The 57,098-nt window shown below is 62.3% G+C and carries 40 protein-coding genes, 1 tRNA gene, 1 other RNA gene, 2 pseudogenes and 1 riboswitch; of the genes and pseudogenes, 20 read left to right on the top strand and 24 right to left on the bottom strand.

All coding sequences use genetic code 11. From position 1 onward, the window contains the following. Window positions 1–357: 357 nt before the first annotated feature. Complete coding sequence (locus Q0K23_RS01770) at window positions 358–1,875, bottom strand: hypothetical protein (RefSeq protein ID WP_294517124.1); 1,518 nt, start codon at window positions 1,873–1,875, stop codon at window positions 358–360. A 13-nt stretch (window positions 1,876–1,888) separates the two neighbouring features. Beyond that, entirely contained in the window at window positions 1,889–2,128 is a 240-nt protein-coding gene (locus Q0K23_RS01765) for a hypothetical protein (protein WP_294517122.1), read from the bottom strand. A 439-nt stretch (window positions 2,129–2,567) separates the two neighbouring features. Between Q0K23_RS01765 and Q0K23_RS01760 the strand changes: the two genes are divergently transcribed. Beyond that, entirely contained in the window at window positions 2,568–3,017 is a 450-nt protein-coding gene (locus Q0K23_RS01760; RefSeq protein WP_294517120.1) for a pyridoxamine 5'-phosphate oxidase family protein, read from the top strand. 106 nt (window positions 3,018–3,123) lie between these two features. On the opposite strand, the gene Q0K23_RS01755 is transcribed toward Q0K23_RS01760, so the two are convergent. From Q0K23_RS01755 to Q0K23_RS01725, 7 genes are all read right to left on the bottom strand, one after another. After that, window positions 3,124–3,519: an arsenate reductase ArsC gene (locus Q0K23_RS01755; protein ID WP_294517117.1), complete on the bottom strand. Its 396-nt coding sequence runs from the start codon at window positions 3,517–3,519 to the stop codon at window positions 3,124–3,126. Between the two features lies 1 nt (window position 3,520). Beyond that, the gene (locus Q0K23_RS01750; RefSeq protein ID WP_294517115.1) at window positions 3,521–3,874 is read right to left on the bottom strand and encodes a thioredoxin family protein; all 354 of its coding nucleotides are present in this window, start codon (window positions 3,872–3,874) and stop codon (window positions 3,521–3,523) included. A 66-nt stretch (window positions 3,875–3,940) separates the two neighbouring features. Continuing rightward, complete coding sequence (locus tag Q0K23_RS01745; RefSeq protein ID WP_294517113.1) at window positions 3,941–4,954, bottom strand: permease; 1,014 nt, start codon at window positions 4,952–4,954, stop codon at window positions 3,941–3,943. Between the two features lie 86 nt (window positions 4,955–5,040). Next, entirely contained in the window at window positions 5,041–5,352 is a 312-nt protein-coding gene (locus Q0K23_RS01740; RefSeq protein ID WP_294517111.1) for a helix-turn-helix transcriptional regulator, read from the bottom strand. A gap of 124 nt (window positions 5,353–5,476) precedes the next feature. Continuing rightward, a complete protein-coding gene (locus Q0K23_RS01735) occupies window positions 5,477–7,363 on the bottom strand; it encodes an ABC transporter ATP-binding protein (protein ID WP_294517108.1) in 1,887 nt (628 codons plus the stop codon). Between the two features lie 17 nt (window positions 7,364–7,380). Beyond that, window positions 7,381–9,120 (bottom strand): ABC transporter ATP-binding protein, encoded by a 1,740-nt coding sequence (locus Q0K23_RS01730; RefSeq protein WP_294517105.1) that lies wholly within the window; start codon window positions 9,118–9,120, stop codon window positions 7,381–7,383. Further along, complete coding sequence (locus tag Q0K23_RS01725) at window positions 9,117–9,587, bottom strand: MarR family winged helix-turn-helix transcriptional regulator (RefSeq protein WP_294517103.1); 471 nt, start codon at window positions 9,585–9,587, stop codon at window positions 9,117–9,119. The genes Q0K23_RS01730 and Q0K23_RS01725 overlap by 4 nt, the downstream gene beginning before the upstream one ends. A 201-nt stretch (window positions 9,588–9,788) precedes the next feature. On the opposite strand from Q0K23_RS01725, the gene Q0K23_RS01720 reads away from it, so the two are divergent. The 6 genes from Q0K23_RS01720 to Q0K23_RS01695 all read left to right on the top strand — a co-directional run bounded on the left by Q0K23_RS01720 (window position 9,789) and on the right by Q0K23_RS01695 (window position 31,714). Next, window positions 9,789–10,730: a LysR family transcriptional regulator gene (locus Q0K23_RS01720; protein WP_294517101.1), complete on the top strand. Its 942-nt coding sequence runs from the start codon at window positions 9,789–9,791 to the stop codon at window positions 10,728–10,730. Window positions 10,731–10,882: 152 nt separating this feature from the next. Continuing rightward, on the top strand, window positions 10,883–13,267 hold the full coding sequence (locus Q0K23_RS01715; protein WP_294517097.1) for a LuxR C-terminal-related transcriptional regulator: 2,385 nt from the start codon (window positions 10,883–10,885) through the stop codon (window positions 13,265–13,267). 106 nt (window positions 13,268–13,373) lie between these two features. Further along, on the top strand, window positions 13,374–13,619 hold the full coding sequence (locus Q0K23_RS01710) for a DUF2442 domain-containing protein (RefSeq protein ID WP_294517095.1): 246 nt from the start codon (window positions 13,374–13,376) through the stop codon (window positions 13,617–13,619). Between the two features lie 49 nt (window positions 13,620–13,668). Further along, window positions 13,669–25,986, top strand: a complete 12,318-nt coding sequence (locus tag Q0K23_RS01705) for an S-layer homology domain-containing protein (RefSeq protein ID WP_294517092.1) — start codon at window positions 13,669–13,671, stop codon at window positions 25,984–25,986. A 75-nt stretch (window positions 25,987–26,061) separates the two neighbouring features. Then, window positions 26,062–29,352, top strand: coding sequence for a S8 family serine peptidase (locus Q0K23_RS01700; protein ID WP_294517090.1), 3,291 nt, complete (start codon window positions 26,062–26,064; stop codon window positions 29,350–29,352). An 886-nt stretch (window positions 29,353–30,238) separates the two neighbouring features. Then, complete coding sequence (locus Q0K23_RS01695) at window positions 30,239–31,714, top strand: glycogen synthase (RefSeq protein ID WP_367179028.1); 1,476 nt, start codon at window positions 30,239–30,241, stop codon at window positions 31,712–31,714. A gap of 89 nt (window positions 31,715–31,803) precedes the next feature. Here Q0K23_RS01695 and Q0K23_RS01690 read toward each other — a convergent pair whose 3' ends face one another. The 5 genes from Q0K23_RS01690 to Q0K23_RS01670 form a co-directional block, all read right to left on the bottom strand. Next, the gene (locus Q0K23_RS01690; protein ID WP_294517089.1) at window positions 31,804–32,526 is read right to left on the bottom strand and encodes an alpha/beta fold hydrolase; all 723 of its coding nucleotides are present in this window, start codon (window positions 32,524–32,526) and stop codon (window positions 31,804–31,806) included. A 32-nt stretch (window positions 32,527–32,558) separates the two neighbouring features. Next, window positions 32,559–33,062: an HD domain-containing protein gene (locus Q0K23_RS01685; RefSeq protein WP_294517086.1), complete on the bottom strand. Its 504-nt coding sequence runs from the start codon at window positions 33,060–33,062 to the stop codon at window positions 32,559–32,561. 30 nt (window positions 33,063–33,092) lie between these two features. Continuing rightward, window positions 33,093–34,442, bottom strand: a complete 1,350-nt coding sequence (locus tag Q0K23_RS01680) for an NAD(P)H-dependent oxidoreductase (RefSeq protein ID WP_294517084.1) — start codon at window positions 34,440–34,442, stop codon at window positions 33,093–33,095. Beyond that, entirely contained in the window at window positions 34,439–34,990 is a 552-nt protein-coding gene (locus tag Q0K23_RS01675; RefSeq protein ID WP_294517082.1) for a PadR family transcriptional regulator, read from the bottom strand. The genes Q0K23_RS01680 and Q0K23_RS01675 overlap by 4 nt, the downstream gene beginning before the upstream one ends. 120 nt (window positions 34,991–35,110) lie before the next feature. Further along, entirely contained in the window at window positions 35,111–35,674 is a 564-nt protein-coding gene (locus Q0K23_RS01670; RefSeq protein WP_294517078.1) for a TetR/AcrR family transcriptional regulator, read from the bottom strand. Between the two features lie 171 nt (window positions 35,675–35,845). Here Q0K23_RS01670 and Q0K23_RS01665 point away from each other — a divergent pair, with 171 nt between their 5' ends. Continuing rightward, window positions 35,846–37,732: a cation-translocating P-type ATPase gene (locus Q0K23_RS01665; RefSeq protein WP_294517076.1), complete on the top strand. Its 1,887-nt coding sequence runs from the start codon at window positions 35,846–35,848 to the stop codon at window positions 37,730–37,732. Window positions 37,733–37,874: 142 nt separating this feature from the next. Here the strand turns inward: Q0K23_RS01665 and Q0K23_RS01660 are convergent, their stop codons facing one another. After that, entirely contained in the window at window positions 37,875–38,420 is a 546-nt protein-coding gene (locus Q0K23_RS01660; protein WP_294517074.1) for a flavodoxin family protein, read from the bottom strand. Window positions 38,421–38,563: 143 nt separating this feature from the next. Between Q0K23_RS01660 and Q0K23_RS01655 the strand changes: the two genes are divergently transcribed. Both Q0K23_RS01655 and Q0K23_RS01650 read left to right on the top strand, forming a co-directional pair. Further along, the gene (locus Q0K23_RS01655) at window positions 38,564–38,911 is read left to right on the top strand and encodes a helix-turn-helix domain-containing protein (protein WP_294517072.1); all 348 of its coding nucleotides are present in this window, start codon (window positions 38,564–38,566) and stop codon (window positions 38,909–38,911) included. Window positions 38,912–38,930: 19 nt separating this feature from the next. After that, on the top strand, window positions 38,931–39,194 hold the full coding sequence (locus tag Q0K23_RS01650) for a TIGR04076 family protein (protein ID WP_294517057.1): 264 nt from the start codon (window positions 38,931–38,933) through the stop codon (window positions 39,192–39,194). Between the two features lie 72 nt (window positions 39,195–39,266). Here the strand turns inward: Q0K23_RS01650 and Q0K23_RS01645 are convergent, their stop codons facing one another. Continuing rightward, window positions 39,267–40,085 (bottom strand): MBL fold metallo-hydrolase, encoded by an 819-nt coding sequence (locus Q0K23_RS01645; protein WP_294517055.1) that lies wholly within the window; start codon window positions 40,083–40,085, stop codon window positions 39,267–39,269. 68 nt (window positions 40,086–40,153) lie between these two features. After that, the gene (locus Q0K23_RS01640; RefSeq protein WP_294517053.1) at window positions 40,154–43,030 is read right to left on the bottom strand and encodes a glycoside hydrolase family 3 N-terminal domain-containing protein; all 2,877 of its coding nucleotides are present in this window, start codon (window positions 43,028–43,030) and stop codon (window positions 40,154–40,156) included. A 230-nt stretch (window positions 43,031–43,260) separates the two neighbouring features. Here Q0K23_RS01640 and Q0K23_RS01635 point away from each other — a divergent pair, with 230 nt between their 5' ends. Beyond that, window positions 43,261–43,893 (top strand): TetR/AcrR family transcriptional regulator, encoded by a 633-nt coding sequence (locus Q0K23_RS01635; protein ID WP_294517050.1) that lies wholly within the window; start codon window positions 43,261–43,263, stop codon window positions 43,891–43,893. A gap of 185 nt (window positions 43,894–44,078) precedes the next feature. On the opposite strand, the gene Q0K23_RS01630 is transcribed toward Q0K23_RS01635, so the two are convergent. Beyond that, window positions 44,079–45,674, bottom strand: a complete 1,596-nt coding sequence (locus Q0K23_RS01630) for an ABC transporter ATP-binding protein (protein WP_294517048.1) — start codon at window positions 45,672–45,674, stop codon at window positions 44,079–44,081. A gap of 276 nt (window positions 45,675–45,950) precedes the next feature. Between Q0K23_RS01630 and Q0K23_RS01625 the strand changes: the two genes are divergently transcribed. Then, entirely contained in the window at window positions 45,951–46,910 is a 960-nt protein-coding gene (locus Q0K23_RS01625; protein WP_294517046.1) for a radical SAM mobile pair protein B, read from the top strand. A 27-nt stretch (window positions 46,911–46,937) separates the two neighbouring features. Here Q0K23_RS01625 and Q0K23_RS01620 read toward each other — a convergent pair. After that, a pseudogene (locus Q0K23_RS01620) lies at window positions 46,938–47,081 on the bottom strand (IS3 family transposase); the annotation flags it as partial. Window positions 47,082–47,085: 4 nt separating this feature from the next. Between Q0K23_RS01620 and Q0K23_RS01615 the strand changes: the two are divergent. Then, window positions 47,086–47,411, top strand: a pseudogene (locus Q0K23_RS01615) (radical SAM protein); the annotation flags it as partial. 5 nt (window positions 47,412–47,416) lie between these two features. Continuing rightward, window positions 47,417–47,722: a hypothetical protein gene (locus Q0K23_RS01610; protein WP_294517044.1), complete on the top strand. Its 306-nt coding sequence runs from the start codon at window positions 47,417–47,419 to the stop codon at window positions 47,720–47,722. Between the two features lie 134 nt (window positions 47,723–47,856). Here Q0K23_RS01610 and Q0K23_RS01605 read toward each other — a convergent pair whose 3' ends face one another. Next, a complete protein-coding gene (locus Q0K23_RS01605; protein WP_294517042.1) occupies window positions 47,857–48,159 on the bottom strand; it encodes a transposase in 303 nt (100 codons plus the stop codon). Between the two features lie 432 nt (window positions 48,160–48,591). After that, window positions 48,592–49,089 carry a DUF6329 domain-containing protein gene (locus tag Q0K23_RS01600; protein WP_294517040.1) on the bottom strand — a complete coding sequence of 166 codons (498 nt, stop codon included), beginning with the start codon at window positions 49,087–49,089 and terminating at the stop codon, window positions 48,592–48,594. A 133-nt stretch (window positions 49,090–49,222) separates the two neighbouring features. Between Q0K23_RS01600 and Q0K23_RS01595 the strand changes: the two genes are divergently transcribed. Continuing rightward, window positions 49,223–49,666, top strand: coding sequence for a hypothetical protein (locus tag Q0K23_RS01595; RefSeq protein WP_294517038.1), 444 nt, complete (start codon window positions 49,223–49,225; stop codon window positions 49,664–49,666). A 297-nt stretch (window positions 49,667–49,963) separates the two neighbouring features. Here Q0K23_RS01595 and Q0K23_RS01590 read toward each other — a convergent pair. Further along, window positions 49,964–50,039: transfer RNA gene (locus Q0K23_RS01590), tRNA-Ala, on the bottom strand. A 200-nt stretch (window positions 50,040–50,239) separates the two neighbouring features. Here Q0K23_RS01590 and ffs point away from each other — a divergent pair. From ffs to Q0K23_RS01565, 5 genes are all read left to right on the top strand, one after another. Further along, an RNA gene (ffs, locus tag Q0K23_RS01585) (signal recognition particle sRNA large type) lies at window positions 50,240–50,504 on the top strand. 101 nt (window positions 50,505–50,605) lie between these two features. Beyond that, window positions 50,606–52,411: a DNA polymerase III subunit gamma/tau gene (gene dnaX / locus Q0K23_RS01580; protein ID WP_294517036.1), complete on the top strand. Its 1,806-nt coding sequence runs from the start codon at window positions 50,606–50,608 to the stop codon at window positions 52,409–52,411. Between the two features lie 40 nt (window positions 52,412–52,451). Further along, complete coding sequence (locus Q0K23_RS01575; protein WP_294517034.1) at window positions 52,452–52,799, top strand: YbaB/EbfC family nucleoid-associated protein; 348 nt, start codon at window positions 52,452–52,454, stop codon at window positions 52,797–52,799. Between the two features lie 64 nt (window positions 52,800–52,863). Continuing rightward, entirely contained in the window at window positions 52,864–53,400 is a 537-nt protein-coding gene (locus Q0K23_RS01570; RefSeq protein WP_294517032.1) for an aromatic acid exporter family protein, read from the top strand. A 76-nt stretch (window positions 53,401–53,476) separates the two neighbouring features. Further along, window positions 53,477–54,607 carry a DUF362 domain-containing protein gene (locus tag Q0K23_RS01565; RefSeq protein WP_294517030.1) on the top strand — a complete coding sequence of 377 codons (1,131 nt, stop codon included), beginning with the start codon at window positions 53,477–53,479 and terminating at the stop codon, window positions 54,605–54,607. A 58-nt stretch (window positions 54,608–54,665) separates the two neighbouring features. Here the strand turns inward: Q0K23_RS01565 and dinB are convergent, their stop codons facing one another. Both dinB and Q0K23_RS01555 read right to left on the bottom strand, forming a co-directional pair. Further along, window positions 54,666–55,910: a DNA polymerase IV gene (gene dinB, locus Q0K23_RS01560; protein WP_294517028.1), complete on the bottom strand. Its 1,245-nt coding sequence runs from the start codon at window positions 55,908–55,910 to the stop codon at window positions 54,666–54,668. Between the two features lie 139 nt (window positions 55,911–56,049). After that, entirely contained in the window at window positions 56,050–56,760 is a 711-nt protein-coding gene (locus tag Q0K23_RS01555; RefSeq protein WP_294517025.1) for an ECF transporter S component, read from the bottom strand. Between the two features lie 95 nt (window positions 56,761–56,855). Beyond that, window positions 56,856–56,999, bottom strand: a riboswitch (FMN riboswitch). Window positions 57,000–57,098 lie beyond the last annotated feature (99 nt).

Genomic DNA, 57,098 nt, shown 5'->3' with positions numbered 1-57,098 from the left:
CGAGGGCCTGCTGAAGCGTTACTTCGGCTAATCTGAGCGAGTAAAAATCCCCGGACCGGAAGGTCCGGGGATTTTTTTGCTGTGGCGGGCCTCGTCACCGAGCGTTTTGCCGGAGGCAAAACCTCGATGCCGGGCGGATTCACTCCGCCCGAGCAGATGAAATCAGCGGGGCCCCCATGGGACGGGTCCCAAGGGGAGCGGCCCGCCACGGCAAGGCTTTCGAGGGCCTGCTGAAGCGTTACTTCGGCTAATCTGAGCGAGTAAAAATCCCCGGACCGGAAGGTCCGGGGATTTTTTGCAGTCAGCTGCGGTGGGGTGCATAAGGAAAAGGCGGAAGTGTCTGTGCCTCCTCCGGCCTCAGTCCGGATAGGTGAAAACCGGCTCCTCGCTGTCCCAGTTGAGATAATAGCATACCTGACAGGGAATCCCCAGGCAGTCCACAAAGATGCCATCAAAGACATGCCAGGTATCTTCAATGGAACCCTCGATCGCAGAACGGGTGCCTTCATCAATTGAAGACAGGAATGCTTCCGGCGTCATGCCTCCCTCTGAGCCAAGGCTATAGGAGACGGTTATCAGGCATTCGTCTGCGTCATAGGAGGCCTTCCAGTGGTCATCATCACTGATGCCGAAATCTTCTTTGATTCCGTCGAATATCTTGGAAAGGGCCAGATTGGTCCTTTCCCGGCTGTCTTCGTAATCGCCCAGCTCATCAAATTCGAGAAATGCGGACATATAATCGCCGCTGTCCATCAGCGCGAGGGCGTTGTTGTAGTCTCCGGCCTTTATGCTCTGTTCCAAATAAAATTCCGTACTGTCGGCCATTTTCCGGCTGTCCTTGTAAGTACCCAGCGCCTCAAAGATCTCGATTGCTTCCTCATAGTACATCTTGGAGAGATTGGCGTCAGAAGAGATAGCCTCGCCCTCGGACAGGATGAGGGACAGACCCTCGTCGCTGCCGGTCTCACCGTAGGATACAAGGGCCATGGCCTTGTCGTACTGGGCCTGCTGGGCCTGATCGGCGCTGTCCTTGTAATCGCCCAGGGCCTCAAATGCGGCGGTCGCGCCGTCGTAGTCCCCGGACTCCAGAAGGGATGCCGCATGGTTATATGCGATGCTGTTTTTCATGCTTCCGTAGATCAGTGCTCCCGCCACGATCACCACAACAGCGATGGGAACAAGGATCATGGCCAGCCTGCGGGATTTCTTCGCCTTTTCTTCCGCCGCCGCCTTTTCTTCCGCCTCCTGCTTGAGACGCGCATCCCGGTCGGCCTTCAGTTGCTCCAGATCCAGCGCTGACAGGTAAGCGGCCGTTCTGCGGCAGTGGTGGCAGGACGGTTCACTCTGGCGGTTGAGCGCGCCGCACGCGCACTGCCACAGGTCTTTTTCTGTTTTGTACATGAACGTGCAATCCGAACCGTATTTGATCTGATACTGCTTTGTAAGCTCCCTGTCCTTCAATGCGGACTCGGCCGTAACGGGGGCGGGAAGAGGCTCCCAGGGCGCCCCGGAACTTGTCCAGATGGTATTGTCCGAAAAGATAACCTGCGCCACAGAGATGGAAAAGGCCCGTGTGGCTTGGTCCGGAAGAAAGACAGGGACCTTCTGCCCGAAATCTGTGTCCCGCGCCGCGCTCAGGTCCAGATACTGATGATCAACCGTACCGCCCAGCGGCTGATTCACTGTGTCCAGCGGTGTGAGCGTGACGGTGGCCGCCTTGATTGCCTTATCCTGAATATTGCGGATTTTCAGCTGGGCCAGCACCTTGCCTGTCTGGTTGTCCTTGAGCAGAGCTCCGGCGGCGATGATCACGGGAGCGCCGGTGGAGTACAGATTTTCAGGCAGGGCGGACAGCTTGGAATATCGCTCGCTCATTGCCCCATCCCCTTTACAGCTCAGGGAGCTGGTCGGCTTCGGCGGCCTTCTGCACCCCGCCGCAGCCCGCCATCTGGTGTACGTCATCGACCAGCTGGCCAAAGGCGTACAGCGGCCAGGAGGACAGCAGGACGACCAGGCCGCTGCCGCCGCAGGACACCAGAAGCACACCGTTGAACGTGTCGAAGAAGGTCAGCAGCTCCACGATGATGCCGACCGCCATGCATACGATGCCGATGCCTCCGCATACCATTGCCAGGGTCCTCAGTTTTTTGCCGATGTTGTCGTGTTCCTTCCTTTCCGCACGGCCTCCGAAAGGACGTGCTCTCTTGTTTTGGGGCTTTGCTGGTCTTGATGTGCCCTGCGGCTGGGAAAACGGGTCGTGTCTGCGCAGGATGACTTCACGGATTGGTACAGGGCGCGCCGCAATTGATATGGATTAACCTGATTTAATTTTATGTGGATGGGAAGAAAAAACAATATTCCGGCTGCATAGTGTTTTCTATATTCCAGCCCGATCAGTCCAATTTTGGAATTGTGATGGAGGAAGGATGTGGTATACTGTAACTGGTACGGCGGCAGTGAAGCGTTTGGATCGCCATGACGAAAAACGCGAGGTGAAGGAAATGACGCATGAAGAATTCCAAGCGGCCATAGACTACTGGAAGGAAAAAGATGCCGGAAGTGTCAAGATGGAGCGTGCAAAGCTGGTGGAGGCGGTGGATGCATATATCCGGTCCAAGAACACCGGTGCGCTGGCCACCGGCGCCGGGGACTTTGTCCGCTGCACACCCCTCGAGTACAGCTACCATGACGGAGCCTTCTGGATTTTCTCTGAGGGCGGGGAGAAGTTCATCGCTCTGGAGAAGAACGACAATGTGTGCCTGGCCATCTTTGACGGATACGGCTCCCCCGGAGGTCTGCACGGAATGCAGGTCATGGGGAAGGCGGAGATGGTGGAGCCCTTCTCTGAGGCGTATATGGCCCATGCCGCCTACCGGAAGGTGCCCGCTGAGCTTCTGAAGAAGCAGTCGCCTCCCATGAACCTGATCCGCATCAGGCCCACCAGGATCGACTACCTGTGTTCTGAGTTCAAGAAAGCCGGCTGCTCCAGCCGGCAGTCCCTGGTGCTGGAGGAGTAGCAGCTGCCGGGACTTATAAGTGAAGATACAAAACAGACTGGGCAGAGCGTCAGATCGCTCTGCCCAGTCTGTTTTTTGCGCCATATAACCCGAGATGGGGGAGACATTATGACAGCGTCTTTACAAGGTCCTCCACCCGGTTGTGGATCTGCCGTATCACATCCAGAAAGACCTGGTCGCTCTGGCCGGTGGGGTCGGGCAGCTGCCAGTTGTAGTCAAAGGCCCGGCCGATGTAGGGACACCCCACGTCGCAGCCCATGGAGATGACCAGGTCGGGGGTGGGGATCTGGTCGATGGTCTTGCTGTACTGGGTTTTCTCCATGTCGATGCCGTAGACCTGCTTCATCAGCCGCACCGCGTCCTGGTTGATCTGGGGCTTGGTCTCGGTGCCTGCGGAGTAAAAGTCGAACCGGTCCCCGGCCAGATGGCGGCCCAGAGCCTCGGCGATCTGACTGCGGCAGGAGTTGTGGACGCACAGAAAGGCGATCCGCTTTCTTGCCATCTTACTTCCCCCAATCTGTCAGCAGCTTGGCCACCTGATCGGCCTTGAGCACCCGGCCGCCCGAGGCGATTCTGCCGTTAATCTCCAGGGCGGGCATCATCATGGCGCCGCTGGCCATGATCTCCCTCATGTCGGTCACATACTCCACCTGGACGGGCAGACCCAGAGTGCGCACCGCCTCCTGGGTGCTCTCCAGCAGGGCGTGGCAGTTCTTGCAGCCCGAGCCCAGCACCCGGATACTGGTGATGGGACCGGAGGCGGCGGGGGAGGGGGAGGCCTCACAGCCGCAGCTGCACCCGCAGGTGCAGGCGGAAGTATTTTCTTCATTTTTCTTTCCAAATCCAAACAGTGCCATAGCGATTCTCTCCTTTTGAATAAACATGATGATCTGATTGAAAACTGATTGAAAAGGGTATCTGCTTTACACCAGCAGGGGCTGGAGGGCGTTGAAGAAGTATCCCACCAGAATGATGCCCACCGTACAGATGGCGATGAAAATACCCAGCAGCTTGGGCTTGACGGCCTTGCGCAGCAGGATGAGGGAGGGGAGGGACAGGGTGGTCACGGCCATCATGAAGGAGAGCACCACGCCCAGCAGGGCCCCCTTGGCCAGCAGAGCCTCGGCGATGGGGATGGTGCCGAAGATGTCGGCGTACATGGGCACGCCCACCACGGTGGCCAGGATCACGCCGAAGGGGTTGCGGCTGCCCAGCAGGGCCACCACATAGTCGGCGGGAATCCAGTTGTGGATGACGGCGCCGATGCCCACCCCCACCAGCACATAGGGGAACACCTTTTTGGCGGTGGAGACCACCTGTTCCCAGGCGTAGGACAGCCGGTCCGAGATTTTCAGAGTCTCCTGGGGCTGGTCCAGGACCTTACCGCCCCGGATGTACGGCTCCACCTGATCGTCCAGCCGGAGGGCCTCGATCAGCGTCCCGCCGGCAACCGCCACGATCAGGCCAAAGACCACATAGACCACCGCCACCTTCCAGCCGAATACCCCCATCAGCAGCACCAGGCTGCCCAGGTCCACCATGGGGGAGGAGATGAGAAAGGAGAAGGTGACCCCCAGGGGCAGCCCGGCGGCGGTGAAGCCCATGAACAGGGGGATGGAGGAGCAGGAGCAGAAGGGGGTCACGGTCCCCAGCAGGGCGGCCAGGCAGTTGGCCCCCAGGCCGTGGAACCGGCCCAGAATGCGCCTGGTCCGCTCGGGCGGGAAAAAGCTCTGAATGTAGGAGATGAGGAAGATCAGGCAGCCCAGCAGCACCATGATCTTGACGGTGTCGTAGAGGAAGAACTGCACGCTTCCGCCCACCCGGCTCCCCGGGTCCAGACCCAGCTTCTCCACCAGGCCGGTCATCAGACGGCTGAGCCAGGCCATGCCCAGAATCTCATTCTGGAAAAAGTACCATACCGATTGCAACGTTTCCATAGCGCCTCCTAAACCAATAAATCAAAAATTTTCGATTTGAAATCCCGGAAAAAACGCCACCGTTCCGGGTGGCGTGGGATATTCCGTCACTTGCAGCAGCAGCAGGGGTTCTGCCCCTCCGCTGCGCCGGTGATCTCCTGCAGCAGCTCCACGGCGTTGGCGCTGCCCTGGGGACTGATGCGGTAGTGGGTCCACTTGCCCTCCTCGCGGCCCACCACAATGCCTGATTCACAGAGAATTTTCATGTGGTAGGACAGGGAGGACTGGGGCATGCCCAGGGCCTCAGTCAGCTTGCAGGCGCAGATTTCACCGCCCCGCAGCAGCTCCAGAATCTGCTGCCGCCGGGGGTCGCACAGGGCCTTGAACACCGCGGCCCGCTCCTCGTATACTGTGGCCATGTGCACACCTCAAATCCAAAAATCTTGATTTATTATAGCGCCGGGAAAGCGCGCTGTCAAGAGAGAATAAAGCCGGCTTCGGAATTGATTCCGAAGCCGGCAGTCAGATGGGCAAAAGCGCAGGTCAGGCGGTCTCCTCGGCGAAGTTGCCGGTGTAGAGCTGGTAGTACTTGCCCTTCTTTTCCATCAGCTCGTCGTGGGTGCCCCGCTCGATGATGCGGCCCTGCTCCATGACCATGATGCAGTCGGCGTTGCGGACGGTGGAGAGCCGGTGGGCGATGACAAAGGTGGTGCGGCCGGTCATCAGGGCGTCCATGCCGTCCTGGACCAGCTTCTCGGTGCGGGTGTCGATGGAGGAGGTGGCCTCGTCCAGGATCAGCACCGGGGGATCGGCCACGGCGGCCCGGGCGATGGCCAGCAGCTGCCGCTGGCCCTGGGACAGGTTGGCGCCGTCGCCGGTGAGCATGGTGTCGTAGCCGTCGGGCAGGCGGCGGATGAAGCCGTCCGCGTTGGCCAGCTGGGCGGCGGCCATGCACTCCTCGTCGCTGGCGTCCAGGTTGCCGTACCGGATGTTCTCCATCACGGTGCCGGTAAACAGGTGGGTGTCCTGGAGCACGATGCCCAGGGACCGGCGCAGGTCGGGCTTCTTGATCTTGTTGATGTTGATGCCGTCGTAGCGGATCTTGCCGTCGGCAATGTCGTAGAACCGGTTGATCAGGTTGGTGATGGTGGTCTTGCCCGCGCCGGTGGCGCCCACGAAGGCGATCTTCTGGCCGGGCTTGGCCCACAGGGTGATGTCGTGGAGCACCAGCTTGTTCTCGTCGTAGCCGAAGTCCACGTCAAAGAACCGCACGCCGCCGGCCAGGCGGGTGTAGGTCACGGTGCCGTCGGCCTTGTGGGGGTGCTTCCAGGCCCAGACGTTGGTGCGCTGCTCCGCCTCGCTGAGCTGGCCCTGGGCGTCCTCCTTGGCGTTGACCAGCTCCACATAGCCCTCGTCGGTCTCGGGCGTCTGGTCCATCAGGTCAAAGACACGCTGGGCGCCAGCGGCTGCGGTGACCACAAAGTTCACCTGCTGGCTCACCTGGGTGATGGGCTGGGTAAAGCTCTTGTTCAGGCCCACAAAGGTGATGACCGTGCCCAGAGTGACCCCGGCCAGGCCGTTGATGCCCAGGACGGCGCCCACCACGGCCACCACGGCGTAGCTGAGCCAGCCGATGTTGGCGTTGATGGGCATGAGCAGGTTGGCGTAGCGGTTGGCCTTGTCGGCGCTCTGGCGCAGGGCCTCGTTGACCCGGCGGAAGTCGGCCTTGGCGGCCTCCTCGTGGCAGAATACCTTGACTACCTTCTGGCCGTCCAGCATCTCCTCGATGAAGCCGTCCACAATGCCCAGGTTCTTCTGCTGCTGGACATAGTAGGCGCCCGACAGGCTGGAGAACTTGGCGGTGACCAGCAGCATAATCACGGCCGTGACCAGGGAGATGACGGTGAGGGCGGGGTTGAGCAGCAGCATGGTGATCAGGGTGGCCACCATGGTGATGGAGGAGTTGATGATCTGGGGGATGCTCTGGCTCAGAAGCTGCCGCAGGGTGTCCACATCGTTGGTGTACACGGACATGATGTCGCCGTGGGCGTGGGTGTCGAAGTACTTGATGGGCAGGGACTCCATCCGGCGGAACAGGTCGTTGCGCAGGTGGAGCATGGTGCCCTGGCTGACCGAGACCATGATGCGGTTGTAGCCGAAGGCGGCCGCAATGCCCACAATCAGCAGCACGATCAGCTGGAGAATGGCGGAGGCCAGGCCGCTGAAGTCGGTGGAGCCGCTGGCGAGCATGGGGGCGATGTAGTCGTCCACCAGGGTCTGGGGGAAGGTGGCGGCCACCACGGTGGCCACGGCGGAGATCAGGATGCACAGGAGCACCAGTGCAAAGGGCAGCTTATACAGGCGCAGCATGTAGCGCACCACCCGGCGGAGCACCGGGATGGAGCTGGCCCGGGATTTTGTTTCACTCATACAGGGGATTCCTCCTTTCAGGCGGGCTGGTCGAAGTCGCCGCCGCCCTTGACCTGGGACTCATAGATCTCCTGGTAGATGGCGTTGGTCTTCAGGAGATTTTCGTGGGTGTCAAAGCCGTCGATGCGGCCGTTGTCCAGCACCAGGATGCGGTCGGCGTCCTGGACGCTGGAGACCCGCTGGGCGATGATGATCTTGGTGGTGCCGGGGATGCGCTGGGCAAAGGCCCGGCGGATCTTGGCGTCGGTGGCGGTGTCCACAGCGGAGGTGGAGTCGTCCAGGATCAGCACCTTGGGGCGCTTCAGCAGGGCCCGGGCGATGCACAGCCGCTGCTTCTGGCCGCCGGACACGTTGGCGCCGCCCCGCTCAATGCGGGTGTTGTAGCCGTCGGGGAAGCGGTCGATGAACTCGTCGGCGCAGGCCGCCCGGCAGGCCTCCACGCACTCGGCCTCTGTGGCGTCCGGGTTGCCCCAGCGGAGGTTTTCCAGAATGGTGCCGGAGAACAGGGTGTTCTTCTGCAGCACCACGGACACCTGGTTGCGCAGGGACTCCATGTCGTACTGCCGCACGTCCAGGCCGCCCACCCGGACCTGGCCCTGGTCCACGTCGTAGAGCCGGCAGATCAGGTTCACCAGGCTGCTCTTGCCCGCGCCGGTGCCGCCGATGACGCCGATGGTCTCGCCGGACTTGATGTGCAGGTCGATGTCGGTCAGGGCGTTCTTGCCGCTGCCGTGCTTGTAGGAGAAGCTGACGTGGTCGAAGTCGATGCTGCCGTCGGCCACCTGGAAGACGGGCTGCTCCGGCTCCTTCAGGTCGGGGGTCTCCCGGAGCACCTCGCTGATCCGGTTGATGCTGGCCAGGGACATGCTGATCATGACCACCACCATGGACAGCATCATCAGGCTCATGAGCAGGGACATGACGTAGCTGAACAGGCTGGTGAGGTCGCCGGTGGACATGCTGCCGCCCACGATGAACTGGGCGCCCAGCCAGGACACCATGATGATGCAGAAGTACATGGCCACCATCATGGCGGGGCTGTTGAAGGCCAGCAGGCCCTCGGCCTTGACGAACAGTCGGTAGAGGTTGTGGGAGGCCTTGGAGAACTTGTCGTCCTCAAAATCCTCCCGCACAAAGGCCTTCACCACCCGGATGGCGGACACGTTCTCCTGGACGCTGGCGTTCAGGTCGTCGTACTTGCGGAACACCTGGTTGAAGATCTTGATGGTGACCGTCATGATGGCGCCCAGCACCACGATGAGGAAGACCACCGCGATGAGGAAGGTCAGGCTCAGCTTGGGGCTGATGATGAGGCACATGATATAGCTGAACACCAGGGTGAGGGGGGCGCGGACGGCGATGCGGATGACCATCATAAAGGCGTTCTGCACGTTGGTGATATCAGTGGTCATCCGGGTGACCAGGCCGGGCACGCTGAATTTGTCGATGTTGGAAAAGGAGAAGGTCTGGATGTTGTTGTAGACGGCCTCACGCAGGTTGGCGGCCAGGCCGGAGGAGGCGCTGGCGGCGAATTTTCCCGCCAGGGCGCCGAACAGCAGGCTCATGGCGGCCAGCACCACCATGACGATGCCGTAGCGGTACACAGTGGGCAGATCGGCCTTCTCCAGCCCCTGGTCGATGATGATGGCGGTGATAAAGGGCAGCAGGATCTCCATGACCACCTCAAGGGCGGCCATCGCGATGCACAGGAGGGTGTCCCGCTTGAAGCGGCCCAGCTGACGCAGTACGGTTTTCACGATTTTGATTCCTCCTTCTGAGATTGCGCTGTCAGTGCGGACAGGTTTTGCAGCAGCTTTCCCTGTAAATGGTCCAGGGCGCTCAGCTCCTCCTGGGAGAAGCCGTCGTACAGCCGGCTGTGGACCCCCTGGATGGTCTCCTCCAGAGCGGGCCACAGCTGCCGGGCTTTCTCCGTGGCGAAGAGCAGGCGGCGCCGGTCGTCCTCCTCGCAGCGCTCCACCCGAATGTACCCCTTTTCCCGCAGCCGCTTGACCATGCCCGAAAGGGTGGCCATGGAGTACCCGAAGGCCCGGTGGATGTCGGTCAGCAGGGTGCCCTGTTCCTCACGGCACAGCAGGAAGAGAAGGATGTGGGACTGAACGGCTGTGATGCCCCTGGGGGCCAGACGGCGGCTGACGCACTGTTCCAGCTGAATGTACAGCCATCTGCCGTCCTGGAGCAGCCGCTCCTGATCCACCTGTGTCATATGCCCGCCCGCCTTTCTATTTGTTTGGATCGGAACTATTTGTCCCTCAATGTTTATACCACAGCCATTCTTGCATGTGAAATTCAAATGTGCTATATTCTATAAAAGAATTTTATTGATTCTTTGAATTGAACAAAGGGCCCGAGCGGGAAGGCGAAGTCTCTGTGAAAAACGCGCACCGGGCCGGAAAGAGGGAGTCACATGAACACCACACAGCTGGAGTGCTTTATGGAGGTGGCCAACTGCCTGAACTTCTCCCGGGCGGCGGAGCACCTGTGCATCACCCAGCCGGCGGTGAGCCACCAGATCAACACCCTGGAGAACGAGCTGGGGGTGAAGCTGTTCCACCGCACCAGCAAGAGCGTTCGCCTGACCCAGGAGGGATTTCTCTTCACCCAGTACGCCGGGGAGCTGCTGAAGATCTCCGCCCTGTCCAAGGCCAGAGTGAAGGAGTGCCGGCAGGAGGCGCCCATGCGCCTGGTCATCGGCTGCCGGAACACCATGGAGATGTGGCTGCTCCGGCCGGCCCTGGCCCAGCTCCGGCGGAGCAGGCCGGAGGTGCTGCCCATTCTGCGGCTGGTGCCCTTTGACGCCCTGGAGAATCTGCTGGAGGAGGAGAGCATCCACCTCATGTTCACCTTCCGGGAGTCGGCGCCCCAGAAGGCCCGCTATCTGGAGCTGGCGCGCTGCCCGGTGATGTGCATCTGCGCGCCGGACCACCCGCTGGCGGAGGAACAGACGGTCACCATCCGCCAGCTCCAGGAGGCGGGGCGCATGGCGGCCTGCCGTCCGCCCGCCTGCCCCAGAGGGCTCTTTGAGATCCAGGGCAGGGCCATAGGCAGCCGGAACACCAGCCAGATCCTCTTCTGTGACACTCAGGAGGCCATCTATCCCCTGGTGGAGGCGGGCTATGCCATTGCCCTGGTCCCCGACTTTCCCAAGGTCAGGCTGCCCCAGCTGCGATACATCCCGCTGGCGGATGCAAAACCCCTGTCCTTTGGCGCCGCCTGTCTGCCCGGCAAAGGGAACCCTGCCCTGGGGCACTTCCTGGACCTGCTGTCCCGGAGCCTTCAGGACGGCGCGGGGAACAGCAGGGGGGCAGACGGTTCCCCGCAGGCGGCGCGGCACAGGGAGGAGAGATGAAAAATCCCCCATTTGCGGGAGTGACAGGGAGGGGAATTTCAGCTATAATAATGTGTCAAGGAAAGCGGAAAGGGAGTGAGACAGTGGAGAAGCTCTACTTTTCGAAGGAAATATCTCAAAAACTGTCGAAAATTTATTGCCGGGGCCTTGTAATGGTAGAGGCGCCCGCGGGATATGGCAAGACCACGGCCGTCCGTTGGGCGATGCGCGAAGTGCCTTCGGAGCAGATCCATTGGTTTACGGCGGTGAGCTGTCTTCAGGACACAAGCCTGGACTGGTTCATCCGGCAGATTGGACAGCTGGACCCGGGCACAGGCGCCGCCCTGCGGCAGCTGGGCTTTCTGAACCGGAGCAATGTCAGCATTGCGGCGGATATCCTGGCCAATCTCCATGTCTCTGAGCCCTGCTACCTGATTCTGGACAATTTCCAGCTGATAGGGGACAACTGGCCTCTGCCGCTCCTGCAGGCCATGGCGGACCGCAGGCGAGACGAGCTGCATGTGATCCTCATCTCCCAGAACTTCGGAAAGCTCCGCGCGGTTTTTGAGAATACCACCAATGTGTGCCGTTTTTCGTCGCGGGACCTGCTGCTCAACCGGAAAAACATTGCGGAATACGGCCAGCAGCTGGGTCTGAGCCTGACGAAGCAGCAGACAGAGACCATTTACCGGAACACAGAGGGCTGGGCTGCCGCTGTGTCGCTGTATTTTGAGCACCTGTGCCAGGACGGCGGAGGCCTGCCGGAATTTCAGGACATGGATGAGCTGCTGCATGAGTTTTTCTGGGGAAAACTCTCCGGTGAGGAGCAAAAGATGCTTCTGCGGGTGGCGGTGTTTGATTACATCCGGGAGGAGCAGCTGCCGGAGATCGCACCCGGCCAGGAGGAGGCCCTGAGCGGCCTTCTTGTGCGCATCCCGCTGATGCACCATGACCAGCGGGAGCGGACCAGCTATCCCCATGAGCTGCTGCGCCATTTCCTGCTGAGAATGCTCAACACCGCGCCTGCTGAGCTCCGCAGCCAGGTCTACGAGGCTGCGGGCGAGATCTACCACAGAGCGGGCAGCAATAAAAAGGCGGTGGAGTGCTTTTTCCAGGCTGGAAATGACGAAAAGCTCTTCTCCTGCGAGCTGACCGGGCTGCTCAATGAGAAGTTCGGCAATACTAGCTATACAGCCCTTGCCCAGACGGTGCTGGCGCGCTGCTCCGACCAACTGCTGGCGGCCTATCCGCTGTCCATGCTGCGGCTGTGTGTGGCCCTGTTCGCGGGCACTGATTTTGACGGCTTTTCTGCGGTGCTGGAGCGGTGCCGAACTATTATAGAGAAAGATGGAAGCCCCCAGCTGATGGGCGAGTGGCATATTGTGGCCGCCTTCCGGGCGTTCCCCGATATCGCCGGGATGAAAGCGCATTACCTGGCGGCGGACGGCCTGATGACAGAGCCCTCCCGGATCTTCACGCCCAGGGAGCCCTATATGTTCGGCACGCCCTCCATGTGGTATCTGTTCTACCGGACGCCGGGGCGGATGATGGAGACGGCCGAGGAGCTGCGGGACATGCTGGAGGTCTACAACCGCCTGACGAACCACCACGGCGCGGGGGCCTATGAGATGTATCTGGGGGAGGCGCTCAGCGTACAGGGCCGGTTCGACGAGTCGGATATCTACGCCCACAAGGCGGCGATGCTCTCAGAGCGCTGGCAGAACGCCAGCGTGACCTACGGCGCGGCGCTGCTGCTGGGCATCAACGCCATCTATCAGTCGGACATGATCTCCCTCCAGAAGGCCGTTGAATACCTGGAGAACAAGGCCCTGGCCTATCCCTTCCTCCGGCACACGGCCATCAACACCCAGATGGCCGAGACCGTGCGCGGCTATCTCCTGGGCCTGATGATGGAGCCCGACCGGTCCGCGGTGTGGGCCCGGGGTCCGGCGGATATGCTCAACGACCTGACCTTCACCAACTTTATGGCCAAGACCAACCGCATCACCGACCTGATCCTGCGCAAGGAGTACAAGCGGGCCATCGCCAGCGTGGAGGCGTCCCTGTCTCTGGACAGCCGCCTCATCTCCCTGTCCACCCGCAATTTCATGTGCGTGGGGCTGGCGCTGTGCTATCTGGCCGTCGGACTGCCCAACCGGGCGGCAGAGTGGCTGGATCAGTCCCTGACCCTGGCCGAACAGGACAAAAACTATACCTTCCTGGCCTGTTTCCGAAAGTATCTGTCCATTTTGTTCCTCCTTCCCTCCATGAAGAAAAAGCACGGCAAGGCCATCCAGGAGATCAAGGCCCTGGAGATCCACTATACCAAGGCGGAGGAGAGCCGGATTTTCTACATGCTGGAGAAGTATCCGGAGCAGATGAGCGAGCTGACCGAGCGGGAACGGGAGGTGGCCCAGCTGGCGGCGGCCGGACTGCGCAACAGGGAGATTGCCGAAAAGCTCTTTATCTCCGAGGAGACCGTGAAGAGCCACATCCGCAGTATTTTCAACAAAACCAATATTGACCGGCGCAGCCGACTGGTGGAACTTTTGAAATAACCAGGAAAATCCCCCCTTTGGGGGATGTGGAGCAGCATGGAATTCCTGTATGATAAAAATACGGGAATTCTATGCTGCTATTTTTATATGAAAGGTGGGAAAAACCATGGATGGTATGGGTGTGGTGCTGCATGTACTGCCCGGTTATCAGCTGAAGCTCAGCTTCCGCAACGGCAGCGAGGCGATCGTGGACATGAAGCACAGGCTTCATGCCGTACGGTTCGGAAGGCTGGCCTCACCCGAACTGTTCCAGGCGGCAAAGCTGGAGGGCAGCGAGGTGGTCTGGGACAACGGGACCCACTGTATCCGGGCCTCAATCAATGAGCTCCTGGATTCCATGCAGATGGACTGAGAGGGACGAGATCTGGAGATGAAGAGATCGTATTGAGGAGGAAATGCCCATGAGAAAGACGCTTCAACGGAGCATAGCGCTTGTGCTGACGCTGGCGCTGACGCTGAGCCTGCTGCCGGGCCAGGCCATGGCCTATCTGGCCCCGAAGCCGGAGGAACTGTCCATTGTGGACAAGGACGGCAACACGGTGTCCGTGACAGAGGACTGGGAGACCGCATTCCCCTACGGCACCTTTGCCTTTTCCGACTTCCAGGTGGTGGCGGAGGAGGGCGGCGACACCGCCGTCATCCAGGTCTACCGCCTGGGCGGCACGGCGGGCCGTGCCGTGGCCTACATCACCTATGAGCCGGCCCTGACCCAGCTGGAGGACGGCAGCGCCTCCTACAGCACGGCGGCCGGCTCCAACGACATCGTCATCGAGGTGGAGAACCCCCTGCCGGGCGCGGAGAACCAGCCCATCGGTCGGCCGGAGCCCCCCAGACAGCCGGAGGAGCCGGTGAAGGTGGTGAGCACCGCCTCTGAGACCGACGTCACCCTGTCCATCGACGTGGAGGCGGAGGCCTACCAGTGGTATGTGCTGTACGCTGGCGACTGGGAGATTGTGGACGGCGCTGTAAATAAGGACTTTGTGGTGGCCCAGGAGGACCTGGAGAGCTACGATTTCCGCTGCGTCTACACCATGGACGGCATGGAGTACTGCTCCGACAGCTACCTGGGCGTGGCCTATACCGCGGAGGAGGATGAGTCCGCCTCTGCTGAGAGCGGGGAACCGGAACAGCTGGTGGACCTGAACGCGGAACCTACCTACACCCGCATCACCCCCGAGAACGCCGAGGACCCCTATTCCGGCTATGTCTTTGACATGACCTTTGCCGAGGGCGAGTGGGTGAAGGAGATCCGGATTACCGTGCCCGAGGATGAGGACGCCGAGGCTCTGAAGTTCGGCACCTTTACCATCGTGGACAACCTGGGCGCGTCCCTGTACGACACCGCCAACACCCTGACCCTCCGGGTGGTGGACAACGACCAGGCCGAGGCGAGCACCCTGGGCTTTGCCGTCACCGACGTGCGGGCGGACAAGGCCGCCGGTACGGCGGAGCTGACCGTTGTGCGCACCGGCGGCAACCAGACCATGCTCACCATTGACTACGCCACCGTGGACGGCACCGCCGTTGCGGGCACGGATTACGCCGCCGCCAGCGGCACCCTGGTGTTCTATGCCGACCGGAACGAGCAGGTGATTCAGGTCCCCCTCATTGACGACGGCGTGGCCACCGACGAGGAGCGGACCTTCCAGGTGGTGCTGTCCAACCTGAAGGGCGACAGCGAGGGCCTGTGCACCCTGGAGGGCACTAAGGCCGTGGTGTCCCTGTACAACAGCGGCGAGGGCGCCGGGGAGCAGAACCTGGCCAGCTACCTCTATCAGAGCGACGTCACCGATCTGTCCGGCTCGGTCACCGAGGCGGAGAGCGCTCTGGCCCCTGTGGGCGGCGGCGCAGTGACCGGCCAGCAGGTGGAGAACGAGGGCGAGGTGCTGACCGCCCAGATCGGCGGTACCACCGGCGGGATTACGCCGTTCAGCTACAACTACCCCAATAAGCTGACCTTCTCCAACGGTGGCTGGAGCCAGTACCAGACCATCCCTTCCAGCGGCTGGGATGGCGGAGAGTCCTACGACGACGGCATATGGACCTTCCGCAGCAAGGGCGCCGGCTCCGCCACCCTGACCTTTGATCCACGTATGTACAACGGGATAACCGCCTATTTCGGCTGGAAGGCTGCGCTTGCCTCTTGGGGCACGCTGCTCGTCTACGGAGCGGAGTATGCCTACCCCTGGGCCAGGCTGCTCAAAAGCGACGGCACCGAGTGGGCCAGAGCGGATTGCAACGCCCACCACACCGGAGAAAATGTCGCGACCAAGATCTATTGGAATGAAAGCGGCAGCATGTACCAGTGGTGGTCCATTGCGGACGGTGTGAACCGGCTTCAGCTGGGCACCAGTATCCATCACGCCCATAACGCGGACTCCAATGCGGAGGCCAATCTGACGAGCGGCTGGCTGGAACGCCGCAGCTTCGGCGGGGACTTCTACCTGCAGATCCACACCGCCAACGACAGCGGTGAGGGCAGCGGAAACACCCAGACCGCCCCGGAGGGCGCCGCCTCCCTCACCGAGAGCTCCGGCGTCTACGACTCCATGAAGCCCACCGTCACCATCCAGAGCGGCAAGGGCGGCGTGTCAAACGGCAAGCTCTTTGTGGGTAGCACTCTGCAGGTGACCCTCCAGAACACCGCCAGCTATACCCCGGCCACTGCGGACAGCAGCCTCAGCGTTGCCGTCTACCTGACCAGAGACGGAGAGGTAGTGCCCGCCAACATCACCAGCAGCGGCAATACATACTACATTGAGCTGCTATGGGACGGCATGACCGACGACCAGGTCAACAGCGGGGACTACACCGTCAACGTGGTCATGACCCGCAAGCAGGACCTGGTGTTGGATATCAGCCCCTCCGTACCCCGGCTGACCGATGACAACGGCAATACCACCGCCAACATCGACACCAGCAAGATCGCGGGCGCTGTCAGCGACTTCTGGGAGAGCACCAGCGGCATCACCTACGGCTACTCGGACGAGAAGACCAGCAGCGGCACCATTATCTACGAGCAGAAGACCGGCACGCTGACCAAGGACTCCGGCTTTACCCAGAGCACCGCAGTGCTCACCAAGGCGGATATGACCAACGTCCAGTGGATCAACTTCAACCTGCCTGCGGAGGACAAGATTGTCTACAACGGCCGCACCTACAACGGCAACGAGCAGATCTGGCTCAGCGTGGCCGATCTGGCCACCTCCAACATGGCCTTCTACTATTATGACTCGGAGTACCTCAGCGCCGTCAGTGTCATGACCGCCGCCATCTCCGAGGTGGAGCTCTTCCTGGACATGAGCGGCAACGGCATGATCGACGGCTACTACAACGCCGACACCGGCTACTTCATCCTGGATGAGGACTCCGGCGATATCAGCCTGGGCTTCCTGGACCCGGGCATGAGCTACAACGAGCTCTACTTCCAGCCGGTCAAGCTGGAAAACGGCAAGTACGCCCAGTACTTCATGAAGGTCTACTACAACATGAACCCCCGCAGTCTGATCCCTGCCGAGGGCACGGACACCAGTACGGTAGCCCAGGTGCTGCCCGCCTTTGTCAGCACCGTCACCGAGGGAAACAGCTATGAGCTGCTCACCGAGGAGCAGAAGGCCTACCGCTATCTCATCAGCGGCAAGACCAGGATCGGGGAGGACGGGGAGGCGTTCCGCTCCTCGGACAACCACGTGATGTACGGCGCGGCGGCCACCGCCCGCTCCATGGTGGACGTGCCCCTGGGCGGCGACATCAGCCCTGCCGCCCTCAATTCCGACGGCACGGCCTACACCTGGACGCCCAACTACCAGGGCAACCTGCTCTATCCCTTCGAGAATCCCGAGCCCATCATCATCGACGAGAGCCTGGCGGGGAACAACATCCCCATTGCGGAGATTGAGGGCTATGAGAACGGCCAAGTGGTGCTGGAGGAGGGCGGCGCGGACAAGCTCAACGGCTATCTGGGCTCCCTCACCGCCGACAACACCGTGGCCCTGGCCGTGCAGGAGCAGAAGGCCACCACCGAGGAGATCGCCGCCGCCAACGGCGTGACCATCGGCGGCGGCGGGGTGGCGCTGCTGTCGGAGGAGCAGGCGGCGGACGCCCTGGCCCCGGAGAGCGTGACCACCTCGGACTCCAAGGTCACCCCTGACGCCCGTTATCTCCAGGAGATGGGCTCCGGCAACGAGGCGGCCACGGCCGGGGTGGACATGAACAACATGGAGGGCGTGAACTTCGACTACCCCGAGCTCAACCAGGACTTCGCCCTGGACCTGCCCTCCACGGAGATCGGCGTCACCGACTTTGCCGGCATCGTCATGGACGGCGACACGGTGGGCTTTACCATCGGCATCCCCATGGGCGGCTGGAACTCCAACGGTGACGCAGGCGCCGGCGGCGCCGGCGGCGGCGGCAGCAACTACGGGACCAACCCGGGCGAGGCCATCAAGAGCTCGGGCGAGACCATTGCCAACATATTCAAGTGGATACGCAGCCCCAGGGCCATGACCAAGGAAGTGGACGACAGCTACAAGGCCACCAAGGACAAGCAGAACTGGTACAACCAGAAGATGGGACAGGGCGAGGGCGTGACCGCCAAGGAGTTCAAGGCGGAGTTCTCCATATCCGCGGCCTTCATGTTCAAGTACGACCCGGTGACCAACCACTACGAGTTCAGCCAGTTCGCCGCGGCGGTGGGCGTGGAGCTGGCCTTCACCTACAAGGCCCGGTTCACCTCCTGCCCCATCATCTACCTCTATATCACCGTCCACTTTGACGTGGAGTTCAGCGCGAGCGTCGATGTGGAGCGGGAGACGGTGGAGACGGGGGACAGCCTGGTGAAGATGCCGGCCCAGCCCGGCCTGGACGGCGACCGGAAATACCTGAACCTGACCAAGGGCACCTCCACGGTACTGACTGAGACGGAGTACAAAGCCCTCAACCTGAGCTTCAGCGGCAAGGTGCTGCTGGAGGCCTTTACCGACGCCGGGTGCACCGCGCCGCTGGACGGCTTCCAGAAGGGCTACCTGTCCTCCACCGGCGCCGACGACGTGCTGGTGGTGCTCAAGCAGACCAGCAGCGCCACCATGGGACAGAATATCTATCTCAAGCTCACCGCCCTGGAGGACACCAAGCTCTACGAGGCCATGGCGGTGGAGACCTCCCAGAACAAGACCAGCATCAGCGGCTTCGAGGTTGCGCCGGAGCTCTACGTCCAGGTGGGCGCGGGCGTGGGCATCGAGATTCTGAAGGCTGAGATTTACTTCAAGATCAGCATCGGCTGCGCTATGGCCTTTGCAAACCCCACCGGTAACGGTACCCGTGAGGACTTCCGGCTCAAGACCTTTGACTTCGGCGCGGCGATCGGCATCAATGTGCAGCTGCTCCTGTTCAGCTACGAGCTGGAGCTCATCGGCATCTACATCAACTATGACTACGAGGGAGACCCCAGATGGACTTACAACTGGTCTGCCCTGAACGGCGCCTACGGCGGCGGAGGCGGTCTGAAGACCCTGTCGGAGGACGGGGACAGCACCGGCGTGAAGATCAGCCTGCCCGGCTCCTCCGCCGGCACCCAGACGATCTACGCTCCCGGCACGGAAGGAGACCTGGAACCCCTGGCCGTTGATCCCAACGACAAGGAGGTACCCTTCCAGCTCTCCGGCTACGGCAGCTCGGGGGACGCCTTCAAGCTGGCCGATGGCCTGGCCTCCGGCTATGACTACCAGGTGGTCACCGTGGGCGGGGAGAACTACCTGCTCTACACCGTCAGCCGCACCGGCGCGGCCCACCCGGTGGACAACTCCATGCTGGTGCTCTCCCGCATCAAGCTGACCGACAGCGGCGGCGTAGACGGCTACGGCCTGGTCAACCCGGTGGACGAGGACGACCCCACCCCCTACATCGTGGTGGACGGCGACGGCACCGGCGACCTGGAGTTCAACGGCTGGGCGGACGGGAACACCCTCCGCATCGCCTGGGTGAGCTACGCTTCGGAGACGCCTGCCGTTCCGGCGGCGGGGCAGAAGCCGGAGGGCGACGCGCCCGGCGGCATGGACCAGAGCAACTACCAGCAGGTCTACGACCAGTTCCGCGCCACCGAGCCCGCCGACCCCGGAGCACCCGGCGCAGAGCCCACGGCTCCCGTGCAGGCGGACTACTTTGTGACCCAGACGGAGTACAACGGCCTGGACGCCGCCGCCCAGGCGAACTATACCCAGGACACCACGGACACCGGGTACTATTACAACAGCGCCTCCTACACCTCCTACGCCGACGCCAAGGCGGCCTATGACGCTGCCCAGAGTGCCTATACCACCGCCAAGGACGAATATGACGACAAGAAGGCGGCCTACGACAAATATCTGACAGACAAGGCGGCCTATGACGTCCAGCATGCGGACTATAAGAAGTGGTATGACTACTTCAAGTCCGTGGCCGACGAGAACGCGGCCAACCAGGCGGTGGCGGAGGGGGCGGCCAAGAACACGGTGGTCAAGACCGCCAGCTTCAACACCGCCATTCCGGCCGCCATCACGGACGGCGCGACCGTCAATACCGCGGGCAGCCATGTGTACCTTCCCGGCGGCAGCACGGACGGTAGCGTGACCGTCTACGCCCAGGCCAGGCACTACGACGACACCACGGACATGGAGGCCGCCTACGAGGCCTACCTGGCCGGGCTCTATCCCGACAGCGCGGGCAGCGGCGCCCAGTCCATCCGGGCCTACCGCCTGGCCTATCAGAAGGGCATCTGGGACGCCTACGGCCAGTCCACCGAGCTCCACGCCGTTGTGGACGGGAAAGAGGTGACCGTGGTGCCCGCCACGCAGCCCGGCGAGGTTCTGGACAACATGGAGATCACCGAGATCAACGGCGTGTGCTATGTGGCCTACACCACCAGCCAGCAGAGCTATGTCAACGCCAGCGGCAATATCATCGACGACAGCGCGGCGGCGGCCGACATGATCACCACCAAGCGGCTCTACCTCCAGACCCTGACGGTGCCCGCCGACGGCGGCGAGCCCACCTGGGGCGAAGCCCTGCTGCTGCGCACCCTGGTGGACTGCGACAGCGACAACAGCAGGGACGGCGTCTATCAGAACAGCGCCCTCAGCACCGCCAGTCAGGACCCCTACTTCGCCAACCTCCAGTTCCTCAGCGGCAAGCTGGGCGGCCTGACCGGCGCGGAGGAGGACTTCTCCACCCTGGCCGACAGCACGGAGGCCTTCCTGCTCTTTGAGATGAACGGCTCTACCTATGTCATCCCCCAGGCCTCTCTGGAGAGCATCGCCGGGGAGGACCACACCGGCTCCATCATCCCCTTCTTCCAGCCGGAGAAGCAGACGGGCGCGGATACCGACGGCGACGGCCAGATGGACGAGGTCACCGCCGATGCCACCGGCCGGGCCGAGGTGACCATCGGCGCCGACGGCGCGGGCAACATCTCCGCCGTCTATGTGTCCAATGTGGACGGCACCACCAACAACGCCCTGTATCTGGCCAAGTGGGACCCCAAGTCCCAGACCTGGGGCGAGGGCACCATGCTGGCCATGAACTACATGCAGGTGTACGAGGACGCGGCGGTCAGCGACTGGAGCGCCGAGGAGACCGAACAGGCCTATCTGGGCAAGCTGTCCGGCTATCAGGGCGGCGGCATGGACCAGTTCATCTTCTCCGACCTGCAGATCGCCCTGGGCCAGCCCGAGACCGAGGGCAAGGATGGCACCCTGCTGGTGCTCACCCGAGGGGTCACCACCCACCTCATGGAGTACACCTACCAGGACGACAGCGGCCAGCACACCGTCATCATTCCCGAGGGCGATGAGGCGGCCCAGAGCAAATATGAGCAGGGGACTTACAGCAAAAAGCCGGGCACCGGCATCTACGCCATCAGCTACGGCGTGGGCCGGCAGGAGATGGGCAACGCCAGCCTGACCTTCGCCCAGTATGACTTCACCGCGGGCAGCGTGCTGGAGGTCAACGGCTCCTTCCAGAACATCGGCGACGTGGGCCTGCGGGGCAGCGAGGCCAACCCCATCACCGTCAAACTGATGCTGAACACCGGCAGCGGTGATCCTGTGGCCCTGGCCACCTGGGAGATTACGGAGAACATCACAGCCGGGCAGACCGTCAAGCTCACCGGCACCTGCGACGCGCTGAGCACGGATCTGCCCAAGGGCAGCACCTTCTACTTCGCCGTGTCGGAGGACAAGGACTACTTTGCCGACGGCGCCTTCAGCGGCGACACCAATGTGGTGCTGACCGTGGCGGACAGGCCGGAGCTGGGCTTTGAGTCCTTCCGCATCTCCTCTGCCAGTGTGGATGCAGCCGGCAACACCGTCCTGGACGTGGACTTCCAGGTGGGCAACCGGGGCAGCGCCACGGCGGAGGACGTATACGTCCAGTTCAGCTACGAGAGCGGCCGGGACGAGAACAACAACCCGGTCTACACGCCCCTGGACATCACCAACAACACCCTGACCGTCTCCAGGCAGCAGGACCTGGTCACCCTGGCGGACGACAGCGCAGACGCCCGGAGCGGCATCCTGCGGCTGAACAACGCCGAGGACGGCGACGACATCGGCACCAACAAGGGCCGCACGGTGTCGGGCACCATCACAGTACCGCCCACGGTCTATCAGGGCGCTGAGACCGGCAGCCTGAACATCCGGGTGGAGATCTTCGCCAAGTCCTCCGCCGTGCTCTCCCGTGACGCCAGCGGCCTCATCACCGCCGACCACGGCGAGTACAATGGGGACAACAACAGCCGCTTGGCGGCGGTGGAGCACAAGACCTACTTTGACACCGCCGACAAGGTCACCCTGGCCATGGGCAACACCATGCGCCTGCCCGTGTCCGTGGCCACCAGCACCGGCGAGGCTCCGGCCATCCAGGTGACCGAGGTGCCCGATACCCAGGGCGGCGCCAAGTGCCTGGGCGTGCTCTACTACCAGCAGACGGCCTCCGCCGGTACGGGCAACACCGAGGGCGTGCTGGTCATCGCGCCCTCCCGTGAGGGCACCGGCGTCCTGGAGATCAAGGACCAGGCCACCAACACCATCCACTCCATCGCCTATGAGGTCACCGCGGCAGGCGAGGGCATCAACGTCTTCCGGGACAACGGGCTCTTCACCTTCTACAATGCCGACGGCAGCGCGTACGACGAGAGCGCCGCCGTGGGCAGCCAGGACTGGAGCTTCAACGGCGACATCGCCACCTGGGGCACCGGCGAGAGCGCGGTCCGGCCCTACCTGTCCAACCTGTCCAACGGCAAGGTGGGCGCCAGCTTCACCTTTGACACTGTGGCGGAGTCCATCGACTTCAACTTCAACGGAAAGCTCAGGGTGAGCAGCACCTACCCCGGCTTCCGGGCTGTGGACATCACCTGCGGGGGCGGCAGCGAAAAAGCGAACGTCTATTTCGGCAATCTGGGCCAGACCCACACGGTGACCGTCACCGTGCTGGCCAGCGGCGACACCGACCCCACCGCTGATATTGACGTGATCGTGGAGCACTATGTGAACGGCGAGACGCCGGTGCCCACCTCCGACGCCACCGCGCCCCATCTCTTCTGGGCCCGCAGCTTCCCGGACACCGCGTCCCTGAAGGCGGGCGGGGAGAGCGTGGAGCTGACCCTCTACGTCCTGGACGACGGCAGTCTGGCCACCCTGACGGTGAACGGCGAGACGCCCGACATCACCAGGCGCGCCGACGGCTTCTGGTCGGCCCGTGTGACGGTCGCGGAGAACGGCAGGCTGAATGTGGAGGCCATGGACACCGCGGGCAACCGCACCACCCAGTCGATCACAGTGGACTGGTTCAACACCACCGTGACCGGCGGCACTGTGAGCACCGCACCCGACGTGAGCGCGGCTTTCTACAAAAACGGCAGCGCCAGCCCCATGGGTGACTCGGAGTACGTGACCGACAAGGACACCGTGGTGGTGAAGGGGGCGTCTGCCACGCCTGATGTGACGTACAGCGCCCAGCGCATCACCGTCCGTGAGACGGCGGAGGGGGGCAGCGAGCTGGCGCTCACTTCCCTGCAGCCCAACGAGGGCACCACGGATTCCTTTGACGCCAAGGCCAACGGCTTCTATCTGGTCCGTGCCGCGGCTGCGGACGGCAGCTGGAGCCAGGTGGTGCTGGAGATGAGCAGAGTGGATACCGACCTGCCTGTGTCCAGCCTGTCTGTGATGCAGAACGGCACGACCCTGGCCTGGAGCATCACCAAGTCCAGCCCCGATCTGTCTCCCATCACTGAGGCGGCCATCAACGGGTACAGCGTATTTGAATCGGAGATGATTGGCCGTACCGCTGTGGGCGGCACCCTGGACATCCTGTACGGCGGCAGCTACACCCTCACCGGCAAGGACGCGGCCGGACATGAGACCGCCCAAACCCTGACCGTGCCCGGCCTGCCCATTCAGACGGCGGACGAGGACTTCTGGACCGTCACCCACTCCTGGAACCAGGCCCGGAACAACGGCGCGGTCACCGTGGACCCCGCCGGCTTCACCGGCGGCGTCTACGACGGGACCAAGAGCACCCCGGAGAGCAATGTGTACGCGGGCCGCTATGAGGCACTGCTCACGGCGGAGAAGGATATCTTTGACGCCGAGGCCGTGCGGCAGGAGCTGCTGGACGAGTATAAGAAGGACTATTTCGAGCAGAACCCGGACGCCCAGCCTGACGACCCCAACGCCGTCATGCCGGAGGAGGAGCTGAACGCCGCCCTGGCCCAGCGGGAGGCCCAGGCCATGGCCGACTGGAAGAACGGGGCCATGGCGGAGGCAAACGACGCCGGCTGGAAGGAGATCACCGGCAGCACCAGCTTTGAGAATCTGGAGCCCGGCGGCTATGTCCTGCTCATCCGGGACGCCAACGACAGGCGCAACGGGGACGTGACCATCCAGCGGGCCATAACGGTGGACGATCAGGCCATCGTCATGACCGCTGAGAGCACGCCGGAGTACAACGTGAACTGGGACGGCAGTATCACCGTGAACGCCGCCTACGGCCGCCTGAACTTCGGCACCTATCAGTTCCTGATCCGGCCGGTGGAGGCCCCCACGGAGGGAGAGGAGCCCCAGCTCCTGCCCGTGGATGAGCTGACCGCCGCGCTGGACCCCGAGGAATACCCGGCGGAGGCCGGCTGGAACACGCCCGCCTGGCAGACCTCCGATCTGGCCTCCGGCTCCCTGTCCACCAGCGTCTTCAACGGCCTGCACACCGGCTGGTATCAGGTTGCGGTCCGCGCCATGGAGGGCGTGACCGCGGCGGAGATGCAGGCGCTTATCACCCTCTACCAGGACTTCCTGGCAGCCCGGGCCCGGGCGGAGGCGGCGGAGGCCGGCCTGACCGAGAGCGGCCTGAGCGACGCTGCGGATGCAAAGGTCCGGCGGATCAACGAGGCGCTCCAGGCCTGGCAGACGGCCGGCACCGCGCAGGAACAGACCGATGCCTGGAATCAGTACATGGCCCTAATCAACAGCGATATCCAGACCCTGCTGACGGCATGGGCTGACACAGAATACGCCGACGGCGCAGAAAAGGACGCCTATGACGCGGCGGTTGCCGAGTTTGCCCGGCAGCAGGCCGAGACCGAGGCCCAGGCGGAGAAGACCGCCGCCGATGCGGCCCTGACCGCGGCTGAGACGGCCTATACCACCCGTAAGGCCGAGCTGGAGGCCAAGGCCGACGGGGCCTATGCGGCGGATGAGAGCCTCTGGGACAACGCCGCCACCATGCTGGTGGAGGTGGGGGTGGAGCACACCTACATCTCCAGCAAGATCGAGACCTCCGACCTGCGCTACGACCGGGAGAACGGCCTGGTGAAGGTCCAGTTCCTGCCCTACCAGAAGGAGCTGAGCGACGCGGCGGAGAGACAGCTCCTTCAGGACAACGGGGAGCTGGACATCCTGGCATACAGCAGCGAGATGGAGGTTCTGATCCCCGCCGGAACCCTGGGCGAAGGGGACGACATCATGGAGATGCTGATGCCCTTCCCGGACCTGCCTCAGGACGGCGGATATCTGGTGCAGTACACCGGAGCGGATGGGACGGCCCACCCGGTGGCCTGGAGCCTGGTGACGCCCGGCAAGGTCTACTATGTGGCCTCCGCCGTGGGCGAGTACGAGATCGTGAAGGCGGCGGAGAACTTCTCCGACGTGCCTGAGGGCTTCTGGGGCCTGGACGCCATCTCCTTCGTGTCGGCCCGGGATCTGTTCCGGGGCGTGGGCGAGGGCAGGTTCGACCCCAGCGGCACCATGACCCGCTCCATGCTGGTGACTGTGCTGGGCCGTCTGACCGGCATCGACCCGGCGGATTACAGCGGCGAGAGCGCCTTCTCCGACGTGGACGCCGACAGCTGGTACGGGCCCTATGTGGCCTGGGCGGCGGAGAACGGCGTGGTCCAGGGCGTAGGCGGCGGCCGGTTTGCGCCGGACGACCCCATCACCCGGGAGCAGCTGTGCACCATGCTGGCCCGCTATCTGGACAGCGACGGCAAGGAGCTGCCCCAGCGGGAGAACCCGGCGGCCTTCCCCGACGAGGACCAGGTGAGCGACTGGGCCAGGGACGCGGTGGAGCGCTTCCGGCAGCTGGGCATTGTGGAGGGCTCGGATACCGGCGCCTTCCTGCCCAAGAACAATGCATCCCGCGCGGAGGTGGCCGCTGTGTTCCAGCGGCTGATCACCGCCATTCTGACCAACATCTGACCATATGACCCTTCGGCGGGAGGCGTCCCAGCGGCGCTTCCCGCCAAAGGCATATTCCGGGAAGGAGCGAGGACAATGAAAAAACGCCGCCTGCTGTCTGCCGTCCTGTGCGCCGCCCTGGGGCTGACCCTGTGGGCCCCTGGGGCGGCCGCGGGTGAGAAGGACGGGGACCACACCGGCTATGTATTCCGCGTACAGGAGACCGCCGTCATGCCGCTGAGCGCGGCGGAGGGTGTCAGGCCGGTGCCCTACGCCCAGGGGTACTACACGGCGGACAGTCTGGAGGACCTGAGGCCCTGGCTGGACGCGGGGCTGGTGGAGGAGGCCGTGCCCGATGCGGACCTGGAGCTTCTCTCCGGCGGAGAACCGGGGACAGAAACCACTCCGGGGGACCCGCTGGCCGGGGAGCAGTGGTATCTGGACGCCCTGGGCATGGAGGAGGTCTGGGCCTCCGGCCTGGACGGCAGCGGCGTCACTGTGGCGGTCATCGACTCAGGGCTGGTGCAGGGCCACGAGGACCTGGACTACGCCCGCGTGGCCGGGTACAACTTCCTGGGCGCCGAGGGCTATGGGGACACGGCGGACTGGGCGGATGCCACCGGCCACGGCAGCCTGGTCTCGGGCATCCTGGCAGCCCGGACGGACAACGGCGTGGGCGTGGCCGGTCTGGCCGACGGGGTGGAACTGCTGGCGCTGCGCTGCTTTGCCTCCAGCGACAACGGTACCACCACCGCCGGCAGCGGCAGCGTGTCCACCATCCTCAGCGCCATTGAGTACGCTGTTGACCGGGATGTGGACGTGATCAACATGAGTTTCGGCGGCACCAACGCCGACAGTCTGGCCATTCTGGAGCCCGTGCTGGAAAAGGCGGCGGCCCAGGGGATTATCCTGGTGGCCGCTGCGGGCAATGACGGCAGCAGCGTATACCGCTATCCCGCCGCTTTTGACTGCGTCATCGGCGTGGGCGGCGTGGACCGGGACGGCGGCGTGTACGCCAAATCCCAGCGCAACGACAGCGTGTTCCTCACCGCTCCGGCAGTGGACATCCGGGGCATCGGCTACACTGCCGGGGACGCCTACCGCTCGGACAGCGGCACCTCTATGGCCGCGCCCATGGTGTCCGCCATGGCCGCCCTCGCCAAGCAGGCGGACGGCGCCATTGACAACGGCGGCTTCCGTACCCTGCTGAAGGCCAGCGTGACCGACGGCGGCGAGACGGGGTATGACACCGGCTACGGCTGGGGCAGCCTCTCAGCGGCCGCCTTTGTCCGGGCCCTGACCGCCGACCAGCCCATCACCTATGAATGCGGCGAGGGCACCCTGCCCGCTGAAGGCAGCTGGTCGGACGCCTACCAGATCGGTGAGGGGGATCAGGTGGTCCTGCCCACCCCTGTCCGGGAGGGGTACGACTTTACCGGCTGGTATCAGACGGCGGAGTGCACCGGCACACCGGTGACCGCCATTCCGGCAGGCAGCGTGGGCGCTGTGACCCTCTATGCGGGCTGGTCGGCGCGGCAGGAGCCAGAGCCGGAGCCTCCGGCGGTGGCCGAGGGACAGGAGGAGCAGACCGGGGCTGCCGCCCCCACCTCCCTGGACGGCCTGACCGCGGCCCAGCCCTATACGGCGGACGTGTCCGGCTGGTTCACCGGGGCCGCGTCCTATGAGTGCTCTGCCGACCCCGGCCTGGGCACGGTGGAGCTGTCGGGCAGTACGCTGACCTATACGCCCACCGCAGAGGCCGCCGGCCAGACGGTGACCTTTGCTATCAGGGGCGTCAGCGGCGGGGAGACGAGCGGCGATGTGACCGTGGCCGTGACCGTGGCCGCCCTGCCGGTGAGCGACGCCAGGCTGGAGCGGACCGCTGTCTCCTACGACCTGTACACCCAGACTGGCGGCGTGACCGTGGGACTGAGCCTGTACGGGAACCGTCTCACCGGGGCGGCGGGGGAGACACCCCTGGTCGCCGGGACGGACTATATTGTGACGGACAGTGACATTACCCTCACCCATGCCCTGCTGAAGGGGCTGGGCAGAGGTGAGCACACCCTGTACTTCACCTTTGACAACGGCCGCACCGAGGCGGCCAAGCAGGCGGCCCTGACGGTCACCGTCGCCGACACCACACCGGTGACGCCGCCCCCTGATCCGGGGACAGGCGGAACCAGCGGCGGCGGCAGTATCGGCGGAGGAGGCGGAACCGGCGGAGGAATGGCTCCGCCAGAGGAGCCGGACCTGGAGCTGCTGGAATCTTCGGACGGTGCGTTCCGCTACGCGCTGAGCGACGGCACAGCGGTGCTCACCTTTGACGCGGAGCAGCTGGACAAACTGGCCGCAGGGGAAGCCTGCCTGGACCTGTCCGGCGTGGAGGGCGTGGAGGCTGTGACCCTGACAGGGACGGACACAGCCGCCCTCACCAAGGGCGTGACCCTTCGGCTGCCGGAGGGGAGCGCAGCGCTTTCCGCCCAACTGACTGCACAGCTGGCCCGGGCTGCCGGAGAAAACAGCTGGACGGCCACCCTCTGCCCGGCGGGGGAGCTGACCGGCGCCCAGCGCACCGCCGCAGCGGGCCGGCCGGTGTACGCCTTTGGCCTGTCGGCCGGCGGCCGGACGCTGGAGGCGCTGGACGGCGCCGCCGTCCTGACCCTGCCCTGGGTCCAGGCGGAGACGTCCCCGGTGGTTCCGGGCATGGCCCTGCTGGCGGAGGATGGCGCACTGACGCCGCTGGAGAGCAGTTGGGACCCCCTGAAGGGCACGCTCACGGCGGAAATCGGCAGCACGGGAGTGATCGTGCTCACCGGGGAAGCCTGGGCCAATCCCTTCTCCGACGTGCTGGAGACAGACTGGTTCTACGGCGCGGTGGGATACGTGTGCGCCGCCGGGATCATGGAGGGCAGCGGCGGCAGGTTCCTTCCGGCCGGCACAGTCACACGGGGGATGATCGCCGCCATGCTCTACCGTCTGGAAGGGGAGCCGGAAGGGGGCTCTGTCCGGGCGGAATTTGCAGATGTGGCTGAGGGAGCCTACTATGCCAAGGCGGTGGACTGGGCCCAGGCCAGCGGAGTGATGAACGGGTACGGCGAAGGCGCCTTCGGCCCTGAGGACCCGGTCACCCGGGAGCAGCTGGCGGCCATCCTCTACCGCTACGCCGGATACCGGAGCGGCAGTGCTCCGAAGGCGGACAGCGCATGCCTGGAGGACTGTGCGGACAGCGGCAGCATCTCCGGCTGGGCCCGCACGGCCATGGCTTGGGCCGTGGGCACAGGGGTCATAAACGGCAGAGCGGAGGGCCTTCTGGACCCGTCGGGCACTGCCGCCCGGGCGGAGGCCGCGGCGATTTTCCAGCGCGCCATCCAACTGCTGCGGTAACCTGCACGGGAAGCGGGGAGGAACAGCAGAGAACAACCGCCATACGGAGCGTCTCCGTCTGGCGGTTGTTCTGTCGAGGAGCGTGGACCTGAGCCCAGGGCGGGACGGACGGAAAAGCAGAAGCGCAAGAAAATGGACAAAAATGACAGCAAGGCTGGTGGACTTCTGACGGCTGGGCTGGTATACTAGGGGTATCACACCGGCCTGGGGGACGCGCCCACCGCTGAGGAGACTCCCCTGTCCCCAAGGTTAGCGTTACTTCCACATCCGTTGGAGGCAGCCACAAGGCTCCAACGAGCATCACTATGTGAAAGGAAGGTCCATTATGGCACGAAAAAAGGCGAATCCCGCGAAAAAGGAAGCAGCAGTAGAGAAAGCGGACGCTCCGGCTGTGGAAAAGGAGACCGCTGCGAAAAAGACGGCGCCTGTTGAAGAACCGGCTGTGTCCGTTGCGGCGGAGGCCGCGCCTGCTGCGGAGAACAAAGAGGCTGCTGTTGCGGCGGGGACCATACCTGTTGTGAAAAACGAGGAGCCCGCCCCGAAGGAGGCGATGCCTGCGGAGGCGGAAGAAGCGCCGGCTGCTGAGACCGTGCCTGTTGTGGAAGAGAAGGAGCCTGCCGCAAAGGAGGCGGCGCCCGCTGAGGAAAAAGAAACGCCTGCCCCTGAGGCCGCGCCTGCTGCGGAAGAGAAGAAGCCCGCTGCAAAGAAGACGGCGTCTTCCAGAAAGAAGGCGGCTCCCGCCCCGGAGAAGAAGGAACCTACGGGGAAGAAGACGGCGGCCTCCCGGAAAAAGGCCGCGCCCGCCGCGGAAAAAGCGGCTCCTGCTGTGAAAGAAGCCATCCCTGTCAAGGAGGAAACAATCTCTGCTGTAGAGGAGGCTGCGCCTGTGTACGAGATCTCTAATCTGCCCCGCCGGAGTGTGGCGTTTATCGGTTCGGAGTGCCACCCGTTCGTCAAGACGGGCGGCCTGGGCGACGTGATGTACGCGCTGCCCCGGGAGCTGGTCCGGCTCAACTGTGACGTTCGTGTGATCCTGCCCCGCTACGCCTGCATCCCCAAGGAATATCAGGACAAGATGATCTACCGCGGCGAGTTCTACATGGACATGGGCATGACCAACCGCAACTATTACGTGGGGATCATGGAGTACATCTGTGACGGCGTGGTGTACGACTTCATCGACAATCAGGAGTTCTTCTCCGCGGGCAATCCGTATATCAACCTGGTGGACGACATTCCCAGATACTGCTTCTTCAGCAAAGCCGCCCTGGCCGCGCTGAACTACATGAACTGGATCCCCGACATCATCCACTGCCACGACTGGCAGGCGGGCCTTGTGCCGGTGTATCTGCGCACCCTGTTCAAGGATACGCCTGTGGGCCGCGCCCGGTCCATCCTCACCATCCACAACCTGCGCTTCCAGGGCATCTACAACATCCCCACCATCCAGTACTGGTCCGGGCTGCCCAACGAGGTGTTCAACATGGGCGCGCTGCAGCAGGACTGGGTGAACGCCAACATGCTCAAGGGCGGCCTGGCCTATGCCGACCGCATCACCACCGTCAGCGGCACCTATGCCTATGAGATCCAGACGGCTGAGTACGGCGAGCGGCTGGAGGGCCATCTGCGCTACCACAGCGGCAAGCTCAGAGGCATTGTCAACGGCATTGACTACGGCATGTGGAACCCGGAGACCGACCCCGCGCTGGCGGCCAATTACGGCCTCGGCAATGTGCTGGACCACAAGATGGAGAACAAGCTGGCCCTGCAGAAGGAGCTGGGCCTGGAGGAGGACGAGGGCAAGTTCGTCATCGGTCTGATCTCCCGCCTGACCAACCAGAAGGGCCTGGATCTGGTCAGCGCCATCATTCCCCAGGTGCTGGACGGCAACACCCAGGTGGTGGTGCTGGGCACCGGCGACAAGCAGTATGAGGACACATTCCGCTACTATGAGGACACCTACCGGGGCACCTTCAGCGCCTGCATCCAGTACGACGAGGCGCGGGCCCACCGGATCTACGCGGGCGCGGACGCCCTGATGGTGCCCTCCCGCTTTGAGCCCTGCGGCCTGACCCAGCTCAACGCCATGCACTACGGCACCATCCCTATTGTCCGGGAGACCGGCGGCCTGAAGGACACCGTGGAGCCCTACAACGAGTACACTGGCGACGGCAACGGCTTCACCTTTGACCGCTATGAGGCGGGACTCCTTCTGGACGCCATCAACCGGGCCAAGACCGTCTACTTCACCAACCGGTACCACTGGGACGAGGTGGTCCAGCGGGACATGGCCAAGGATGTGTCCTGGGGGAACTCGGCGCGGCAGTACAAGGACCTGTACCTGGAGCTGACGCCCTGGTAATGCGCCGGATCGGATGACCGGCGGAATATGGCCGGCTGAAGAAAAACACCCGGGACCTCTGTGGAAACACAGGGGTCCCGGGTGTTTTGTCAGGCTGCCTGGCGGGCGGCAATGAAGTCCTCAATGGCTGCTACGGTCTGGGCCTGCTGCTCCTGGGCCGAGATCTCGGCGGGCAGGTCCCCCTTCTGGGGGCCGTAATTGCCGAACTGGGCGTGGTTGCCGCCCTGGATCTCCACCACGTTCTCCGTGTAGTCCAGCTTGTCCTCCACGCTCTGGTTCAGGGAGCCGTAGACAGTGAGGGTGTCCTCGGGCGGGTAGTCGCCGTAGATGTAGGCCCCCAGCAGGATGAGCCCGTCCACCTGGTCCGGGTGGTCGGCGGCAAATTGGGAGGCCATGGCCCCGCCCATGGAGTGCCCGGCCATGTACCAGTGCTCCACGTCGGGGAACCGGGCCATCACATCCTCAGCGGCGTTGGGGTCGAAGATGGCCATGCGGAAGGGCATGTCCACCAGAATGCAGGTCACGCCGGTCTGCCGGATCTGGTCCAGCAGGGGCAGATAGGCGGCGGCCTCCACCTTGGCGCCTGGGTAGAAGATGATGGCCGTGTCACTGGGGACCGAGGGGGAGAGGATGGTCAGATTGTCCCTTGTCTCGATGCCGTCGTCCTGGGCCAGAACGGCCAGGGCCACGTCCTCGGCCCGGTAGTAGTCGGACACATACCAGAAAAACCCGGCTGCCAGCACCACCAGCACGGCCAGCAGCACGCCGCCGGCAATGAGCAGTCTTTTGCGAAGGGGATGTTTCGCCTTCATATCCAATCACCTTTCCTGCGGGAGCGACGGCGTCACTCCACGGCGTATATGGTCCGGCAGAGGGCTTTGCCCGACCTGGTCCGGAAGATCTGCTCCAGGGCGCGGCTCACCGCCTGCCGGCTCAGGCCGTCCTCGTAAAAATTCACCAGAAAATCCGCCTCCACCAGGATCTGGTAGTCCGGACCGTCAATATCCGTATAGGTGTGGTGGTGGCCCACCAGATAACAGATCCGGTCGATGTCCTCCGGCGCAAGGCCCAGCTCCTCCAGCATGGTCCGGGCGTAGGCCGGACCCTCCTGCTCCTGGAGGGGGCCGGTGCAGGCGCCGTATTTCTCCTCCGCCGGGTGGATGCCGATGTCGTGGACCAGGGCGGCGCACTCGGTGACAAACTGGGTGTGGGCGTCCAGACCCTCCATGCGTCCGATCATCTGGGCGAAGCGGTGCACCTTCATCAGGTGCTGGATGCGCATGGGGTCGCCCCGGTCAAAGTCGAACATCCGCTGTTCCAGCAGATCGATCAGCTCCCTGTTTTCCATAAAAACCTCCTGCTGCTTGCGTTCTGACTGTCAGCCACGCTTCACCTGGTCGATGACCTTCTGATAGGGCGCCACCATGGCCTGGGTCATCTTGCCCTTGGCCTGCTTCTGCACCGACGGGATGGCCATCAGGGCGCCCACCAGCTTCATCTGCAGGATGCGCTTTTTCTGCTTCTGGGGGAAGTCATAGATGCCGTGCTGCTTGTAGAACTTGTGGTCGGCCTTCATCAGGCCCTGCATGACGTAGATCAGGTCCCGGAAGATCTTCATGCCGCCCACGCCGTAGAAGTTGGCGGGACGGGTCAGCTTCTTCTCCATGGCAAAGGCCAGGTTCTCCGCCAGAGAGCGGATGTTCCCGGCGGTGTCCCCCTCGTCGGTGGCCACGCCGGCCAGGTAGTTGCCCCCCACCTCGGCCCGGCCCTCCACGATCATACGCAGGTTGGGCTCGTACCGGTAGTCGCCGCTGATGAGGTAGGCGATGGGGGTGCCGTGGGTGACGGTGCGGTGGCCGTTGCAGAACTGCCGGTCGTCAAAGCACTTGAAGCTGGAGTGGGTGTAGTGGTCGGAGATGGTGAAGGCGTACACAAAGCCGTCGGCGGTCTGGATGGTGTTGCGCAGGAATTCGTCGAAGCCGTCCTTGTAGACGCATTTGCCGGTGATGGCGCAGCCGAAGCAGCCCAGGCACCCGCCGCCGAAGGGGAAGTCCCGCAGGTTGACCACCCGGCTCTCGCAGGGCAGGGCGGCGCGGAAGTCGGCGATCATGTTGGCCAGGTTCTGGTCGTCGGGGGCACAGTTGGTCACGATGACCACGTCCTTGCCGGCGGTCTTGGCCGCCTGGGGCAGGGCGGGCTGATAGACGGCCTTGTCCCGTGCCGGGGCTTTGACCGGCGGGGTGACGAACAGGCCGTGTGCACAGGAGAAGATGAGCTGGTCGAAGAAGTCCCGGGCCTCCTTCTGCCCCTGCTCACTGAGCAGGTCCTCCATGTCGGCGGACAGGCCCCGGATCACCTTCATGCCCAGGTCAAAGCAGTTCTCCTCCACGTACCGGTGGGCAGTCACGTCGTAGAAGTGCTTGGAGGTGGTGATCTGGCTGGCGAATTTGCCGCTCAGGTCCACTCCGTCGGCCTTGATGAGCTCGATGAGCCGGTGGAGCTGGTAGGGGGCGATGAAGGTGTAGACCGGGTAGCAGAACAGAACCAGATCGGCCTGTTCCAGGGCGGCGCGGACGGGGGAGAAGTCCTTTTCACAGGCCTTGATGCGCTGTCCCACAGGCAGGAAGGTGAAGCTGTGCTCCGGGTGCAGGGCCTGCAGGTAGAGGGCGGTGTGGACGGTGGCGGAATTTTTCCCCTTGGGGCTGGCGTTCAAAACGAGAATGTTCATGGCTGTTCCTCCAATTCACAGAGCAGGCGGCGGTACCAGTCCCGCTCAAACTGGGCGGCGGCAATGCCGTACTCGATGGTGTATCCCTGGAAGCGAAAGATGGCGTCCCAGTCCTGTCCGGGGGGCAGGGGGCTCTCCTGGACCTGCCGGAACCGCTCCCGGATGGCCTGCAGCACGGCGGCCGTCTCCTCCATCTGGCGGATGTAGTCCCGGATGGCGGCGGTCCGCTCCTCCGGCCTGGCCAGGCCCAGGAAAAACAGCCGGGATAGCTCCATGTTTTTCACTTTATCCGCCTGCATGGGCTGGGCCACCCAGGCGGAAAAGGCGACGCGGCCTTCCTCCGTGATGGAGAAGGTCTTTTTGCGCCGCCTGCCCTGGGTGGTCTCGGCGGCGGTGATGCGGCCCTCCCGCTCCAGCTTGGCCAGGGCGGTCTGTACGCTGCCCGCGCTGTGGGAGCAGATGAGGGCCAGGTTCTGCCTGATGAACTGCTGCAGCTCATACCCGGTCATGGGGGAGAGGATCAGCAGGCCCAGCACCAGATATTCCATAGACGCCTCCAAATATATCGAATAGAGATATTATACGGCGGACGGACAGTCCAAGTCAACAGAAAAGAGAGCGATCGAGCGGTTTGCCCGCTGTTTTCCGGCTGAATCCCGGACCGGCTGTCACAGAACCGGCTCGATGACGGCCCGGAAATACCGGTCCAGCTCCTCCGGAGGCTGCTTCATCCGGCCCCTGCTCCACCACAGCACCATCTCCACAAAGCTGCCGGATATGTGGTTGATGAGAAAGTCCTGGGGGATGCGGGGATTGGGGGCGCGGTTCAGGCTGGCCAGCTGGGACCGCACCAGCTCATTCAGGCTGTCCCGGAAATAGCGCAGGAAGAGCTCGCTGCTCTCACAGGAGAGGAGCCCCATGATGTTCCGGTCGTTCTCCTGCAGGTGCTGCAGCAGGTGGCAGAACACGGACTCCGGCGCGCTGCCGTCGGAGTAGAGCCCGTGGGTGTGGGTGCAGTCCATGGCGCTGCTGACGATGTGGCCGAACAGCTCCCCGCACAGCTCCTTGAGCAGGTCGTCTTTGGTTTCGAAATGGGCGTAAAAAGTGGTGCGCCCCACATTGGCGGCGTCGATGATCTCCTGCACCGTGATCTTGCTGTAGGCCTTCTCCGCCAGCAGGGCGGTGAAGGCGGAAAAGATCGCCGCTCTCGTTTTTTGCTGCCGTCTGTCCATACAAGCTCCCTTCGTACAAATCCGCCCAAATGTTCGGTAGAGAACATGTGGGCCCAATCATCCGTTGCCTTTCCCGCGGCATGTCCCTACAATAAAAACGAACAGAGTGTTTGCTATCAAATTGATTGTACGGAAAGCCTCTGTATCTGTCAAGCAGAGGGAGGAAGAAGGATGATAAAGAGAGTCAGCGATGTTCTGGCCGGACTGCCCATGACCATTGTGGCGGGCGTGTTTCTGCTGTTCGACCTGGTACCCCACCTGATGGGGGAGACGGGCGGACACCCGGGCATCCTGCCCTTTGATCCGGCCTGGGTGACGGTGCTCATCAGCGGCATCCCGCTGCTGTATCTGGCCGTCTGGCGGATCATACACAACCCCGGCATCAGCAAGATCTCCTCCGCGCTGCTGATCTGCATCGCCATGTTCGCCGCCATTGCCATCGGGGACCTGTTTGCGGCGGGCGAGGTGGCCTTTATCATGGCCATCGGGGCGCTGCTGGAGGAGGCCACCACCGAGCGGGCGAAAAAGGGCCTGAAGCAGCTGCTCAGCCTGGCCCCTGTGGAGGGGCGCAGGCTGTCCGGCAGGCGGGAGGAGATGGTGCCGGCGGAGGAGATCCGGCAGGGGGACCTGCTGCGTATTCTGCCCGGCGAGACCATCCCGGTGGACGGAGAGATCGTCAGCGGCGAGACCTCTGTGGACCAGTCTATTATGACGGGGGAATCCCTGCCTGTGGACAAGGGCGTGGGGGACGGGGTGTTCTGCGGCACCATCAACCGCTTCGGGGCCATTGACATCACGGCCACCAGGGTGGGGGAGGACAGCTCCCTCCAGACCCTCATCCGCATGGTGCGGGAGGCGGAGAGCAGACAGGCGCCCATGCAGCGCCTGGCGGACCGGTGCGCCAGCTGGCTGGTGCCGGTGGCGCTGCTGATCGCCGTGGCCGCCTACCTGGGGACGGGGAACATCATCACGGCCGTCACCGTGTTGGTGGTGTTCTGCCCCTGCGCCCTTGTGCTGGCCACGCCCACCGCTATTATGGCGGCCATCGGCCAGGCGACCAAGCACGGCGTGATCATCAAGTCCGGCGAGGCCCTGGAGAAAATGGGAAAGGTGGACACCATCGCCTTTGACAAGACGGGCACGCTGACCTATGGCCGGCTGGAGGTCAGCGATGTCCTGCCCTTTAACCCCGCGGTCAGCGCGGCGGAGCTGCTGACCCTGGCCGCCGCGGCGGAGTCCAGAAGCGAGCATCCGTTGGGCAAGGCCATCGTGGCCCGGGCCAGGGAGGAGGGACTCGACCTTCCAACTTCCGACGGGTTCCGGATGACGGCAGGCAAGGGGGTAAGCGCCCGGGTGGAGGGCAGGGCGCTGCTCTGCGGCAAGGAGGCCTTCCTTGCGGAAAGCGGCGTGTCCCCTGACGGCGGCGTCCGGGATACCCTGGAGAGACTGCGCGTGCAGGGGAAGGCCTCCGTCCTGGTGGCGGAGGGGGACCGCTGTCTGGGCGTGATCGCCCTCTCCGACGTGCTGCGCCCGGAGGCAAAGGACATGGTCTCCCGCCTGGCCGGGATGGGGACCCGCACCGTTCTGCTCACCGGCGACCACAGGACAACGGCCGCCTATTTTGCCCAACAGGCCGGAATTTCCGATGTCCGGGCGGAGCTGCTGCCGGAGGAGAAGGTGGGGAGCATCCAGGAGCTGCGGCGCGGGGGATGCAGGGTCTGCATGATCGGCGACGGGGTCAACGACGCGCCGGCGCTGAAGACCGCCGACGTCAGCGTGGCAATGGGGGGCATGGGGAGCGACATCGCCGTGGATGCCGCGGATATCGCCCTGATGCGCGACGATCTCTCCCGCATCCCCTACCTGAAGCGCCTGTCCGACGCCACGGTAAAGACCATCAAATTGAGCATCACGCTGTCCATGTGCATCAACTTTGTGGCCATCATTCTCTCCCTCCTGGGAATGCTGACGCCCACCACCGGGGCCCTGGTTCACAATGCCGGCTCCTGCTTTGTGGTGCTGATCGCGGCCCTGCTCTACGACAGGAAATTCGAGTGAGCCGCCTGTTACGGAGACCCGGGGCTATCCGGGGACGGAGGGCAGAAAGCCCGCCCACGGCGCAGACGCGCCGGGGCGGGCTTTCTGATGTGCATCGGGCAGACAAAATCGGAGGGCCGCCGGGCAGCGGAGCGGGAGGACATCAGATCTTGTCGGCCAGGGCGGCGGCCTTCCGGCAGCCGTCGGTTTTCTCAATATCGCCGGGCTTGAGGACGCCGGGCACCAGCACCTCGCCCACCATCTTCCACTTGTTCAGCGCGGCGGTGCGCTCCATGGGGACCCGTACGCCGTCCAGCACGGACAGGTCCTCCTCCTCGCAGCAGGCGATCAGGGCGCACTCCTTTCCGGCTATGTCCTTGCCGCCCACCACCAGGGAGTAGATCCGGTCGATGACCCCCTTGATCTGGGCGGGGATGGAGTACCAGTAGACCGGCATGGTGAAGACGATGGCGTCGGCCTCCAGGATGGCCGGGGCGATGGTGTTGAAATCGTCGTCAAAGGTGCAGGCCTTCCCGGTGCTGAAGCAGGTCTCACAGGCCCGGCAGCCGCCGATCTTCATCATGGCCGCGTCAAAACGGGTCACGGTGTGTCCCTTTGCCTTCGCGGCCTTGATAAAGCTGTCGGTCATGGCAAAGCTGTTGCCGTTCCTGCGGGGACTGCCGGTGATCACAACCACGTTCTTGCTCATAATGCTCCTCCTTGTCTGTGTGAGATTGACTTTCTTCTCACCTGATATTACAATCATAGCAAGAACTGGCAAAAGAACAAGTACGCACATTTTAGTGCGATACTTGCATCGAGGTTTGGTACTTACCAAAAGGAGAGTGTCAAATGGGAGAGGCAGAAGCGTACAGAGCCTGCATTTCCACCGCCAATCTGGCGGATACGGGTTTCAGCTATACCCTGTCGCTGATCAGCGGGAAGTATAAGATGACGATCCTCTACACCCTCATGTGTTTTGGGGTGGTCCGGTTCAACGAGATGAAGAAGTATATCGGTGGGATCTCCTACAAGACCCTCAGCGCCACCCTGAAGGAGCTGGAGGCGGATCAGCTGGTCCACCGGGAGGAGTATCCCCAGATCCCGCCCAAGGTGGAGTACAGCCTGACGGAGCGGGGAAGGTCTCTGATCCCCATCCTGGACCAGATGTGCGACTGGGGCGAGCGAAACAGACTGTGAAACGGAAGGAGGGGGCCCTGTGGAGAGACCCAAGATCCGCCTGACCCTGATCGACCGCAAAGGCCCCTGCGGCTGCCATCGGGGGCACCGCGTGGGGGACACGTTCGATTTTGACACGGAGCGGGGACGGCTGTGTCCCATGGCCATGCATGTGGCATTCCCCTATATCGACATCCTGCGGTATGGGGGCGCCATACCGGGGCAGCCGGAGGGCACGGCGGTGTTCTGCTGCCCTGATGTGGATGTGATCAACGTGTTCAAAATCGAAAAGATAGAGCCGTAGACGCATGCCCTGCGGAAGAGCGAAAACCGGGACCGCCTCTTGACGGTCCCGGTTTTTGCTGCGCCCATGTCCTTAAGCCTCTTCTACGACAGCGCGGAGGCCGGTCCGATCCCGGCATATCCGAAGGCTCTCCCCGTTTTCAGGCGCGTATAGCCGGAAATCCATTTCCCGGGCAAAGGCCCGCAGCTCCGCCCTGGACAGGGTCCAGTGGTTCATGTCCTCCATGTGGGTGGCCACGATGAGGGCCGAGGGGAGGGCCTGGTGGAGGGCCAGAACATCCTCCTTTCCCATGTTGACCCGGTGCTGGCAGCCCATGTTGCCCCCGGCATTGGCCAGCACCACATGGGGGCGGAAGTCACGGAGCGCCTGTTCCACGCCGGGGCACCAGACGGTGTCCCCCGTGGCGTAGAGGCAGGGCTCGTCCGGAGCGCGGAACACCACCCCGGATACGCTGCCCAGCCGGTCCAGGAGATCTGCCTCCCAGTTCCCGTGGCGCCCGGGGATTCTGGTCAGGGTCACCCCGGAAAAGGCCGTGTCCCGCCCCAGCACCCGGACCTGCCGGAAGCCGTAGTATTGCAGGATCTCCAGGTCCCGCTGGTTCTGGGCAAAGACCGGACTGTCTCTGGGGAGCAGCCTGGCCGCCGCCTGGTCAAAGTGCCCCGGATGGAGGTGGGTGATGATGACCCCGTCCGCGTCCAAGAGGGCCTCTGCCGGGCAGGGCAGGTCGCACAGGGGATTGCGGGTCTCGGGACGGACCCGGCTGTGGCAGGGGGGCAGGGCGCCCCTGGGGGAGAGCATGGGGTCCAGGAGGAACCGGACGCCGGCGTACTCCAGCAGGACGGTGGCGTTGCGGATCTGTGTCAGCTTCAGAGCAGTCACCTTCTTTCCCAAAAATCCGGCCGCCGGCGCCATGCTCGCCGGCGGCCGGATTTTTGCAGGGGGTCCGGCAAAGGGGGAAATCAGCGCATCGCGGCGCTGTCCCTGCGCTTCCTGTAGCTTTTCAGCACCAGGACCTCCAGGCCGATGAGCACCACGGCGGCCGCGGCGTCGGCGATGTAGAGATAGGTCCGCCAGCCCACGCCCTGCTGGCCCTGGTAGTCCTCGTCGTAGAGATAGCTCTGCACCACGGTGTACATCACGTTTTTGCAGGCGCGGCGCATGTCGGAGACAGAGGAGGGATTGGTGCGGTCGGTGACGAAGTTGGGGCCGCCCTCCACGGTGGCCAGCATGCCGTCCACCCCATTGGCCAGGGCGGCGTCGGCGTTCATGAAGCCATGGCCGTTGTTGCGGAAAAAGTCGGTGATGGCCATGCCGCGGAAGCCCCACTCGTCCCGGAGGACCGTGTTCATCAGGCTGCTGTTTTCGCCGGTCCACTTGATGCCCAGGAAACTCCAGGAGACCATGACGGCGTTGGCGTTTCCTTCTTTCACGCAGATCTCAAAGGGCTTCAGATAGATCTCCCGCAGGGCCTGTTCGTTGGTCCAGACGCACACCATTTTGCCGTTGAAGTCGTAGGCGGCGAAGTGCTTGATGTAGGAGTAGACCCCCTTGCTCATGGCGCCCTGCACGGCGCCGGAGGCGATGCGCCCGGCCAGCACGCCGTCCTCGGAGAAGTACTCGTAGTTCCGCCCGCCGAAGGGGCTGCGGTGGGTGTTCATGGCCGGGGCGTACCAGCCCTGGATGCCCATCTCCACGCACATCTGGCCCATGGTCTCGCCCCACTGGGTGGCCAGGTCCTTGCTCCAGGTGTTGGCGATGACGATCTCGATGGGGAAGCCCAGGGAGCCGTAGCCGGTGAAGTTGTTGTTGATGGCGGCCGGGCCGTCCATGTCAAGGGTCTGGGGCTTGCCCACCGACTCCATGGCGGGCGTCTGGTAGCCGCACAGGGCGATCATATTGGCCATGTCGTCCACGGTGAGCTGGTCCAGCAGCAGCTCCCACTGGGGGTCGTCATAGTCCAGGCCACGCATGTCCGCCAGGGTCAGGCCGTTGTCCGCCCCGGTGGTGGGCATGACCGCGTCGGGGTCCAGATAGGTGCCGGGGTCAAAGTTGCTGTTCAGGTGGTACTGCGCCACCAGCTCCTGGGACATCTCCGTGGAGGCGGGGGCGGCGGTGGCCCGGTCGTAGTTGGCGAAGTGGTCGGCACGGGACAGGTACTCCACGTCGCCGGCACAGTCATCAAACCGGTTGGTGGCGGTGAGGTCGTCGCTGGCCCGGCCCTCCTGGCCGTCGTATACGATTTTGGAGGACAGGGTCAGGGCCTTCTGGTCCAGGATGGTGTGGGAGTCGCTGTTGACGGAGATGACATACTCCCCCGGGTCCAGGATGTAGGCTCTGGCGTCCCGGTAGTCGTAGGAGGCCATGTCCTCTAGGGCAAAGGTGAAGGAGATGGTCTGGCTCTCGCCGGGCTGGAGGAGTCCGGTCTTTTCAAAGTCCAGCAGGTTGGCCACCGACTTCTCCACGCCGCCGTTGAGATAGGGTGGGTTGTAGAAGACCTCCACCACGTCCTTGCCCGCCACAGAGCCGGTGTTGGTGACGGTGACGTCAAAGGAGAATTCGGTGTCGGTGACGTCCAGCTCGCTCATGGTCTGGGAGAAGGTTGTGTAGCTCAGGCCGTGGCCAAAGGGGTACTGGACCTCGGCATCGTAGTCGATGAGGCCCTCGGCGGCGGCCGTCTCGTAGAACTTGTAGCCCACGTAGATGCCCTCCACGTAGTTGGTGAAGGAGGGGTAGTAGGTCTGGGACACGCCGGAGTTCATGCCCTCCACCGCCAGCTGCTCCATGTTGGAGTAGTGGTAGTCCTCGTAGTTGTTCCACCAGGGGGCGTTTTTCAGGTTGTAGGCAAAGGTGTCGGTGCTCTTGCCCGAGGGGTTCACCGTGCCCCGCAGGATCTCGCCCAGGGCGGTGAAGCCCACGTTGCCGGGGCCGGGGCACCACAGCACCGACTTGATCTGCTCATAGTCGTCCACAAAGCCCAGCTCCATGGGGTTGCCGCTGTTGAGCAGAAGGATGACGGTGTCGAAATTGTCGCAGACCATGTCGATCATGTCCCGCTCAGTCTGGGAGAGCTGGAGGTAGTGGTCGTCGGGCTGGAAATCGTCGTACGCGTCGGAATTGTTGTCGTAGCCGGCCTCGGACATGGCCATGGGCATGTCGTTGTGTCCCTCGCCGGCCAGGCGTGCCAGGGTGATGACCGCCACGTCGGAGAATTCTCTGGCGTTGTCCAGCATCTCCTGGGGGTAGGTGCTCACCGGGGGCTCGTACAGGGTCCAGGACTGGGTGGTGATGGTCATGTCGGGGCGCTGGGAGGAGTAGGCGGTGTAGAAGTCCAGCAGCTCCTGGTTGACCGCAAATCCGGCCTGCTCCAGCCCCTGCTGGAGGCTGACGATGTCGTACAGGGCGTTGATGCCGCCGGAGCCGGTGCCGCCGTAGATGGGGTTGGCGCTGGCCCAGCCGAACAGGTTCAGGCTGGTCACGTCGGTGAGGGGCAGGGTGTCGCCGTCGTTCTGCAGGAGGACGAAGCCCTCCTCGGCAATCTGCACGGCGGTGTCCTCAGCGGTGTCCAGAGTACCGTCGCTGATCTTCACCTGTTCCACCAACACCAGGTCCAGCAGGGCGGAGACGCCGCCCAGCATGATGCCGTTGACGGCCAGCACAGCGGCCAGGGCCATGGCCAGACCGGCCTGGGCCCGGACCAGGAACTTCTGAGGCCGGGGCCGCCCCCGAACGGCGATGAGCACGATGATTCCCACCAGAAGGACAATGCCCAGCGCGATGAGGTAGGGGGCGCAGTTTTGCAGCACGCTGATGACGTCTTCCATTTCGAAATTGATCATGAGGTTCCCTCCTAAACCAGTTTTTCTGTCCCGGTCCCTTCCGGAGGTCGGGACCTCTTCTGAGAAAAATTATACAGATCAGGCCCTGAATGATAAGAGCAGTTTGGACAAAACTGTACAGTCCTGGACGAAACAGGGGAACTTGTCCAGCAGGTGAACAAAAATGACAATTCCGTACTTTCCTTGACAGTGTGTACAGCTGTGTGGGATAATGACCCTGAGGTGGTAGTATGGCGAACGCACGATCCGGCCGGGAGGACCGGCGGGTGACCTTTACCAAAAACGCGATCAAGGACGCGCTGCTGGAGCTGATGGGGGAGAAGGGCTTTGAAAAGCTGAGCATCAGCGCCGTGTGCGGGGCGGCCCAGATCACCCGCACCACCTTTTACAGCCACTACGACTCGCTGGACCAGGTGCTGGACGAGCTCATCGACGAGGCCTTTGAGGTGGCGGAGTACTCCTCCACCACGCTGTCCATGACCATGCCCCAGCGGCTGAACTACCTGGCCCAGTTTGACACGGTGGAGAAGCTGCGGGAGCACAACAGCGACCTGCCCACCTGCCAGCGTATCGCGGATACGCCCAAATACCGTGTCCTCTTCCAGGACAGGACCATCTCGGAGTACATCAAGAACAAGCTCTTCCGCATGATGAAGCCCAGCGTGGTCCCGGATATCATGGAGTACTGCCATATCTCCCAGGACCAGGCGGAGCGGATCTTCCGGTATATGCTCGCCGGGTCCTACGAGGTGAACAGCGCCCTGAACTGGACCAAGAACGACGCGTGGTTCGCCTCCCGTCTCACCATTCTGCGGATGGAGACGGCTGGGCTGGAGGCCATCCGGGCGGCCAATGCCAGATGAGAAAAAATCAAACCGGTTGAACCGGAGAGAAAATACACAAAAAATGCAGGAAATTACCGTGCGGTAATTTCCTGCATTTTTTTGAGTCCCGCAGCCCACCCGGGCGGAGAACTCAGCAATGGAGCGCTCCGTTTTCCGCAGCGTCTCCACGGCCCGCCGGACGCGGTACTCCGTTTGAATTTATGTTACTGGGCGCCCAGCGTGACGACGCCGTCGAACAAGTGCAGCTTTTCCTCTGTAAACTGATGGGACACAACCAGCAGCAGCTTTCCGGAGATGGACAGGAGCAGATCTTCAATCCGCTTTGCGGTGTTTTCATCAAGATTTGCAAGCGGTTCGTCAAGGATCAAAACGCTGGTATCGCGCAGCAGCGCCCGCGCCAGACAGATGCGCTTTTTCTCGCCGCCGGAAAGGTTGGCCCCATTTTCTGTAATAACAGCGTCCAGAGACTGCGGATTGGCAAACCGGTCGAGGCCGAGGCTTTTCAGCGTCTCCATGAGCGTGTCGTCCCCCATATCGCGGTACATCGTCAGATTGTTCCGCAGCGTGTCGTGAAACAGGACTGCCTCCTGCCGGACCACAGTCATAGCCGAATAGGTGTCGCTGTACTGGGAGATCGGTAGGCCGTCGAGCATGATCCTGCCGCTTGTCACGTCGTAATAGCGCAGAAGCAGGTTGACGGCGGTTGTCTTTCCGCAGCCGCTGGGGCCTTTGATCAGATACTTCCTGCCCATCTGAGCGGTAAAGCTAAAGTTCTGCAACAGCAGCCGGTCGCTGGTATAGCCGAAGGAAACGCCGTCATAGCAGATCTCTTTTTGGATACAGGGCAGAGATTTTGAATGCGTGCCCCCATCGCTCTGGGAGAGAAACTGTGCCATAGCAGCACAGGAGGGTTTGACGGCAATCAGCTGACGGATGATTTCGGCCAGAGAGATGAGAGGGTAGGAGAGCTGGTCGATCATCCCGATTGCCACAAAGAAGTCGCCTGCTGAAAACGCGCCCGACAAGACAAGCCATGCGGAACAGGCGAGGACGATGAAATAGGACAAGTAGGAAATCAGCGTCGTAATCAGCTGCGCCGCCGCGCCCAGAACCGTGTCACGGAGGAGCTTATCCATCGCCCATGTATTTGACTGGTCAAATCTCAGGAGAATTTGCTGCTCAATGGAAAAATTCTTAATGATTTCAAAACCGCTGAGCCAATCGCTTACCTTTGCCAGATTGTCCTCAACCGCTTTCAGATATTCCGTCTGGGCCTCTTGCAGACGCTTTTCGATGAGCTTGGGGATATAAAGGGGCGTGGTCAGAAGCAAGAGCGTAATCAATGCGATTCGCCAATCCAAGATGAACAGGGCCAGGCTGACAAAGACGATTTTCAGCAGGATCTCCCAAAACAGGGGAAGCATCTGAAAATAGCGGGAGTTTATCATGTCGGCCTCGTTGGTATACTTCGCCACATACGCCCCCTGCTGCTGCTCTTTGTAAGTGACATAGTCTTGGCGGAGGATGCGCTCAAAGATATCGTGCTTCAGAAGCCGCATACAACCGACGGAAAACCTTGCGCTCAGTCTCTTATAGCAGTAGTAGAACAGCACCTCGCCCAGGATGAACCCGATCAACAGGCCTCCGTTTTGTATGGTCGCCGTGATGTCTCCGGCAATCGCGTAATCCAGAACACCGCCTTTGAAGAACTGCAATATGACCGCAAAGACTGTGCTGATGAGCACAAAAACCAAAGCCCCTATATAGCAGGCGCTGTTCTTTCGCTGATATTTCTGCATTTTTATTATCCTTTCTACTGTTTCCCTTTTCCGAAAACGATAGAAGGATAGGCTGATTATTTCCTTCTACCGTTTAGAAGGAAATCCGACGTTTCACCATAGGGGAGGACCTCCTGTGCAATTGCATTACCTGACAACATACAGGCGTAAATTCCGCCTGGCGGCAGAGGCGGCCAGCCGGAACGCAGGCAAACCGCCCACTTGAATCCTGATTTGTTTTCAGTATAATGATTATACGAATGACGATTTGGCATGTCAACACAGGAGGCGAGCGGGATGGCAGAAATCATGGAGCAGGGCATTCTCATCCGGGATGTGGACACAAAAAACATCATGACCAAGTCAAGTCTGCCGGTGGGGGGATACTCGGTCAACCCCTATGTGGGCTGTACCCACGGCTGTAAGTACTGTTACGCCTCTTTTATGAAGCGCTTCACCGGCCATACCGAGCCGTGGGGCATGTTCCTGGACGTCAAACACTGGCCGGAGATCAGGGACTCCCGGAAATACCGGGGGCAGCGGGTGGTCATCGGCTCGGTGACCGACGGGTATCTGCCCCAGGAGGCGCGCTTCGGGAACACCCGCAGGCTGCTGGAGCAGCTGAAGGACAGCGGCGCGGAGATCCTTATCTGCACCAAGTCCGACCTGGTGGTCCGGGATATCGACCTGCTCCGGGAGATGGGAAAGGTGACGGTCTCCTGGTCCATCAACACCCTGGACGAGGGATTCCGGGCGGACATGGACCGGGCGGTGAGCATCGAGCGGCGTCTCAGTGCCATGAAGCAGGTCTACGACGCGGGCATCCGCACCGTCTGCTTCATCTCCCCGGTGTTCCCCGGTATCACCGATTTCGAGGCCATCTTCCATCGGGTCAAGGACCAGTGCGACCTGGTGTGGCTGGAGAATCTGAACCTGCGGGGCGGGTTCAAGGGGGAGATCCTGGACTATATCGGGGAAAAGTACCCCCATCTGACCGACCTGTATCACGCCATCTACAGCAAGGGGGACCGGAGCTATTTCCGGGCTCTGGAACAGAGGGCGGAGCAGCTGGCCGGAGAAAACGGCTGCCCCTTTGTGGACAACGAGTTGCCCTACGGCCGGGCGGAGCCGGGCCATCCGGTGATCGTGGACTATTTCTACCACGAGGAGATCCGGGGCTCGCAGAACACAGGAAAGAGGAATGGAAGAAAACAGAGGCCGCCGGAGGAGGACCGTGAAGTGCCCCAAAAAGGTTAGACAATAATTGAACGTAAGAATTGTTTCAGCAGCCGAAAGGGCTTGTTGCCTGTGAAGAGCAGGCGGCAAGCCCTTTCGCTTTGCCTTGATACGGTGGTTATTGCAGTAATTCAGGTAAGCGGTCAGCTCCAGCTTGAAGTGTTCCATGGATTCGAATTCTTGCAGATACAGCTACATCATCGACAGCGGTGCGCTGTTCGTCCGGTTTTCCGCTATATGCCTGTGGGGAACGCCGCTGCCACGGAGCGGCTTCCCACCCCAGAGCAGCGCGAGGAGGTATACCGCCGAATCCGGGAATTCCGTAAGACAAAGGCCATTTTCTCCATGGATTTTCAGAACGACGCGGAATATGTGGGGGCTGTGAGTACCGACTACCAGAGCCAGGAAAGTGTGAATCACCTCTGCGACAAGACGGTGCCCTATGCGGAAGCGTGGCGGAGTACCGCGGATTCTCTTTGGAATATCTGTGGCGGTTGTATTGCCTGCGGGAAGAAGGAGTAATTGAAATGGCCTCCTATCAGATATTTGCCGATGAGGTTCGTGGTGGAGGCGTCATTTCATGGGAAAATTTCAAGAAAATCAATCTCAGTCTGGGAGAAGACTACACTCATCCAAGAAATCTGGCAGCTGCTGGCTCTACGCACACCGGCCGTATCAAAACAAGTTTTACGGGAAGTACATTTCCGGCAGACATCTCCCTGTACCTGGTAACAACGAAGATATTTCCCTGTGAACTTATTGCAGTTCAGACGGTGATACACAAGAGGTTGTCCCATTGGGCAAATAAATGTATCCTGTTGCGGATCATATGAAAATCCATATTTACTTGGGTCATTGTGAAAACGGATGGAGGGAATATAACCGGTAATTCCCAATAGTTTCAAACCCCTGTGAACAGTGCCAGTGTCGTACCCCCTGCCCAAAGCAACTTTCTCCATAGACAGGTTCAACAGTTTTTGCTGCCGTTCCAGATGCCACAAAACCAACGATAGGCAATGTTCAACTGAATTTCTTGGACAAGTCGGCGTCCGGACTTAATGCCATAGAGGTATCCTACCAGCAGCATTTTGAACATACTGGCAGGATCAACAGATGGGCGGCCATTTGCAGGGTAATGCGGTGCTACAAGATCGTAGATAAAGTCAAATGAAACCATCTGATTGATTTTCCGAAGTAAGTGATCGGTTGGGATCAATTCTGCTATATCCAGAATTACCATACTCATTTGAACGCTCTGCCGTCCCATCATGCTCCATCCCTCCTTTGTTCCTATTTATACCATATGGGTGGAGTTTTTAGGGCTTTTGTCAGCGGGTCCAATCCTTGACACTACCCAAATTCATTAAATTCTGAGATAGGTGTATAAGTAGCCATTGTCATATCGAGTGACCGCATTTATGTGCAACCTGAATATTGAATTTCCGCACTTTTATCCACGCCAACGTCTTTCCAGACCGGACAAAAAGTTTACCGCGGATATGATATATGGCATACCCGCTGGAAAGGATGCTGTCCTCATTGCGAAGAGCAGAGATTCCAGAGTTCGCGAAGGGGTGGCTGGCAATCGCCGGAGAGAAGGCGGTCTTCTGAATCTGCACATCGAGGAGGGTATGCGCCACCAGCTTTACTCGTGGCAGATCGGTTTTGCGGGGTATCGGGAAAGATCTCCCAGTTCTAACGCCTACGTTTCTTCAGAGAAGGGGTTACTGCATCGGCGGATAAGACCGAGCTCGGTTTGCCGGACGCTGCCCTCTACCATGGCGTCCTCGCCCAGCTTCTCAAAATCCATATACCCGTCGATGGTATTGATTAGCTCATCATCAGCACCGATGCGCCGCAGGACGATTTGAACGTATTCATAGGTGCCCTCCGTGATACGCTCGTAATCGTCCAGATTCATAGCACAACGGAGAGAATCCTGCATAGTTCCAGGCTGCTCCGCCGAAAGAACCGACAGATATTTCAGCAGCTCGCCGTCTTCATGCTGCATTCCCTCAATGGCCAACGCCAACTCGTTTGCATCTTCCAAATATGCCCCTGTGGTGGGAGTATGCTCGTCCATGTAGGGCCAGGCCGCTTCGGGGAACCTGAGATCACCCTGCATCTGACCGGCAACAGCGACATAACGGCCAAGAGTCACATCTGAGTTGACTTTAGGGATGAGATCATAGTCCGACACCCTTCCAGATCACTCTGCGCCAGATGTCCTCATATGTGGTGAGGCTGCTCCTGACCGAAAAGCAGTTGGTTGGGAATGAGGCCGGAGCGGATGGCAAAATCCCGCTTGGCGCCCAGGGAGTTTCCCTATAGGAATGCACTTGGTTGAGCCCCTTACGGTCAAAGCGCCAGTCCCAGGTTACGAAGTGGACGCCGTACTCGGTCTGGTGTCCAGCCAGGACCGTTCCGTTGAATTCGGACAGCGTTCGGAAGTCACCGGTCGGCCCCTGAGCTTTCAGAGGGGGCGCCTGTTCTATCAGGGTCATATATTTCCGCACCACGCAGGCGAGATCCGTGGCCTTTTGGCAGGCTCGTTCCCGTTCCAGGGTATCTACATCTTTGTGAGCGTACCGGATGCTGGCACCGTCGCTGATTTTGCACAGGGGAAGAACCATCCATTCCACAGGGAGCAGACCGTCCCGCTCCGGCTGTGCCGTGGAGCCTTCTCGGCGAAGAGTGGTGCAAAGTTCTCGAAAAAATTGATTGCTGCCCATTTTGTTTCCCTCCTAAATTTTAGTGCCTTTTTTGAAATTACCTAAAAATGAAAAAGGACGCCAACTTATTGGCCCGTCACGACCAACAAATTGACGCCGCAAATTTTGTGTATTCTATCGGCAGAAAAATAGCGCCCTTTTTGAAAGTTGTTGCTTCAAAAAGGGCGCTGCATAGCTTCAGTCTTGCCAGCTGCTGAGAAAAGAGGGGTCAAATCCCACCAGTTAGGTGGAAACGGCGGTTGACATCTATAAAATCATCCGTAAAAATTCGGGCTGAAAAAGCCCGAAAACGGTTGATGCCACTGGCTTTGCGCCAGTGGCATCTATACCATTTTGAATTTATGGTGGACCTGAACGGGATCGAACCGTCGACCTTACGGATGCGAACCGTACGCTCTCCCAGCTGAGCTACAGGCCCATATGAATCGGACTGCCGCAAAGAGCTCTGGCAGACACGCATATTATTATAGCACTGATTTCGCAAAATGCAAGAAAATTTTTTTCATTCAAATCAAAAAACTTGGAACGTGGATATTGATAAATCGGGAAAAATGATGTATGATAAACCGGTATCAGCCTTCCGATGACTAGACGACCTCCGTCCGGCCTGAGGCAAGGCCGCACTAGTCGGGGAGATAGCGGTGCCCTGTACCCGCAATCCGCTACAGCGGGGATGAATCCCGGCCCCCGGATCTCTGCTGTGCCGTCTGCTCCTTATAAGCGGCGATGAGGAATCGGTCCCGCGCAACGGGGCCCCGCGAACCGTGTCAGGCGGGGAACCGAGCAGCACTAAACGGAATGCCCCGTGTGCCGCGGAATTCCCGTTTCCGAGCTGGCTGTAAGGGTTACGGGCATAGCACAGACTCCAAAGGCCGGTGTGCGGCCTTGCCTTGCGCCGGACGCGGAAGGCAGTGCGGAGAGCGAAGCGACTTGGCTCGCTCGCTCTCTTTTTTTATCCTGAAAAGCAGAAGGGGTGGGAGGAACATGTATCAGGCGCTCTACCGCAAGTGGCGGCCCAGGACCTTTGACGATGTGGTGGGCCAGAGCCATATTACCGACACCCTCAAGCGGCAGGTGGCCACCGGTCGCCTGTCCCACGCCTACCTCTTCACCGGCACCCGGGGCACCGGTAAGACCACCTGCGCCAAGATTCTGGCCCGGGCGGTCAACTGCGAGCACCCGGTGGACGGCAATCCCTGCAACCAGTGCCCCTCCTGTCTGGGCATTGAGAACGGCTCCATCCTGGACGTGCTGGAGCTGGACGCCGCCTCCAACAACGGCGTGGATCAGGTCCGCGCCCTGCGGGATGAGGCGGTATACACCCCCGCCGCAGTCCGCAAACGGGTGTACATCGTGGACGAGGTACACATGCTGTCCACCGCCGCCTTCAACGCCCTGCTGAAGATTCTGGAGGAGCCCCCGGAGCACCTGATGTTCATCCTGGCCACCACCGAGCTGCACAAGGTGCCGGCCACCATCAAGTCCCGGTGCCAGCAGTTCGCCTTCAAGCGGATTCTGACCGGGGACATCGCCCGGCGGCTGAGCTATGTGGCGGAGCAGGAGGGCATCGGCCTGACCGCCGAGGGCGCGGCCCTGCTGGCCCGGCTGGCAGACGGCGGCCTGCGGGACGCCCTGTCCCTGCTGGACCAGTGCGTCAACCCCTCGGGCACCATTGGCGAGGCGGAGGTGCTCTCCGCCCTGGGCCTGGCGGGCAACCTGGAGACGGCTGCTCTGATGGAGCAGATCGCCAAAAAGGAGACCGCCGGAGCCCTGGAGACCCTGGCCCGGCTGTACGGCGCAGGCAAGGACGTGGGCAGCCTGCTGAACGAGCTGTCCGCCCTGGCCCGGGACCTGCTGATCCGCAAGACCGCGCCCCAGAGCGGAGCCGCCCTGCTGACAGGGGGATATGACGAGACCACCCTCCGCCGTCTGGACCGGCTGTTCACCCCGGCCCGGCTGGCCCAGATCCTGACCCAGCTCCAGGCCACCAGCGCCGACCTGTCCCGCAGCGGCAACCGGCGGACCGACGCGGAGCTGTGCCTCATCCGGCTGTGCGACGAGACCCTGGACCCCAGCCCGGCCGGACTGAATGCCCGGCTGACCCGGCTGGAGGAGCGGCTGTCGGGGGAAGCCATCCCCGTACAGCAGGTCCAGAGCCCGCCGGCAAAGCAGACGACTGCCCCGGCGGCCCAGCAGCAGCCCAAACAGACGGCGCCTGCCCGGAGCGAGGACCGTCCTCCCTGGGAGGAGGAGCGCCCGCCTCTGCCGGAGGAGCCGGGAGAGCGGGTAAACCCGGTTGCCGAAGAGAAAGCCGCCAGACCGGCGGCCCAGCCTCAGCGGACGGCGGAGCCGGTCCGGCAGGCTCTGGCCCAACAGAGCGCTCCGGCCCGGCCCACTGCGGTCCAGACGGCCCCGGCGGCACAGAGCGCTCCGGGGGGAGAATTCTGGCCCGAGCTGGTCGCCTCCCTGAAGGGGCGCATCCCCATGGGGGAGTATACCTTCCTGTCCAACCCCGCCATGGTGCAGGGCCGGGCGGAGGGGAGCATGCTCACCCTGTACGCAGAGAGCGATTTCACCCGGTCCATGATCAACAAGCCGGGCATCCTCAGCGTGGTGGCCCAGGCGGCCTCCGCCCGGCTGGGGGGACAGATGCGGGTGACGGTGACGGTGGGCCAGGCGCCTCCGGTGAGCGCCGCTCCGGCAGCACCTGCGGCAGACCCTCCGGCCCACGACAAGCTGGACGACCTGCTGGCCTTTGGGCAGCAGTTTGACAATATCATCATCAAATAACAGTTTCCGCCCGGAGGGCGGGCTGAAAGGAGAATGAACCATGGCGAAAGGCTTTGGACGCGCCGGAATGGGCGGCATGGGCGGCGGCATCAACATGAATATGATCAAGCAGGCCCAGAAGATGCAGGAGAACATGCAGAAGATGCAGGCTGAGCTGGAGGCCAAGGAGTACAGCGCCCAGGCCGGCGGCGGCGTGGTCTCCGCCACGGTCACCGGCAAGCGGGAACTGGTGTCCCTGACCATCGACCCCGAGGCGGTGGACCCGGAGGACGTGGAGATGATCCAGGACATGATCGTGGCCGCCGTGAACGAGGCTATCCGCAGCGCGGAGACCGACATGGCCAACAATATGCGTCAGATTACCGGCGGACTGAACCTGCCGTTCTAAATCCGAGCCATACGGAGGAGACAGGGGCTTCCTGTCTCCTCCGCGCACTCTCAAGGAGGTCTTTGTGGAGAAAATCAATGTCCCCGGCGTAGGCATGCGCATGGTGAAAACCGCTGTGGCTGTGGTGCTGTGCTACTTTATTTTTCTGCCCTTCTGGCTGAGAATGCCGGTGGGGGAGTATGACCCGCTGAAAGACGTGGGACCATTTTACGCTTGTATTGCGGCCGTTATCTGTATGCAGAGCTCGGTGGCGCAGTCGGTGCGGCAGGGCGTGTCCCGGGTCATCGGCACCTGTATCGGCGGCCTGGTGGGCCTGGTCATTCTGTTTGTGGACGACCTGGTGGAGCAGCCTATTTTTCTGGGGCTCATGATCGGCATGGGCATTGTTCTCACCATGTGGATATGCAATCTGATCCGCCGCCCGAGCGCCTGCTCCATCGGCAGTGTGCTGGTGTGCGTGGTGATTCTCAACCACGGCGGCCCGGAGCGGTACTTCTATACCCTGTTCCGGGTGATGGAGACCATTGTGGGCATTGTGGTGGCGGTGGGAATCAACCATCTGCTGCCCGACAGGAGGAAGGACGCCGGGGAAACGGAGTAACAACACCGGATAGGGTCTGGTCCGGAGCGGGAACCGGGACCGCCTCATCCGGCGGCGATATAAAGGAGAGATTGTGATGGAAAAGGCAAAAGTATATTTTACCAGCATGCGCACCAAGCCCGGCCAGAACCAGCTGACCAAGCTGGAGAAGCTGATCCGCACCGCGGGCATTGGAGACATTGACTTTGAGAAGAAGCTGGTGGCCATCAAGATGCACTTCGGCGAGCCGGGCAACATGGCCTACCTGCGTCCCAACTGGGCCAAGGTGGTGGCCGACGTGGTGAAGGAGCTGGGCGGCATGCCCTTCCTCACCGACTGCAACACCCTCTACGTGGGCCAGCGGAAGAACGCCTACGACCATCTGAACGCCGCCTATACCAACGGCTTCAGCCCCTTCAGCACCGGCTGCCACATCATCATCGGCGACGGCGTGAAGGGTACCGACGACGTGGCCGTCCCCGTGGTGGGCGGCGAGTACGTGAAGGAGGCCAAGATCGGCCGTGCCATCATGGACGCGGATGTGTTCATCAGCCTGAGCCACTTCAAGGGCCATGGGGCCACCGGCTTCGGCGGCGCCCTGAAGAACATCGGCATGGGCTGCGGCAGCCGTGCGGGCAAGATGGAGCAGCACAATGCCGGCAAGCCGGTGGTGGACGAGAGCAAGTGCCGCAAGTGCCACGCCTGCGCCAGGAGCTGCGGCCAGGACGCCATCTTCTTTGACGGTACCGACGGCAAGGCCCGCATTGACCACGACCGCTGCGTGGGCTGCGGCCGCTGCCTGGGCGCCTGCAACTTCGACGCCATTGCCAACCTGGAGAATAACACCAACGCCATTCTGGACTGCAAGATGGCCGAGTACGCCAAGGCAGTGGTGGACGGCCGTCCCAGCTTCCACATCAGCCTGGTCATCGACGTGTCCCCCCTGTGCGACTGCTACGGCAGCAACGACGTGCCGGTGCTGCCCGACCTGGGCATGTTCGCCTCCTTTGACCCGGTGGCCCTGGACCAGGCCTGTGCCGACGCCTGCCTGCGGCAGGAGCCTCTGCCCGGCTCCGAGCTGGATGAGAAGATGCACGCCCCCGGCTTCTGCGACCACCACGACCACTTCAAGAACCTGGAGCCCGACTCCGAGTGGAAGGCCTGCCTGGAGCACGCCGAGAAGATCGACCTGGGCACCCGCTCCTATGAGCTGATCACCGTGAAGTAAAAACCCCTGAGACAAGACGCCCCGCCTGCCCAATATGGGCAGGCGGGGCGTTTTTCTGTCAGTCCACAGGGGGCACGTCGTCCTGGCGCTGGCTGCTGCCGGCCTCGCCCCGGACGGTGGAGGCGAAGGTGATGGCCCCGCCGCCGTACTTGTCCCGGATCTTGTCCATGGCCCGCTCCAGCCGCTCCAGCTTGTCACGGTGGGGGGCGGCATTGGCGGCGAACAGATCCAGCTGCTCCCCGGCGTCGGCCTCGTCCACCAGATTCTGGCCGGTGACGGTGAGGGCCCGGATGGGCTGCTTCAGGTTCCAGGAGGAGAGCAGCAGCTCCAGGGCGGCGTCGGCGATGTCCCGGGACACATAGGTGGGGGCGGGGAGCCGCTTCTGGCGGCAGATGTCCCGGAAACCGGGGTCCCGGATGGTGACCTGCACGGTGGTGCATTTGAGGCCGTGCCGCCGCAGCCGGGCGGCCACCTCGTCGGACAGGGCGGACAGGCCGGTGCGCACGTCCTCCAGCCCCAGCAGGTTGCGCCGGAAGGTGAGGCCGCTGCCCACCGACTTGGGGGGCGGCAGGTCCCGGGCGGGGATCACCGGCTCGTGCTCCGTCCCGGCGGCGTAGCTGTGGAGGGCGGCGCCCTGCCTGCCCAGAATGGCCACCAGGGCCTGGGGGTCGAACCGGGCCAGATCCCCGATGGTCTGGACGCCGTAGCTGCGGAGCACCTTGGCCGCCGCGCCGCCCACAAAGAGCAGGTCGGTCACCGGCAGGGGCCAGAGGAGCCGGCGGAAGTTCTCCCGGGTGATGACCGTGGTGGCGTCCGGCTTCTTGTAGTCGCTGCCCATCTTGGCAAAGACCTTGTTGAAGGACACCCCCACCGACACGGTCAGGCCGGTCTCCGCCTTCACCGTCTCCCGGATGCGGTCGGCAATGGCCTTTCCGTCCCCGCCCCACAGGTGCATGGAGCCGGTGATATCCAGCCAGCTCTCGTCGATGGAGAAGGGCTCCACCAGGTCGGTGAACCGGTCGTAGATGGCGTTGACCATGCGGGAGTACTTCCGGTATTGGTCCCGGTGGGCGGGGAGGAGCACCAGATCGGGGCACTTCTGCCTGGCCTGCCAGATGGTCTCGGCGGTCTTGACCCCCATGGCCTTGGCGGGCTCGTTCTTGGCCAGGATGATGCCATGGCGGGAGGTGGGGTCGCCGCACACGGCCACCGGCTTTCCGCTCTCCCGCAGCTCGGGCAGGGAGAGCAGCTCCACCGAGGCGTAGAAGCTGTTGAGGTCACAGTGGAGTATGGTCCGGTCCATGGCATTCACCCCTTTCGTACCGCCTTTCTCAAGAACAGTATAACCTCCGGGATGGAAAAAGTCAAACTTATGTTCTATATTCGGCCTATAAAAATGCCCCGCCCGGAGAGAGGATCGGGCGGGGCAGAGAGAAGCGGGCTCAGATCACGCCGGACAGAACCAGACCCAGCAGCACGGCAGTGGCCAGCAGGATAATGGCCACAATGGTAACACCAATGGTGTTGCGCTTGTGGGCCTCCTGGCTGGAGCTCTCATGTTCGGGGACCAGGCGGGCCTTCCGCAGGGCGGTGACAACGGGCTTGTAGATCAGCATGGTGAGGGCGCCGTTCATCAGGGCCTTGACCAGGTTGAAGGGGAGGAAGGCGGTGGGCAGCATGGCGACCACCACGTCCCGGGGGACATTCATGTACAGGGGGGTGATGAGGTAGTTCCACAGCAGCATGATGGCGGTCATCAGGATGCCGCCGATGACCAGACCCACCACGGCGGCGGAGAGCTTCTGACGGCGCTTGTAGATAAAGGCAGCGGGGCAGACAAAGGCGATGGTGGACAGCACGTTCATCAGCAGGCCGATGGGGCCGGTGTCACTGACGGTGACCATCTCGATGAGGGAGGTGACCACGGAGATGCACAGGGCGTTGAGGGGGCCGTACAGGAAGCCGCCGATGGCGATGATCACGTCCTTCATGTCGAAGGTGAGGAACCCGACCACGGTGAGGGGGGCAAAGATGGTCTTGGATACGAGCATGACCACATAGGCGATGGCGCAGAGCATACCGGTGCAGACGACAGTGCGCACATCCAGCCGCTTGGCGCTGGAATTGGGGAGGGAAGAGGACATAACGGACATAAAAAAACACTCCTGAAAGCAAAGTAACACCTGAAAAGCAATGCCTTTCAGGTGTTAAATACAATCAAGGAGGAGGTGTATCATCCATCGCATTAACACATCTTCTTCCATCCAGACTTCGCGCGTGGAGCGTTGTGCGCGTCACTGTCGGTCCCGGAGTTGCACCGGGTCAGCCGCAATTGCTGCGGGTCGCGGACTATACCGCCGATCGGGATTTTCACCCTGCCCTGAAGACATTTTCTGTTCAGTTGTTCTAAGGCTATTATAGCGTGTGTGAAACAGAATGCAAGCCTTTTTTGAAAAAAGTTTTCGCACTGGTGTTCGAATATGGCGTTGAC

The organism is uncultured Pseudoflavonifractor sp. (assembly GCF_944387275.1).
GTDB lineage: Bacteria > Bacillota > Clostridia > Oscillospirales > Oscillospiraceae > Pseudoflavonifractor > Pseudoflavonifractor intestinihominis.
This window is presented reverse-complemented; position numbering and strand designations above follow the sequence as displayed.

Coding starts and splice junctions, on each gene's coding strand:
- Q0K23_RS01595 (WP_294517038.1), top strand. CDS start 49,223: ATGCACTTGGTTGAGCCCCTTACGGTCAAAGCGCCAGTCCCAGGTTAC.
- Q0K23_RS01750 (WP_294517115.1), bottom strand. CDS start 3,874: ATGGCACTGTTTGGATTTGGAAAGAAAAATGAAGAAAATACTTCCGCC.
- Q0K23_RS01735 (WP_294517108.1), bottom strand. CDS start 7,363: ATGAGTGAAACAAAATCCCGGGCCAGCTCCATCCCGGTGCTCCGCCGG.
- Q0K23_RS01625 (WP_294517046.1), top strand. CDS start 45,951: ATGGCAGAAATCATGGAGCAGGGCATTCTCATCCGGGATGTGGACACA.
- dinB (WP_294517028.1), bottom strand. CDS start 55,910: ATGGACCGGACCATACTCCACTGTGACCTCAACAGCTTCTACGCCTCG.
- Q0K23_RS01715 (WP_294517097.1), top strand. CDS start 10,883: ATGGTAGAGGCGCCCGCGGGATATGGCAAGACCACGGCCGTCCGTTGG.
- dnaX (WP_294517036.1), top strand. CDS start 50,606: ATGTATCAGGCGCTCTACCGCAAGTGGCGGCCCAGGACCTTTGACGAT.
- Q0K23_RS01655 (WP_294517072.1), top strand. CDS start 38,564: ATGGGAGAGGCAGAAGCGTACAGAGCCTGCATTTCCACCGCCAATCTG.
- Q0K23_RS01685 (WP_294517086.1), bottom strand. CDS start 33,062: ATGGAAAACAGGGAGCTGATCGATCTGCTGGAACAGCGGATGTTCGAC.
- Q0K23_RS01710 (WP_294517095.1), top strand. CDS start 13,374: ATGGATGGTATGGGTGTGGTGCTGCATGTACTGCCCGGTTATCAGCTG.
- Q0K23_RS01725 (WP_294517103.1), bottom strand. CDS start 9,587: ATGACACAGGTGGATCAGGAGCGGCTGCTCCAGGACGGCAGATGGCTG.
- Q0K23_RS01755 (WP_294517117.1), bottom strand. CDS start 3,519: ATGGCAAGAAAGCGGATCGCCTTTCTGTGCGTCCACAACTCCTGCCGC.
- Q0K23_RS01670 (WP_294517078.1), bottom strand. CDS start 35,674: ATGGACAGACGGCAGCAAAAAACGAGAGCGGCGATCTTTTCCGCCTTC.
- Q0K23_RS01565 (WP_294517030.1), top strand. CDS start 53,477: ATGGAAAAGGCAAAAGTATATTTTACCAGCATGCGCACCAAGCCCGGC.
- Q0K23_RS01765 (WP_294517122.1), bottom strand. CDS start 2,128: ATGGTATGCGGAGGCATCGGCATCGTATGCATGGCGGTCGGCATCATC.
- Q0K23_RS01700 (WP_294517090.1), top strand. CDS start 26,062: ATGAAAAAACGCCGCCTGCTGTCTGCCGTCCTGTGCGCCGCCCTGGGG.
- Q0K23_RS01745 (WP_294517113.1), bottom strand. CDS start 4,954: ATGGAAACGTTGCAATCGGTATGGTACTTTTTCCAGAATGAGATTCTG.
- Q0K23_RS01720 (WP_294517101.1), top strand. CDS start 9,789: ATGAACACCACACAGCTGGAGTGCTTTATGGAGGTGGCCAACTGCCTG.
- Q0K23_RS01605 (WP_294517042.1), bottom strand. CDS start 48,159: ATGATGGGACGGCAGAGCGTTCAAATGAGTATGGTAATTCTGGATATA.
- Q0K23_RS01705 (WP_294517092.1), top strand. CDS start 13,669: ATGAGAAAGACGCTTCAACGGAGCATAGCGCTTGTGCTGACGCTGGCG.
- Q0K23_RS01690 (WP_294517089.1), bottom strand. CDS start 32,526: ATGAAGGCGAAACATCCCCTTCGCAAAAGACTGCTCATTGCCGGCGGC.
- Q0K23_RS01575 (WP_294517034.1), top strand. CDS start 52,452: ATGGCGAAAGGCTTTGGACGCGCCGGAATGGGCGGCATGGGCGGCGGC.
- Q0K23_RS01660 (WP_294517074.1), bottom strand. CDS start 38,420: ATGAGCAAGAACGTGGTTGTGATCACCGGCAGTCCCCGCAGGAACGGC.
- Q0K23_RS01610 (WP_294517044.1), top strand. CDS start 47,417: ATGGCCTCCTATCAGATATTTGCCGATGAGGTTCGTGGTGGAGGCGTC.
- Q0K23_RS01630 (WP_294517048.1), bottom strand. CDS start 45,674: ATGCAGAAATATCAGCGAAAGAACAGCGCCTGCTATATAGGGGCTTTG.
- Q0K23_RS01770 (WP_294517124.1), bottom strand. CDS start 1,875: ATGAGCGAGCGATATTCCAAGCTGTCCGCCCTGCCTGAAAATCTGTAC.
- Q0K23_RS01740 (WP_294517111.1), bottom strand. CDS start 5,352: ATGGCCACAGTATACGAGGAGCGGGCCGCGGTGTTCAAGGCCCTGTGC.
- Q0K23_RS01555 (WP_294517025.1), bottom strand. CDS start 56,760: ATGTCCGTTATGTCCTCTTCCCTCCCCAATTCCAGCGCCAAGCGGCTG.
- Q0K23_RS01675 (WP_294517082.1), bottom strand. CDS start 34,990: ATGGAATATCTGGTGCTGGGCCTGCTGATCCTCTCCCCCATGACCGGG.
- Q0K23_RS01635 (WP_294517050.1), top strand. CDS start 43,261: ATGGCGAACGCACGATCCGGCCGGGAGGACCGGCGGGTGACCTTTACC.
- Q0K23_RS01680 (WP_294517084.1), bottom strand. CDS start 34,442: ATGAACATTCTCGTTTTGAACGCCAGCCCCAAGGGGAAAAATTCCGCC.
- Q0K23_RS01640 (WP_294517053.1), bottom strand. CDS start 43,030: ATGATCAATTTCGAAATGGAAGACGTCATCAGCGTGCTGCAAAACTGC.
- Q0K23_RS01665 (WP_294517076.1), top strand. CDS start 35,846: ATGATAAAGAGAGTCAGCGATGTTCTGGCCGGACTGCCCATGACCATT.
- Q0K23_RS01760 (WP_294517120.1), top strand. CDS start 2,568: ATGGAGCGTGCAAAGCTGGTGGAGGCGGTGGATGCATATATCCGGTCC.